We start from the raw sequence: 41,480 nt of genomic DNA, 5'->3' as shown, positions 1-41,480 counted from the left end.
TGCGCAGCGTGCCGTCCTTGACAAGAAAGACGTTGAAGCGCGGACCTTCCGCGATGTTTCCGTTGGTGTCCAGAATCAGTGCGGTTTCGGCCCCCGCATCATAGGCGTCGAACAGGCCTTTATGAGGTCTAGCCAGTGATAGTTTTTGATGGCGCGGGGTCGACCGATTTCGGAGGAATTCGAACGGTATCACTGACCGCGACATGCAACCCGCGCTCAAGCTGCTCCTTGTTAGCGACGGAGCCAAACGGCACCGCGAAAGCCATGAAGCGATTCTCGGCCTGACGCGGATCGCGACTCGAGGTCGGCGGCGATCCGCGCGTGCAGATCATCTCCACGTATGCGGACTTATGGCCAGATAACGCCACGCAGTTATGGAGGATCTCAGTCACTTCGTTACGGCTGACGGAAGCTTCATACGAAGATGCTCTAAGCCTCCCCAAAATCGATCCAAATGGAGATCGAGGCGGAAGAAGCGACCCTCCCAGACGTGGGCAGTGTCGTACGTCGCGTCGGAGTGCGGAAAGCCTCAATCTAGCATTTGATCAACATTCGGCAGCGCATTTGTCAATGTGGTTGTCATTGCTGTTCTCCGTGGCCGATGCCTTATGACGCGTGCTCGGATCCCACCTTCAACAGGCAGCGGCTGCATCTCCTGAATGGCACGAACACCCGATGTAAAAAGGCCCATCTCAAGCCATCGGCGCAACGAACGCTTCAAAATCCGGGTTACAGTGAATATGATGCGCACCTAATCTGACGCTCGCGGCCGGGAATGTCAGGCGAACGCCACCGAACGAACCAGTCGCAACACGCTAGGCATCGTGCTCCAGCGGCTCCTTGCGACGTCCGGCGATTGCCATTTTCCATCCGTTGGCCAGCAATGCGAGCCCCGCCGGTTTGCCCACACCGGCGCCACTGCAGTTGACGATCGCGACCTTGCCTTGCGACCCTGCCATGTGAGGATTCCTTAATCGATACCGCACGCAGCAGCTTTTGAGAAATCAACGTCGCGCGGCGGCTCGCGCCTTTGACCGCCGTCTTGACAGCGTCCTTGAAAGCGCCGATGGCTCACCTCATCTCGGGCGCGTTGTTGCGCCCGGCCTCCTGCTGCAATTGGAAGTCACCGCACCCGTCGCCTTGGATCGCGAGCGGCCCTGTGCTTCGCGTAGAAGGCGAAACTTGATCTCGCGGCCGTCGAGATCCGCGCTGCTCACCTGCACGTATGATGATTGCGCAGCGAATGCCCGTCATTCGCTGCGCAGTTCCTGCCACCGGTCCGAGGACTCTGACTGTTTCGAAGCCCAACTTCTTATCGCGCGGGCTGCGCACGCTTCGGAGGGACGAAGCGCCCGAATGCACTTTCAAGAACGCGGGCTGCGGACAGCACGGTCATGTCTTTGTAGCGAGCACCGACCAATTGGAGGCCGACGGGAAGGCCGTTGCTATCTAGTCCAGCGGGCAAAGAAGCTGCCGGTTGCTGCGTGAGGTTGAAAGGGCCGGTGAACGGATACCAATTTTTATAGTTAGGATCTGGCTCATTGAGCCCGACCGGGAAAGGTGCAACCGGCATCGTTGGCGTGATCAGGAGATCAAATTTCTGATGAAACGCCGCCATCTTGGCAGTAAGTTCAGAGCGAGCTTCTTGAGCATCTTGATAGTCGGAAAGAGTGAGCGACAAACCTTGTTCAGCTTCCTTCAAAACGTTGACCTCGAGTAGGCCACGTTGCTCTTTGTTCAGCCGGCTAAGGAGCCGAGCAGCACCCGCACGAAAAAGCGTCCCGAGTATTTCCCAAGCACCAGCGAGATCTGGGTTTACCTCGATTACCTCAGCGCCGAGGGTCTCGATTTTCTGGACGGCGGCATCAGTAACGTTCAGAATGTCTTTCGACACATCTAGATTCCCGAAGTCTCGACTATAGGCTACTCTCAGGCCTTTTAATGTCGATGCGAGCGGCAGCTCACTGCATGGATATTCCGGACCGGCATAGCCGTCCCTCACATCTTTTTGGGCGATAATCCTCATCATGAGGGCCGCATCAGCCACTGTACGAGTTATCGGCCCGATATGCGAGAGCGTAGGCACTACGCTTGGCGGCCATTGCGGGACATACCCGAAAGTTGGTTTGAAGCCGAAGGTGCCTGTGAAGCTTGCGGGTACCCGTATCGATCCGGCGCCGTCGCCTCCTTGATGGAGAAAGCCGAGATTTAGCGCCGCGGCAACTGCCGCTCCACCGGACGACCCGCCAGGCGTGAGGTCCGGATTCCAAGGGTTACGAGTTATTCCGTAAAGTCGACTGTCTGTAACACCTTTCCAGCCAAATTCCGGAGTAGTCGTCTTTCCCAGAATGACAGCCCCCGCCTCTCGCAGACGCGCAGCGGCCGGAGCATCGACATCCCACGGTCCGTCACCGCTGGTTGACCTCGATCCCCAACGTGTAGGCATTCCGCGATTAAGCGTGACGTCCTTTAAGGTTACCGGCACTCCATCAAGCAAACCGATCGGCTCGCCTCTCATCCACCGGGCTTCTGAGAGTTGTGCTTGGGCCTTCGCCTGCTCAAAGCCGATGAAGCAGAATGCGTTGAGCTCGCGATTTACCTCATCGATACGCTGTAAGCAGTCATCGATCACCTCAACAGGAGACAAGTCCCTGCTCTTAAAGAGAGCAAGACAGTCATATGCAGTAAGATCTGCAATCTGCGTTGCTGGTTTCGTAGACATTTTGTTCCCTTTGCCTTCCCATTTGTTCACGGTGTTTTGGCACGTCGATCGCCTTTGAGAAATATAAGGCATGGACAACGTAGCTTTACGTCAAAATGCACAAAGAAATCGCAGCATCGCAGTCCAAACTTGATCATCTTTGCTAGATCGATCGTGAGCGCGCGGACGGCACCGTCGTATTCTCTTCCCAATCCGACGGCTCCCCACATCTGGCAGTCCGATTGCGGTCGGCCGAATAACGGCCATTGGTTGCTCTGGGAACTATGTCATGGGGCGAGTCATGTTCTGTCGTTCCGTTACTTTTCAGGTCCAGTGCCGATGTCCGTGTCGGCGGTGCGCACGAGATGTTCGATCGGGTCAAAGCGTCTGTGGCTGTACCACAGGAGTGAGCGAAGAATTGGTCGACGTGGGCGGCGAGGCTGGGATGTCCGTCGCCGGCGCGCGCACGTGACAGGCTACGACGCGCCCGTCCGCGATTGGCACTAAAGGTGGGACTACGAAACGGCAACGCTCGACCGCAATCGGGCACCGCGGGTGAAACGTGCAACCGCTCGGGGGGCTAATGGGACTTGGTACCTCACCCTCCACGGGTACCTGCGCCCGTACCCTCATGGGATCTGGAATCGGAGCTGCCGCGATCAACGCCTCTGTGTAGGGATGGACCGGCTTGGCAAAAAGCGGCTCGCACGGAGCGAGTTCCACGATTCGCCCTAAATACATGACCGCAACGCGATGGCCGATGTGCTCAACCACTCTAAGGTCGTGCGAGATAAAGACGAAAGCGATGCTCATCTGCTGCTGGAGATCCGCTAGCAGGTTCAATATCTGCGCCTGCACGGAAACGTCCAGAGCCGAGACGGCTTCGTCGGCAATGATGAGTGACGGTTGGAGAGCCAGCGCCCGCGCGATACCGAGTCGCTGCCGCTGCCCACCCGAGAATTCCGACGGAAGACGGTCCACCATTTCAGGCGACATTCCGACCTTTCGGAGAAGGTCCGCCGCAAGCGTCCTGCGCTCCTGTCGGCTGAGTCGCTGAAAATTTTCGAGTGGCTCGGTAATGATCTGTTCGGCGGTGAGACGCGGGTTGAGCGACGAGTAAGGGTCCTGGAAGACCATCTGCATCTTGCGGCGCCACGCGCGAAGCGCCTTTGTATCGAGAGCGGTAATGTCGGTCCCCTCGAGCATCACGCGCCCACCTGTCGGCTCCACGATCTGCATCAAGAGCCTCGCGACAGTGGACTTTCCGCAGCCGGACTCGCCCACGATGCAGAGCGTCTCGCCCGCGTCAACGGAGAAGGACACATCCTCCACCGCGCGAACCGTTGGGACCGTCTTCTTCAGGAATCCCGCACCAAGCGGATAATGCTTGGTCAGATTCTCGACTTTCAGCAAAGGACCGCTCATGCGGTCACGACCTCTTGGGAGCGCCAGCAGGCCGCAGCGTGGCCTGGCCCGACATTATGCATGGTGGGTGTTTTTTGGCGGCAAATGTCAATTGTGAACGGGCAGCGAGGCGCAAAGCTGCAGCCGATTATGGGATCGCGCAGGCTTGGCACAATGCCAGGAATTTCTGGGAGGCGGCACGTTCGGCGGCGCTGCGGATCCGGCAGCGAGCGCATCAGTCCCTGAGTGTAGGGATGCGTTGGGCGCGCGAACAAATTTTTTACGGGAGCTTGCTCCACAATTCGCCCAGCGTACATTACGATGACACGCTGACATGTCTCAGCTACGACACCGAGATCATGCGTGATAAACATGACGGCCGTTCCCCTGCGCTCTTTCAGATCGAGGATCAATTGCAGGATCTGCGCCTGCATGGTAACGTCAAGCGCAGTAGTCGGCTCGTCGGCAATCAACAGTTCTGGTGAACAGGCGAGAGCCATCGCAATCATCGCACGCTGCCGCATGCCCCCAGACATTTCGTGGGGATAGTTGTTGATGCGACGCTCGGGGTCCGCGATGCGGACCAGGCGGAGAAGTTCTAGAGCCTTTGCCATCGCTTCTGATCGGGAGGCGCTAGTGTGAATTTGCACCGCCTCGGCGATTTGGCGACCGACAGTGTGAACCGGACTCAGGCAGGTCATCGGTTCCTGGAAAATCATGGCGACCCGGTTGCCGCGAATCTTGCGCATCTCCCGTTCAGACAATTTCAGGAGGTCGCGTCCGTGAAAGTGGATCTCGCCGCTGACGGTCTTGGCGCTTAGCTTCGGCAGCAGCCGAAGAATGGAAAGGGCCGTGACGCTCTTCCCGCATCCGGATTCGCCGACAACGCCAAGCGTTTCGCCACGCTTGACCTGGAAGCTGATGCCGCCCACTGCGCGGGTGATGCTTTCCTCGCCGAAAAAGTGTGTCTCCAATCCTCGAACATCTAGGAGCACGTCATCGTCGGTGGTTTCTTGTTGCATGATAGGCTCTGCCTTTTGAGCGGGGATCGAACAGATCGCGCAAGCCATCTCCGAGCAGGTTGACGGCAAGAACCGTGATGACAAGGCAGATGCCAGGGGCGAAGACGGTAAATGGGGCGACGCCGAGATACAGGCTTGAACTTGAGATCATGTTACCCCAGCTGGGGATCTCGGTCGGCACGCCTACGCCAAGGAAGCTCAGCCCGGCTTCTGTCAGAATCGCACTGGCGCAGACATTGGCGCTCTGCACCATAAGGGGTGGAATGGTGCTCGGGAGGATATGCCGCCACAGCACCTTCGGCAGGCGCGCACCGCCGCAGAGCGCGGCCTCCACATAAGGACGCGTGCGAACACTCAGAACCACCGAACGAACCAGCCGCGCAACACTTGGGATCGAAGGGACCGTAATGGCGAGGATGAGGATACCGATCCCGGCGCCTGTCACGGAAATAAGGGCGATGGCCAGCAGAATCGTCGGGATCGCCATCAGGCCGTCCATGATCCTCATGGCAACATTATCGAAGCTGCGGTTGTAGCCGGCGATGACACCGATCAGAAGCCCGCCAAAAGCAGCGCTCGCCGCCGACATCAATCCCACCATGAGGGAGATGCGGGCGCCTAACATCGTTCGCGCAAACACGTCACGGCCCAGATTATCGCTCCCGAACCACATCTCGGCTGAAGGCGGGTGAAGCCGTTTGAACGGGTCCATGTTCAGTGGATCGCCGGCGTAAAGCGGCGCAGCTAGCGCCAGTATGATCAACAGCGCCAAGAGGCCGCCGCCTATAAAGACCAGCGGATGCCGGCTTGCTAGACGCGGAATGGATGGCCGCAGCCGACTCACCGACAGGGATTCAACGGGTGCGGAAGAAAGCGTCATGTCAGTACCGGATACGGGGATCGATCAGGGTGTAAGCTAGGTCGACCGCGAGATTGATCAGAACGTACAGGCCCGAAGCGAGGATGAGCACGCCTTGAATGATGGGATAGTCGCGATTGTTGATCGCATCGACTACCAACCGACCGACACCAGGGATGTTGAACACCGTTTCCGTGATGACGACGCCAGAAATTAGATATGCGAAACTTATGCCGATCACGGTGAGGATCGGGACACCCGCATTCTTCAGGGCGTGGTGGAAAAGCATGGAGTATGAAGACGCGCCCTTGGCAGCGGCCGTTCGCATATAGTCTTCCGACAGCACTTCGAGCATGCTCGCTCGCGTGATCCGGGCGATGTAAGCAATGTAGGGGAAACTCAAGGCCACGGTAGGCAGGATCAGGTGCACAAGCCAGGGCCCGACGCCGTGGTCGATAGACCGGTATCCCTGGACTGGCAGCCAGCGCGCGCTGATGGCGAGCCAGTAAATGAGAAAATAGCCGACGACGAACACCGGGACAGAAAAGCCAAGCGCCGCAAAGGCTGCAAGGGCGCGGTCGACGAGGCCGCCGACTCGCCATGCGGCAAGCATGCCGAAAGCAACCCCGGTCACGACCGAAAAGATCATCGTCAAGATCGAAAGGGAAATGGTCGCCTCCAACCGCTGCGAGATGAGTAGGAGAACCGGTCGCCCCGTGAAAATTGAGGTCCCGAAATCGCCGCCGAGAATGCTCAGCGCCCAATGTAAGAACTGGACCGGCAGCGGATCGTTAAGTCCCAGCTGTTTGCGGATATCCGCGATCATCTGTGGTGTCGCCGTGTCGCCGGCGATGATGGCCGCCGGGTCGCCAGGCGACAGCCTGAGAAGCAAAAAGATGAAAATTCCAACCATCGCCATGACGGCAATGGTCGAGATCATCCTACGAAGGATGTAAGCAGCCATTGCGCTCTCAGGTCTTCTGCATGTTCCACATCGGGAGAGCACCCGGCATCCCAATAAGTCCGGACAGCGTCTTGCGGCGCGCGATTGGGGAGACCGATTGAGCCAGCCTCACATCGCCGACAAAGCCCCACCAAAGCCCTTGCATCTTGCGGGCGAGCGCTTGGCGTTCGGCGACCGTTGCGGTGTCCGCCCATTTAGCCCGAAGGGCCTCATATTCGTCGTTCTTCGGCCAGCCAAAGAAGTCGCCGTCCGCGCTTAGCCAAGGTGCGCCGATCGGATCGCTGAGGGTCAAATCGGGCACGCCCGAGATAAAGATGCTCCAGCCCCCGCTCTCAACGGGCCCTTTGTTCCCCCGGCGCGCGACAATCCCGCCCCAGTCGCTTGGCGCAAGTTCGGCATTAATCCCAATCTTCCGCAGTGCGCCCGCCAGAAACTGCACGGCATTGCTGTAATTCACAATGTTCGTCGGTTGGAGAATGACGACCTTTTCGCCAGAGTAATTCGCCTCCTTGAACAGCTGCTTAGCCTTTTCCGGATCGCCGCCCTTCTTGTACCACCCCGTATTTTCGTCGTTGGAATAGAGCGTATCGTTTCCAAACAGCGAAATAATGTTCTGGGTATATTTTGGGTTGGAGGAAAAAATGCGCGAGAAAGCCTCTTGATCGATCAGGTGAAGCATCGCTTGGCGCGCCTTCACGTTATCGAACGGCTTCTGAAGACAATTCAGGCGTATCCAATGGACCCAACCCATCTTGTCTAGAACTTGGAGTTCAAGGTTGGGATCGCTTTCGATCGCCGAGTAAAGATCGGCGGACGGATATTCGAAGAAATCAACCTCACCCGCTCGTAACGCGGCGAAAGCAGTCTGCGGATTGGCGATGTTCTCCCAGATGACACGATCCACATTAACGATTTTGCCGCCGGCAAATCCGTCTGGCAGCTCGCTGCGTGGCACGTATTTCTCATTGCGGTCGTAGGTAAAGCTCGCGCCCGGCTTGGCCAGAGCTTCATTGAATTTAAACGGCCCCGATCCGATATTCGCGGTCACCTGTTCGGTGGCGGGACGACTTGCGTCCTTCTCCCGCATAATGAACAGGAAGGGGTATGCCAAATTCGCCAGCACATCAATCAGCAGTCCCAGCGGTTCCTTGAGCTCGATCGTGAAGGTCTTATCGTCCTTCTTCGAGATATCCTTGGCCCGCGCCAGGACCAGTTTGCCGCCGGGAGCGACCTGACCCCAACGACGGATGGAGGCTACACAATCCGCCGCAGTAACGGGTGTGCCATCATGCCAACCCAGACCATCCCGGAGCTCAAACGTATAGGTCTTCTTGTCGTCGGAAACGCTCCATTTCCGCACCATTTGCGGCTGCGGTGTAAGTTTGGAGTCCAGCGCGAACAGCGTGTCGTAGATCGCATAGCCATGCTCAGCGGTGATGAGAGCCGTCGTAAAGATCGGATCAAAGACTCGGAGGTCACCCGACTTAATCATGCGGACGGTCCGCGCGGCGGTAGGGCCAGTCTGCGCTCGTATGACCGATGGCATCGATACGGCGGCGCTGGCAGCCACGCTTGTCTTAATGAGATCGCGTCGAGAGATTGTCATGCTCCGTTTCCCCTCTAGAATCAATCGCGCGGCGGATCCGCATCTAGCTAGCTGTGGGATGAATACCAACAGACCGGCAATTCGAGCCTTGCCGACATCAGGTCCTATCAGAGGTGGTTTGCAGGTTTTCCGCAATTTCCCGGGCTCAAGCAGAGACTTTCGACACTTTTGCTGAGATTCCGCCGAATGTTTGCATTCGCAGGTGGGACCAGTGGAAAGATAATCGGGGCGACTGCGATCGAAGCATGAAGTCGCGCAGCAAACTAGTAGAGGCACCAAGTGCACTGACACGTGCATCGCAGGCTGTGAACCGGAGGGACGTTTCCAAGCGGCGGCGACACGATCCCAGCCGGTGCGAGTTTTTCGAACACGCCACGCTGTCACCTCGCGAGTTCGGGACCTTCTGAAGATGGCAAGCAAATTGATCGAAGGCGGTGCATTGACCGATAAGCTCTGCGCTCCGAGACGCTCACCGCGTCCGCGTTGGCGCGTGCCGAGAAATGACGCAGTCTTTTAGGGGTGGCCTACGAAGGCGTCTTGGCGGGCATCACAGTATGAAAGAGCACGTTGGGTTCCAACGGCAAGTTAGCCATGTAGAGCACCGGCTGCCCCACGATCTCTGCATCCATCAGCGGCAACATAGCGATCGTGCCATCGGCCTGCGGCAGCCTTTTCATGCGGGCCGCGAGCTCCGTGAGCACATTGCCCATGGCGATCCGGGGCACGGCGATATCGTACTTGCGACCGTCCAGCGTTGCCGCCTTGGTGAGGCCCGTCGCCGTATAGGCAATCGAGTTCGGCCGCGGCGAGATCATCCGTTATTGATGATGCGCCCGCCCACGGCTGCTGCGACTTCATCACGGAAGCTTCGCGGATACAGTAGAACGTACCGTGAAACTGGCGTCGACGACGGGCTTCCAGTCCTCGATCGCGATGTCCTCCACTAAGCCGCCGCCGAGGCTCATACTCGCCCTGGAAGCGACGCCTCCACACCTTCGCACTGTGTTCGAAGAGCGCTGGACGCATCGTCCGTTACGTCCGAGGAAATCGCGAGCATGCGCTCGCTGGCTTTCGATTCAGCTGCGATTTGTTCCGGCGGTCCTTGCGAGATCCGGGGATTGCGACTTTCCATCCCAAGGCAGGCAATGAGAGCGCCGCTGTTTTGCCCACACGCTCGCCACCGCCAGTGGCGATCGCGACGTTGCCTTGCGAGCCTGCCGTGTTGAAGACGCCTTGATCGATACCGCGGGCAGGAGTTCTTGGGAGTTCAATGTCACGCGCGGCGACTCGCGCCTTGGCCGCTTTCGGCGCGAATCTGCACCGTCACTCTGCGATTCGGGGAAATGTTATCCAAGTGCGGTATTCCAACGAAGGACAGCCCCCTGTCTGTCTTGAACTCAACCCGGGGACAATCGATCCGCGGAATCTGACATTCGAACAAATTAGATTGCCCCCAAAAGCGTTGATGGCCAGCCAATACTGCGCGGAGTTATTCAGATCTACGTCACAGCAAATTGACCGACTGCTTGAAGAGGACAATGCAGTTGTCCACCGAGTGGCAGTTCGCCCCTTGGCAGCAACAATCAAAGAAGATCATCTCGTCGCTCGAGCAAGAGGGCTATTGGAAAGCAGGTTTGTTTGATGAGATTTCAGCACTTCGGGTGGCGTGATCGTCCCCACATCATCGGAGATCAGCCTTGCCCTCGCGTGGTTCAACCCATACCCCGCACATGAATCAAACGCGAGAGTGCAGGCAAAGCACCTGAATGTGGGGTCTCAAGTTAGCTCATCGGCAGGATCGCGGATGCCGGCATAAATTTCACGAAGATCTTCGCAGCGTTGAAGACGCCTCGGGCACCGACCGACATCGCCCCAACCGTGTCGCCGTGATAGGAATGTTGCATTGCGACAATGCGCATTCGCTGTTTGCCGATGTTATGCCAATAGCCGAGTGCCATTTTTAAAGCCACTTCCACAGAGGCTGAGCCGCTGTCGGGGAAAAAGACATGGTCGAGGCCACGGGGTGCGAGTTTCAAAAGTCGCGCAGCAAGCTCCTCAGCCGGATCATGGGTGTAGCCGGCAAAGATGATTTGGTTGAGCTTACCAGACTGTTCCTGAATCGCGCGCACGATATGTGGATGACAATGACCGTGGGTCACGACCCACCAGGATGAGATTGCATCTATGATACGGCGGCCATCCGCGGTGTGGAGATAAGCACCATCACCACGTACAATCTTTGTTATCTCGTCTTGAAGCGCGTGTTGCGTGAACGGATGCCAGATCGGCGACGTCTTCTTTGGCATCATGCCTTGAAATCGTCAGCACGGAATGAGGTTTTGAACGCCGCCTGCAGCGTGTCTGGTGTGAGAGGAGAAAGCCAGGGCAATCGCCCTAACCAACGCACCCGCCCGATCTCGCGAATTGCGATCTCAGTCTCAGCATTTCTTTCGCCAATGAACGCAATTCCAAGAATACTGATCTGTCGCTTTCGCAGAGCTTCTATCGACAGCAGCGAGTGATTGATAGTACCCAGTCCTGTGCTCGCGCAAAGCACGACCGGAAGCCCCCATCGCTCGAAGATGTCAGCATAAAGTGTGCCGCCACTCAGCGGCACCATCAGCCCGCCGGCGCCCTCGATCACTAGCGGGCACTCCCCGGTGTTCGGCGGATCGAGCGAATCCGCGTCGATGCGAACTCCGTCAATTGCGGCGGAATGATAGGGCGAAGCGGGCGTTCGAGGACGGTAAAGCTTCGGCACGATGCGATCGGCTGAGAGACTGCCCAACCGTGCGACGGCCTGGCTATCGGTCTCTCCTTCGAGGCCGGCCTGAATCGGTTTCCAATAGTTAGCGCCGAGGAGATCGGCGAGCCCCGCGGAAAACACTGTTTTTCCGATCCCGGTATCTGTGCCCGTCACCACGATCCGCTGACTCATCGAGCTCCACCTTTCGTCTTCCAAGCCGTCCAACGCTCCTGGATGTGATCTGCGTTGGTCTTGCCGTCCGGGCGTTTCGCCGCGAGCCAGGCGAAGTCCTCGATCACGGCCTTTGCAGCGTGTTCCGGGTTCACGCTAAGCATCGGGATCAGGTCGGCTGGAAGGTACTTGAGCTAATTTGTATTCGGCGCGGCGTAGCCAGTACCCTGGGTCCACCCCGCCGCAATTTGCGCGCGGTTCAGGAAGGCCATCAGCTTTTGCGCGTTCGCTGTGTTCGGGCCCCCCTTCAGAATGGTCCCGTAGTTGTGGGTCAGGTAGGCACCCTCCCAACGAAGCGCTCGGCAACACAGGTCTAAGATCGATTCCCCTGCGCAATGCCCCAGTCAATAGCCGCGTCTCACGACAACAACAAAGAAGAGCGACGCGAACCTTAGCGTAGCTAAGGCTGCAATGGTGGGACTTATAACCGGCTTGATCTACTCCCGCAACGAAGTGCACCGGGGTATTTATGATTCGTAGGCTAATCCAAACAGGATAAACTCAATGACACGCCAAGCCGCAGGCCGTGTACAGGCCGCGCTTGCCCTTAACCCCCGAGTTCGTCATCGCGCAGAAAGCGGCCGATCGCTTCGTTCAGCTGCGCGGCGGCCTGGGGCTCTGCTTCAGACGCCGCCAGATGGCCGCTGTCGAACGGCAGGCGCAGCAGCTCGGCGTGCGCGATCTGCTGCGCCGCCCATATGCCCGCTTCAACGGGATTGTAGAGGTCGAGCGAAGGCACGGCAACGAGCGTACGCGCTCGAATCGATGCGAGCGCCCTTTGCGTGTCACCGCCGAAACCGGGCGACGTACCGACGTCATGGGCATCATACGCATACGATTGGTAGATCCAGTCGAGCGGATCATACGGTTGCGCGGCCATCACGCGCGTGCGCTCGGCAAGCCACGCGAGCGTATCGCTGGTCGCGCCGTCGCTTGCGGCACCGATGACGTCTACGGCGAGCCGCGACGGCGAGCGCGCGACGAATACGTTCATCACGGTCACCCACGCTTCCCGGCGCGCTTCGGGTGTCGGCAGATCGCGTGCGTTCGCGAGGGCGAGACGTCCCGCGTGATTGATAGCCTGGGACCACGGTGTGGTCTTCGCCATCGGGACAAGCGCAACGAGCCGCGTGGCGAAATCCGGATGTGACACGCCCCACTGGAGGGCCTGCATGCCGCCCATGGACGCCCCGACGATCGCATATGCCGCATCTATGCGCAGGTACGAAGCGAGCATGCGTTGGCTGGTCACCATGTCGCGGATCGTGAAACGCGGGAAGCGCTCGCCGGGCTGCGTCGGCGAATTCGATGGCGAGCTCGACAGCCCGTTCCCGAGCGCATCGATCACGACGATCGTGTGACGCGACGGATCGAGCGCCCGCCCCGGGCCGATGAGAAAACCCAGCCGATGATGTGTGCTGCCGATCGCGCACAGCCCGACGATTACCGGCTTTGCGCGATCATTAAGTGAACCGTGAACGACGTACGAGATGCGGAGATCGTCAATCGCGTCGCCTGATTCGAGCGGCAAACGCCCGAGCGACGCAACGTGATGCGGCGCGTCGATCCAGCCCGGCGCGAGCGGCGGATGCGCCATCGTCAGAACTCGATCACCGAGCGGATGTCCTCGCCGGCGGCGAGACGCGCGAGTCCGGCGTTGACATCGGCGAGCGCAATCGTCGACGTGACGTATTCGTCGAGCTTAAGCGAGCCGTCGAGATACGCGTTCGCGAGCCACGGAAAATCGCGCGATGGCTCGGCGCCGCCATAGCTCGACCGCACGATGCGCTTTTCGCCCATTAGTGAGCCCCAGCGGAACGCCAGTTCGTCGTTGGCGGGCAGCTTACCGAGCCATACGACTTGGCCGCCCGGCCGCACCATCTCGACACTCGCACGAAACGCTGCGCGACTGCCCGCGGCTTCGATCACGCAATCGGCGCCCCGACCACTGGTGACTTCGGAGTGCAAATCAGCGATTGAATCGTCGGCCAGCAGCGTATGCGTCGCGCCGACGACCGCCGCGAGATCGAGTTTCCCAGGCAGCCGGTCGACGGCGATGACGCGCGATGCGCCTGCGAGCCGCGCGCCCTGCACCGCGGACAAACCGACCGCGCCGCAGCCGATCACCGTTACGGTCGCGCCCTTTTCGATCTTTGCGATATGCATCGCCGCACCAACGCCCGTCATCACGCCGCAGCCGATTAGACACGCGCGATTGAACGGCATTTCACGCGGCACTTTGACGGCGCAGCCCTGATCGACCACGCAAAGTTCGGCGAAACTGCCCGAATACATCAGCTGATGCACCGGCTCGCCGCCTTCGCGCATGAGCCGCGGACGGCCATCGAAGTGATACGAGTGCACGGCGCGCGCGCGATACGGCTCGCACAGAATTGGCTGATGACGCCTGCAATAGAAGCACTCGCCGCAATGCGGATTCCACGACGTCACGACGTGATCGCCGATCTGCACCGACGTGACGGATTTACCAATCCACTCGACGACGCCCGCCGCCTCGTGGCCGGGCACCATAGGCAGCGGCGTATCGAAAGCGCCTTGGACCGCTTCAAGATCGGTGTGGCAGAGGCTTGTCGCCTGCACTCGAATGAGCACGTCGGCGTCGGCAAGCCCGGCTAGCTTGAGCGATTCGATCGCAAGCGGCGCGCGCGCTTCGAACAGAACGGCGGCATTAAACTTCAACTTATTTCCTTCGAATGTCTAGAAAAACCTAAATCAGGATCGCTGCGTCCGCCGTTGGTTTACAGCTGTCCCGCCTCAGGCTTCCGCACGGCCTCAATCGGATGAACGACAAAGATATAAAGCGTATCGACGCATAAAGACCGAAGAATTTGCAAAGGATTGAAGAAATTCTGCAAGACGAGGATGCCTGCCGCCCATTTTTACGCAGAGCCATCGCATGGCCGCGCACCTCAATCTTTGATCTCGTCGTGATGAACTAGCGAGCAGCTGGAGGCAGCGCTGCGGTGTGGGCACAGGCGGTTTGCCGTGGTCAAAGCGTCCAAAGCCGCGGCGGCGCACACGAGGATTCATATCGCCGCTGACTTGGACATGCCACGTGACGCGCAGTAGCAGAATGCCCGCCTAGTTCGCCGGTCACCTCTGACGTTAGGTGATTGTCCTTCTGTACGATCTCTAGACTGCGGGCGCCTGTGTAGTCGGATGGCTCGATCGGGGCCCCGTTGGATTTTATCTCGAAACACCCATATGGCGCAGGAAAACCTCCGAACTACAGCTGAAATGCGACGCAAACCTGTCTCAGAGTCGAGTATCCCGAATGCCGAGAGAATTTCAACAAATCACCGCGGCGCATATAGATGGTTGTTGGGTGATGACGGAACAATTGCACATGTCTGCGACCAGCCTATCAAGGAACAATCGCGGAGAATGGCTCCTCGCCAAAGAGCCGGCGCTCGTTTCACCGTATGACGGTGAGCTTTAGAGGGAAAATATCGCCACGAGCGAGCGGACGCGGCAAGCTACGACAGGCGAGGCGGAACAGTTGGCGAATAGCCAACTAAGGAGATCTTCAATGTCAAAACGAATGATGACTATCGGAGCCTCAATTCGCGGACTTGGCTACAATGCTTCCGCTTGGCGGCACCCTCGAGTCGATCCAACGGTTCAGGAGTCAATTTCGTTCTACGCCGATCTAGCGAAGAACGCGGAAGCCGCAAAACTCGATTTTGTCTTTTTGGCCGACAATCTCGCTGCGACTTCGATGAGCGATCGCCCAAAAGGCGCGCTCGGGCGTGGCCACGATAACGTTACACTCGAGCCGCTAACCGCCATGGCGGCTATCGCTGTTCTGACCGACAGAATTGGACTGGTTGCCACATGCTCCACCAGTTACCAACAGCCATTTCATGTTGCCCGTCAATATGCCTCGCTGGATCACATAAGCGGAGGCCGGGCAGCGTGGAATGTCGTTCCATCATATCGGCAGAGCGAAGGGGCCAATTTCGGTTTGCCAGAGCCGCTATCGCACAGCGAGCGGTACGAACGGGCAGATGAATTTATCACAGTAGTCCAAGGCCTCTGGGATAGCTGGGATCAAGATGCATTCGTATACGACAAGAAATCGGGGATCTTTTTCGATCCGGCAAAAGTGCGCGCATTGCATCACCGAGGCAAATTCTTTCAAGTGGAAGGACCACTTACAGCCACCCGTTCGCCTCAAGGCCGGCCTGCAATATTTCAAGCCGGGGAGTCGAGCGCGGGCGTCGAACTTGCAGGAAAGTTTGCGGACGCGGTCTACACGGTTCCATTAGATAAGGCTGCATCAATCCAGCAGAGACAAGCTCTTCGGGACGCATCGGTGAGGCACGGGCGCAGCGAAGATTGCGTGAAGATCATTACAGGCATTCAGCCCATCGTCGCTGCGACAAAGAAGGAAGTTAGTGAGAAGCTAGAATTGCTGCGCTCGATAGCTGATCCCGTCAAAGAGATGGGAAGATTGATCGTTCAGTTCAAGGACATCTCGAAGTACGATCTTGACGATACTCTCCCAGCATCTTTCATTGAATCGTGCGTCACAAGTTCGGCAAAACCGATTGCCGAGAGGGCTGTTGAGTCTAACTGGACGGTCAGACGGCTCTGTCAAGAGATGGCGGTGGGCCAACAACGAATTCTTGCAGGTACGCCTGAAGAAGTCGCCGCAGATCTTGCTGAATGGTTTAAGAGCGGTGCATGCGATGGTTTCAATGTTTCACCGTCGCACCTGCCTGACGGACTTTTTGACTTCCTCGATCAGGTGGTGCCGGTCCTACAGGATCGTGGCTTGTTTCGATCTGAATATTCTGGGCGCACATTGCGTGAGCACCTTGGGGTTGCGCGCGATTCATCGTGATGACCATTCCTTCGGGTGTCCTCCGAGAAGCAAGAACAGAATTTGCACGTCGGCATCATCGGCCGGCGTACTCCCGAGATTAACTGAGCAAGGTGCAGTCGCTATGGAGCAGTCCTACGTTTCGTCAATTGATTTGCGGTCGCTTCGCGACGCGCTGGGCCGCTTTGCTTCCGGAATCACTGTCATCACAGGGATGGTCGATAGCGTACCAACCGGGTTCACATGCCAGTCTTTTTACAGCGTCTCGCTGGCCCCCCCTTTAGTCTCCTTCTGCGTGATGAGGACGTCTAAGAGTTGGCCAGGGATCCGCTTGTCTCGCCGCTTCACGGTGAATGTTCTTTCCGAAGAACAGCAGGCAGTCTCAGATGCCTTTGCAAAATCGGGCTCAGACAAGTGGAAGCACGTAGATTGGGCCGCGCATCCAAGCGGCAAAGCGATAATTGCCAAGACACTGATGTGGTCAGATTGCTCACTTCACTCGGAGCAGGAGCTTGGGGACCACTTTTTGATTATCGGCAAGGTCGAGGAGATGAGCCCAGTCGACTGGAATGGCCACAGAAATCCATTGATCTACTTCAGAGGTCAATACCGCCAGCTTCAGAGCTCATAATAATGGTGGCTGAAAAGAGCGTCCCATCGCTCCGTGTTGCACGCTATTTGCGCCTTCGCAGAAACCAGAGTTGGCCGTCCGCACGACCGTTACTCGTCCGTTAAGAAGCCCATTTGCTCGCGGCTGGAGCGGCGAGCAGCTGACCGAGCAGATCAAAGAGTTGGTTCGTCAGGGTCGAGAGATTAAGGCCACCTCCTTTCTTCGTACAATCGACCGATTGACCGGGTTCCGTGCCGAAGTAAGTGCAGCGTGGTGAATTGATGCGTTACTTACTTCCACTGCGGCATCGCCGGCGTGGAACGCCGAAAGTGAATGCCCTGAGACAATCGGGGGCCGTCCTGGAAGCGGAGCAACCCAAGGCATGTTTTGCAGCTGGGTCAACGCGGTCGGATTTTGCGGACTGAATGTGCCGGGAACGCCGCACACAGATGGCCGACCAATTGGTCTGCAGATAGTGGCGCCTTTTGGCAATGACGGTGTCGCGCTTCATTTAGGAAAAATGCTTGAGGAGGCGTCGCCTTGGATACATCGCCGGCCAAGCGCCATCGGGGGGATCGAAAGCAAGAGCTGCACGAACGGATCTCGCCGATTACAGTGACCACCGAGATCGTGGATCAACCTGGAACGCTTATGTTGTCTGAGTTTAATGCAAAGTATTCAACGTCTGCCGTCTCGACCTCTCCAGAGCCTGAGGCGGACAAAGTCACACCAAGGCCGGAAGGGCCTGACACTTGTGACTCTCTGGAGATGCCGCCGCGCTTGGACAACGCAACGCGTTGCCAGAACGCCTCCTGCCCGGGCGAAATCGTCGGAATCCCGTGCGGCATCATCTCGGTACGAGCCTGCGCTTCCGAGTGCCAGGAAGTCGCGCCTGTTTAATCGGCTCTCGCGGCTGGCGCTCGATGGCGAGAATCTGCCTCCACTCTCCGCGTCCAGGTCGATCGCGATCAGCACCGGCCTGGGTGGCGATTACCCCGGTCTTGGGGATCCTCTCGTAGCGGGCGTCGAGCACGAGACAAGGAACCACCTTTTCCACGGCCGCTCGGCAGAGACCCGCAGCGCCTCATCCAGCATCTCCGCGATCGTACCGATCGATGAAGCAGAGTAGCCGTGCCCGCACAGCTCCTCGTCATCGCCTTGATCGTACGCGTCGAGACGGCTTGCACGTACAGCTCCGCTAACGTCCCGACGAGCATCTTCCAAGCGCTGGTAGCGCTCGAATAGCTCCGTCGAGAATCGCCCTGTCCAGTCTTGCGGCACCATCAGCTCCAGCGGGCCCACCCGCGTCGCCAGCGAACGCCAGTAGCCATCGATACCCCGCCGAGCAGCAAGAATTGTGATTAGCGACAATCACGATGTCCCTGCCTGCATCGCGCGATTGCGCTCCGCTCATCCGGAGATTGCCGCCATCTTATGCGCCCCTCTCCCGATAGTGCCACCGGCGATTCGTCGGATCACGCTGGATGCGCCTACGATACCGCCGAACTCTACCGTATAACGTCGCGTCTGGTCTCCTGAGTGGGTCGCGACAATGCGAAAAGGTAACAGGCGAGGTCTGACCAACCAACTTACGGTTGCGTGACGTGCTCGGCGAGTTCAACAGTTCACCGATCCGAGACATTTCCACGGCCCAGAGAATTTGCAAAATCGGAGGCAACGCCGTGCAGTATTTAAGCGTTAGGCAGGGGCAAACAAGGGATTTTCGGCTTTAGATCCCCGGTAAGAAGTGCGCGAGTGCAGAGTTACTCGATCCGAAAAGGAGAAAACTTATGCATAACATCGAAGCGCAGGAATAGAAAATTCGGATGATTCGCCAAGGCGCGGCACTCGGATGAGTAGGCGATCGTTTTACATCGTAGCGGCGCGCAACAGGAGGGGATGAGATGGAAATCGAATGGCGGCGGCTGCGAGCTGACCAGTTGCGTGAACGCGCGAAGGAGGACGCGATCGTCATCGTCCCGGTGGGCTCGCTCGAGCAGCACGGGCCGCACCTGCCGGTCGAGATCGACAGCCTACTCGGCGAGACGGTCGCGTTGCGCACGGCGCGCTTGGCCGCAGCGATCGAGAAAGTCGTTGTCCTGCCGATGATGTGGACCGGCCTCTCCGAGCATCACATGTCGTTCGGCGGCACGATCACGCTCGATTTCCAGACCTTCTTCAACACAATCCGCTGCGTCTGCGAGTCTGTGGTTCGGCATGGCTTCCGAAGAATCGTCCTGCTCAACGGGCATGGTGGCAACGAGAATGCGCTGCGGGTCTGCGCCGACGAGCTCAGCCCCAAGCTGGAGGTGCCGATCGTGCATTTCACCTATTGGTATGCGGCGGAGAAGTCGATTGCCGCGCTGCTCGAGCGGCAGGCCAATCTTTGGCACGCATGCGAGGCGGAGACGTCGATGTGTATGGCGTTGCGGCCTGAACTCGTGGCAGAGGACCGCATCCGCCTCGCCGAAGCCAATCGCACGCCCGATGTCGCCGACCTTGTCGGCAAAGGCGTCTATCGCTGGCGCAGTCTCGCGAGCCAATCCTCCACCGGTGTGTACGGTTATCCGAGTGCCGCCTCGCGCGAGAAGGGGGAGAAGCTGCTCGACGCGATCAGTCGTGATCTTGCCGAGAAAATCTGCAGCAAGGAGCTGTGGGCTCTGCCCTGGCGTTAGAACATTGGGCGACTTCAGCGCTCGATGAATTGCCGCCTCGGACTGGCCTCGGCTATTTCGTTCCCCAACTTGTTGCGAGCGGTGGTAAATTGCTCGATAATGATGACGAACGAGCCATTCACGTTCCGGCGACAGTACTCGAGTCGTCCGTTAAGAAGCCCATTTGAGAGCGGTCGGGGCAGCGAGTAGTCGCGGCAGGACGCTCAGAATGAGGCGCAACAGAAGCCCCAGTCAGGCGAGGACGAGGCGAAGACTATGGTCGATGGCGGTTATGACGACGTTGGCCGCATCGTCCTCACGACCCTTGAGATAGCAGCGGTCGAGGTGGGCAGTCGGTCTCGATCACGGCCTCAATGGCTGAGCGGCCCACGAGACCGGCGCGCTGCGCGCGCGATCTCAAACGGGTGACGGTGGACACCACCCTGTAGCCTAAGGCCGTCACGACCAATGCCAAGCTCGTCCATGCGGCGATTAAGGGGCTCAATGGCTGCAGCCAGAAACCGGAAAACCCACGACGCGTATTCATATCGAGCCAAAAACGTGGAGTCTTCCGAAGGATCAAACGCGAGCTCAGGCGGCTTGCCCCAGCGGCTGAGGTCGGAACGCACGTGCGGGAACTCGTCCTGGAAAAACCCCTCACCGGTGAAGTGCTGGAAATATGGATTGTAGACCCAGCGTTCGCAGACTTCCTCGTCGGACCGGCCGTAGATATGCTTGAGCAGCAGCAGCCCGACGGCGAAACGGCTCTCAATCCGGGGCCGACCCTTCTCGCTCTACAGCGCGCGATCTCGCGGTCGATCTAGTCCCAATCGATCTTGCCGCCGAGCTGCACCAGCTCATGTCTTAAATTGATGATCTGATCCAGCCTGGCGCGAAACAGATCGCCTTCCCTGTCGTCTCCGCCTCCCTCAGTCGCATCGTCCCCCTCCGCTCGACCCGCCTGAAGGCATAGAGCCATTTCGTTGGGTTTCCAATTAATTGGCGAGCATGTTTTTCATTATCATTCCGATCTGCATGGAATAGCGCGATATGTTTAAACGCATCCGACTAGAGCTTACGCACAAGGTCGGGTGTGATCTCCGAAAGTTTGCGGATACCGAGCAGCGCGAGGTCGCGATCAACTTCGGCCTGCAATAGCGCGATTGCCCGCTCGACGCCGGCTTGGCCCTCGGCGACCGCGGCATAGAGGAAAGGACGGCCGACGAAGACGAAATGCGCGCCGAGCGCGAGCGCTTTAATCACGTCGGTGCCACGGCGGATTCCGCCGTCGAGTATCACAGCCATTCCGTTGGCTATTTCTGCGATCTCCGGCAGGGTGCGCAGCGCCGAAACAGCGCAGTCGAGCTGGCGACCGCCATGGTTGGAAAGCATCACGCCGTCGACGCCGCATTCCCGCGCGATTCGCGCGTCTTGCGGCGAGACCAAACCCTTGACCACGAGCTTGCCCTTCCAGCGACGGCGGATCAGCTCGACATGTTTCCAGGTGAGCTGGTCGCGGCGGTCGACATCGCGCATGAGGTTCTTCGACAGCACCGGCGGTCCGCGAGTGGCCTCCATATTCTCTATGTGGGGTATACCGTAATTAGCCACGGTGCGCGCCCAGACGTTCAACAGCCAATTGGGATGGCTGATTGTGTCCCAGAGCACACGTGGCCGGATGGCGAGCGGCAACTGGAACCCATTGCGGATATTGTTTTCGCGGTTCGGTGCCACCGGCACGTCGGCGGTGACTACGAAGGTATCGTAGCCGGCGGCAGCGGCGCGGTCCACCATCGGCACGATGCGCGCCTCATCGCCGGCGATATAGGCTTGGTACCAGGCACCGTCGTTCGCGCGGCGTACATTCTCGAGTGTGATGAGCGACCACGCCGAGAGGATCATCGGCACACCGGTCGCCCTCGCCGCGCGCGCCAGCATGATGTCGCCGCGATAAGCGCTCAGTGCCGACGCGCCCATGGGCGCGATCCCAAATGGGGATGCGTAGGCTGTGCCGAACAGGGTAGTACTCTGATCGCGGCAGCTGACGTCGTTGAGTACGCGCGGCACGAAGCCGTATTCGTCGAAAGCTTTACGGTTGTCGCGCAACGCGGTATCGGTCTCGGCGCCGCCAGCAATATAGCCATAGAGGAACTTTGGCAGAATGTGCCGCGCCGCCGGTTCGAAATCGTCGAGGCAGAGGTAGCGGCGAAGGCGCCGCGGTATGGTTGCGTTCGCGGGCCTTACGGAAGGCCGGGGTGCACTTGTCGCGGAGCTCTTATCGAGCACGTCGGGCGCTCCTTTTTCTCAGTCGTGTTGGGACGGCAACGGGACAAACGAAGGCAAGAGCCTTGCAGTTCCAAGCATTTTGTCGTCACAAGATTGCTTGGTTACGAGCTCAAACTCGGAAATGAAATAAACGAACTCTCCCAGCCCAGGCATCAGGACGAAATCATTTCGACCAGACGGCCTGTGCTGGGTGCGCTCATCGCTTCAACACGACGTTCGGGCTGTCGAGTTTACTGCGCCCGCCATGCGAGCCAACGCTCTTGGAGATGGTCTCCATTGGTCTTGCCATCCGAACGTTTCTCCGCGATCCAGACGGAATCCTCTCTGACGGCCTTCGATGCGTTGTCGGGATTTACGTTGACCTGCGAGGCCAGGTCTGGTGGCAGGTACTTGAGCTGATTTGTATTCGGGCCGGGCGATCGCGTCCCCTGTGTCCAGCCGGCCGCAATCTGCGCACGGTTTAAGAAAGCGTACAGCTTTTGCGCGTTTGCCGTGTTTGGCCCCCCCTTCAGGATCGTTGCCCAGTAATCGCCCAGATATGCACCATCCCAGACAAACTTGAGTGGCGCGCCGTCGCCGATCGCGCCGATCATACGACCGTCGTATGCGCTGCTTATCGCGTATTCGCGATTAATCAGAAGTTGAGGCGCTTCTCCACCGGCGATCCACCACTTGGCAATGTGCGGCTTGATCTCGTCGAGCTTTCTGAATGCACGATCGACCTTATCATCGGTGAGCGGCCAGATATCCCTGTGTGGAACACCATCAGCGATAAGCGCGAACACGATGTTAAACTTAGCGTGGCTGGGGTAGAGCCCCCGCAGCCCCGGAAACTTTTTGACGTTCCAGAAATCCACCCAGTTTTGTGGACCACCCTTCGGAAAAGCGCGTTGATCGTAAGCGAGCACCATCGCCGTCGACATCACCACGATTGCGTCTTTGCGACGAGCGTATGACGGCACACCCTGGATGGACTCATCATCCCAGAGATTGTAGTCGATCGGCTCGAACATTCCGGCTTCACGCATTGCCGGATAGTTTTGCGCCCGCACGAAGGCCGTGTCCCAATCCATTCTGCCTGCGCGGAACATCGCCCTGACTTGCGGCTCGGAGTCATCAGTCACCACATCTACAACCTTTATTCCGGTCGCCCTGGTGAACGGATCAAAGACATAGCGCCGCGCGCCCTCGGTGAGCGAGCCGCCGTTGCTGAAAACCACGACCTCGCCGCTGCCGGCAAGCTTTTCCTGAGCCCAGGCGGCCGTAGCTTTGGCGACGAACGGTACGCTTAACAAGGCCGCCGCTGAGTGAAGGAGTGAGCGTCGGCTCACGCCACAGGATGAACGATTACCAAAATTCTGCTTAATCATCTTATTCCTCCCTCGCTAAATCAGAATTAGATTGTTGCGCGCCCCCTTTCATAGGGCCGAAGGCGCGCATACCTTCGAAAACTGGCTGAAGCGCCTGAGCCCGCCGGACCATCAGGTCGCGTACTCCGGGCTGATGCGATCGAGGCGGCGCTTGAGCGCCGCCCAGGTGCGTGGACTCTTGTTGTAGCCATTATCCCCAATCTGCGCCGCCGTGTGAGCCGCGATATTCTTGGACGGCAGAGTGATCTTTTGCCCGCCTTGTGTGGCCGCGATCTGGAGACGGCAGGACATCTCCAACTGGTACATGTTGAGGAAGGCTTTGGCGATGGTACGCCCCACCGTCAGCAAACCGTGGTGCTTCAGGATCATCACGTCTTTGTGGGCTAGATCATGCACGAGCCGTTCGCGCTCACTGAGATCGAGCGCGACGCCTTCGAAGTCGTGATAGGCAGTGCCGCCATAGAAGGCCATCGACTTTTGGTTCAACGGCAGCAGCCCCTGCTCTTGCGCGGCCACTGCCATGCCGGCCAGAGTGTGCGTATGCACGACGCAGTGAGCGTCATCACGGCTCATGTGCACGGCGGAATGAATCGTGAAGCCCGCGTTATTGATTTTGGACTCTTCATCTTTTTCGATGGCATGCCCCTCGGGGTCGACGACGACGAGGCTCGAGGCCGTGACTTCGTCAAACATCATGCCGTACGGATTCAGCAGAAATCGATGCACCTTGCCAGACAGGCGCGCGGATAGATGAGTTGAGGTCAGGTCATCTATGCCGAAATGGGAGATTAGGCGGTACGCGGCGGCCAGATCGCAACGGATCTTCCATTCCTCGGATTCGAAGTCGCCCCTCCTCGAACCTTGCAGGCTACCCATATCTTCTCCCCGGTTCGAACCAGCCATTCACGGCTTCGGTCTAGGATTAACTTGACTCCAAACATTACCGAGCGCCTGAGCCGAATTTCACCAATGAATGCGAGCAAATCGATGAAATTCCGCATCTATGTGACGAATGCGAAGTTTTCTAACTTTCGGAGCCTATGCTTCTCTATGGCGAGGAAGCTTGAACCGGAGCCCGAGAGCATCGCAAGCACGAGAGAGCTCGGATCGATGTGAAGCCTTAGGCTCTCATGTACGCGCTTCCTGATAGTCCTGTCCGGGAATTCGTTTGACCGCGTCGAGGGCTTGCAGCGGCGCGACACAAAGTGCCGTATCGACCGAACTCAGCCGTGTGGCAGCAACGCAAGTTCTTCGGCCCAGCAGCGTTTGACGGCCTCGCTGGGCTCGCATCGCCGCCTGTCGCGGTCGACGGAAGGAAACCCCAGGCTGCAGCACCTCCAGTCCAGGCGCCTGAGGATGTCACCGCTAGGACGCCGATGAAACCAACCGGAAAGATCTGCTCAGGTGGTCCCGTATTTACATTTCCGAGAGCGTTATCTTCAGGCGCAAGAGACCCGGCCGTGAGGCGTGCCAGCACGTTAATTGCTCTCGCAGTCCGCGCTGATGCAGCCGCAGTGCCCCGGCGAAATCAAGAGACGTATGCGATCGTGCATCGCGGGCGAGCTGCAATTCCGACCGCGCGTTTGTTTCCAAGGGGTCGAAAGGCGCGCAATTAGTACGGTGAATTTCCGCACGATTTGGGCGCTACTTGCAGGAAAAGAACCGCTATTCTGAATACAGTAGATGGACTATTCGAGAGGTTGCAGAGAGATTGCAAATGAAGATCGACGATACGGGCGCTGGTGCCGACAAATCGATGGCAGCGTCCCAAGTTGGAAACACGACCAAGGCCTTGTACTGGGTGGCGGCAGTCACTCCTTGCGACAAGGCTGGGCGATTCGACCCTGGGGCCATGCGCGCCATCATGGAATGGCACAAGCAGGCCGGAGCCGATGGAATCGTGGTGCTCGGCACCACCGGTGAGTTTCCCTCCTTCTCGGTGGCCGAGCGCAAGCAGGTGGCCAAGACTGTGCTGAACAACAAGAACGGACTGAACGTCATCATCGGGCCAGGGACGCCAAATATCGCCGAGACGATCGACCTGGCCCACCACGCCGAGGCCCATGGTGCCGATGGCCTGCTCGTAATTCCTCCTTTTTATTTCAACCAACCGCCGATCGAAGGTCTGACGGCTTACTTTTCCATGCTGTTTGATGCGGTCCAGCTTCCGACTAGCCTCTATCATTACCCGCAGACAAGCCGGGTGCCTATCAGCTTCGAGTTACTCAAGAACCTGAAGCATTATCCGTATCTCGCCGGCATTAAGGACTCGAGCGGCGACCCCGTCGGGTACTCCGAGTTCGTACGGACATTTCCGGACCTCAATATGTGCTCCGGCTCAATCAAGAATATTGGAATTGCGCTCGAGAACGGCATGGGAGCAATTCTCGGCGAGGGCAATGCCTTCAGCAAGAAATGCGCCGATATCTTCACCGCATATCGCGAAAGAGGCGATTGGAGGGCAGCGATCGCCAAGTTGATCGATGCACAGAAGGCAATCGATGATGCCGCGGCTGACGCGAGCTACTCTGCGGCCCAGAAGTACATCCTCGGCCTTGAGATGGGGATGGCGGAAATCTATGTCCGCGCACCTTACGTCCAACTCACGGATGCGCAGAGATCGTCGCTGAAAGCCGCTTTCGAGCGGATCAAGGCGACGGAAAAATGAGCACCTATTCCAGCGAGTAGGTCGCGCACAACTGGGTCTTAAGTTGATTGGCACCGGCCTGAGGACGGCGGGCTGTAGCACGAGCTGCTGTATCGCTGACACCGAAGCCGTACCAGCTTCCAGCCCCTCGTCCGGCCTCAACTGACGACGCCTTCAGGTCCGCCAACGCCGTCATCAACTGTTCGGCGCCCCTGTCGCTCCCCACTCCGATCGAAGCCTTTGAGAACTGCCGGTTGGTCGTGCGCAAAGACATCGGATAGGGCACCTCGATCTCGAGGGCTGGGCAGGCGCGGCATCTCCGTCTGCACGGAGCACAGAGGTGGCCGCCCATGCGATCGAGCTGATGCTGGCGCTCATGGGCGGTCCGCTGCCTGTGCAGCCATGGGTCGGCGCAGCCATGGTCAAGTGGCGCAATCGAGGCGGACGCGGCGCCAGTTGCTCCTGAAGCGGCCGCAGATGGAGCGGGCACTGCCGTGGTGCGTTTTGGCGGAGTCACTGTTGTGGCACTTCAGGATGTCGACCGAGTTCAAGGGCGCGGCTCGCCCGTGGCGTGGTCCTGTAGATTAGAACGGATTCACGACATTGCCCGTCTCGACATAGACACTCTTCAATTGTGAATAGTGCGAAAGCGCAGCAAGCGCGTTTTCGCGGCCGATGCCGGACTGCTTGTGGCCACCGAAGGGCAGTTCGACGGGCGATCGATTGTAGGTGTTGATCCAACACGTCCCAGCCTGCAATTCCGCGATCACTCGGTGGGCGCGCGACAGGTCGCAGGTGAACACGCCGGCGGCCAGCCCGAATTCCGTGTCGTTGGCGCGCCGGATGACGTCGTCTTCATGTCGGAAAGAAAGCACAGTCATCACCGGCCCAAAAATTTCCTCCCGCGCGATCGTCATACTGTCCTTTGCATCGGCGAAGATGGTTGGCTCGACGAAGAGCCCGCAATCGAATCCTTGTAGCCGTGGGATGCCCCCGCCGCAAAGGAGCGTTGCACCCTCTGCCTTACCGGTTTCGATATAGCCCAGCACCTTTCGGTGCTGCGCCTTATTGATGAGCGGGCCCATCTGCGTTTCGGGATCGAGTGGGTCGCCGATACGGACCTTCTTGGTCCGCTCAGTCAGCTGTTCGAGAAACCGCTCGCGAACTCCGTCTTGTACAAAGACGCGCGTCCCATTCGAGCACACCTGACCATTGGCATAGAAATTTGCCATCATGGCACCAGCGACAGCATTTTTCACGTCGGCGTCATCGAACACGATGAGCGGCGACTTCCCGCCGAGTTCCATGGTGATATGCTTTAACTTGGAGGCGGCCAACCCCGAGGCCCTGCGGCCGGTCGACACCGAGCCGGTGACGGATATCTTTGCCACCATCTCGTGGCTTACAAGGGCTTCGCCGACGTCTCCGAAGCCCTGCACGACATTGAAAAGACCATCAGGAAGGCCTGCCTCGGTAAAGATCTCCGCCAGCGCCAGCGCCGACAGCGGTGTGTTCTCCGACGGCTTAAACACTATAGCATTGCCCATCGCGAGCGCCGGTGCCGCTTTCATCGCCGTGATTTGGATTGGAAAGTTCCAGGCGCCGATGCCAACACACACGCCGAGCGGTTCACGCCGCACGTAGCCAAACGGCCCGCCAAGGTCAACGTAATCGCCATAAAAGCAAGCGACCGCGCCGCCAAAGAATTCCATTGCGTTTGCGGCGACAGCAGGGTCGGCGAGCGTTTCCTGTATCACCCTACCCGTGTCGAGCGTTTCCAGACGGGCGAGTTGGGCGTGGCGCTCTCGCAAGATGTCGGCTGCACGGCGCAAGATGCGACCGCGTTCCACAGGCTTCAACTTTGCCCATTTTTCCTGGGCGGCGCAGGCTGCCCCTATGGCCCGCTCGACGATATTCGGCGTAGCAGAATGGAGATGTGCGATGATCTCACCAGTCGCCGGATAGATAACCTCGAGGGACTGGCCATGGTCATCTTCCACATAGGCTCCATTGATATAGTGGGATGCTGACGGTTGTGCTTTCATGATTTCTCGCTTCGTGTGATGGCCGATCATGCATGTACAGTTTGCGAAAGAGGAGATCGGTTATTCTTCGACAACAATCTGCGTTTCAGGTCGACAATATTCTTCAGCGCCTGTCATCTTAGAAAAACGTTCGATGTTATCTGCGAAGATAGAGACATGCGCTCCGTCTGGTTCGTCGGGCTTCCCGCCACATGCGGTGTTCGGCATGTCCCAGAGGGGACGATCTTTCGGAAGCGGCTCTCGCTCAAACACTAGAGCATCGCCCCTGTCGCAGCGCCTTGACCATTTCTCCCAGGCGGTCAATTGGCATGAGACTAGCTCGCCGGATATCGCAGGCGGCATCTCGGGTTGTAGCAGGCGCGCCAAGGCAATGCGAACGCTTAAGCGTCACGCCGAAGTCCATCGCGTGGATCTCTCGGACGAGGCCGGCGTGCCAGTCGATGACAGTGTTACCAGTGCTGGCTCCCTGCTTGAAACTTACTGCTGCGGTACGGCTTATGCAGCTACGGGCGCGCGAGCCCGCGCCTCAACGGCGAAAGTCGACGCTCCGCCGCTCGACCGTACGGACCAGGCTCTCCCATTCCAGCAGACCGTAGTCCGGCGTCTCACGGATCGCCTTCATACGCTTCGCTGCCCTGGCGACAACAACATCATCCATCATCACTGGCGGCTCATCGAGTTGGCGGGCGATCAGCTCGAGCTACAGGCGCGCTCAAGCATATAAAGGCGCTGCAGCGCGCCATGGATGGTCGGGGCGTGCGTGAGCAGACCATGGTTGAGCAGCACGACACAGCTCCCGGCGACGCAGCTCTTGCCGAGCGACTCGGACTCCTCATCGCTCAACGGAATACCATAGTGATGGTAGACGACGTCGTCGATCACTTCCATGGCATCCTGGCTGATCGGGCGCAGGCCCCTCGCCATGAGAGACACGCCGGCACCGGCGCGGGTATGGGTGTGCATCACGCAGTTGGCGTCCTGCCGCGCGTTGTAGACACTGCTGTGGATGCTAAAGCCGGCGCGATTGAACTTTCCGCGTTCACCAACATAGTAATTTTGGTCGAATTTGCCGGGCTCGCCGATCACCTTGCCGTCTAACCTCATCTTGATCAGACTCGAAGCGATGATTTCGTCGAACATTTCGCCGTAGCGGTTGATCAGAAAGGTGTCGGGCTCATCGGGCACCCGTGCGCTCATGTGGGTGTTGATCGTGTCGGTCCATCCGAGATGGTGGACGACGTGGTAGAGGGCCGCGAGGTTGCAGCGTGTCTGCCATTCGGCATCGGACATGTGCTTCTTCTTGACGTTCAAGGCCACGGTCATGAGCTCAATTCCGTGTTGGCGCGCACCCGGGCAGTTGGGTAATTCTCTCGCCAAATTAGTGGTGGCGTAGGTGTCTTAGTAGGGCTTAGCTGATCAGCGATAAGGCTAAAGCGAGCCTGATGCCCAAAGACTGCAAAAACCGCTCCTACACCGGAGAAATTCTGCAAGGATCCAGATTTCATGGCGCGAATTGCTAACGGCGGAGCGGCGCCACCAGATCAAAGGTCAGCTGGCTTCGGTCTACGGGCGAATCATTTGTGGTCACTGTCAGCTCAATCTGCGCCAAGTTCGCCCAGTGGGTGATCGTAGGGACGTTATGATAGAGCCGCCTGGACGCTTTTCTACCGCCGATAATGAGGCGGTAAACCGGAACCCCCTGCGCTTTTCCCCGGATGTCCCAAAGCGCAATGTCGACCCCGCTCAAAGCCGCAACAATGATTCCCTTCTGGTCCCTGTCTTGGAACCGGTTGTAGAGCATCTGCCAGATTGCCTCAATCGCGCGCATGGATCGGCGCCAATCGATATTCGCAGAATGCGCGCACGGTAGCAGCATTGATTTCGGCAGGGCCCAAGCACTCGCCCCAGCCGATCAGCCCATTGTCAGCCTCTATCTCGACCAAACAGGCCGATCGGGTGCTGGTGGTGCCAAATGAATCGCCAAGCGGTTGGCTGAGGGGAGCTGCCAAAACGTGAGTTTTGACATCGATGATTTTCATGTCGCTCGTCCGCAAATGGAAGTTACGCCCACACAGCTAAGCCTACAGCCTTGGCTCCCAGCTTTCATGGCGGCCTTATTGTTGGGAAGAGAGCTGCTCTGCTAGCGCCAAGATGTTTGCGGCGTGCCAGTCATTTTCTGGACGCGGCGATACGTCCTTGGGTCGCGCGGCGCCGAACTCCATTGGCCTTTCGATGTACGCGGTCTGCAGCCCGCATGCGCGAGCGCCCGCGAGATCGTCATGGTGAGCCGCTACGAGCATCACCTCTGCCGGCTCAACGTCGAACACGTGGGCCACACCGAGATAGGTTGCGGGATCGGGCTTGTAGGCTCGGAACAGCTCAGCCGATAGGATGCAGTCCCAAGGCAGTCCCGCGCGCTTAGCCATATTGGTAAGCAGCCCGATGTTGCCGTTGGAAAGCGTGCAGATGGTGAAGCGTGACTTCAGCCACATCAGCCCCGCAAGCGAATCGGGCCACGGGTCAAGGCGGTGCCATACACGATTCAGGTGTTTTCTCTCTGCCTCGCTTAGCGTCCCGATACGAAACCGCACCAGTAGCTCGTCGAGGATCATGCGATGCAGGTCGTCAATCAGGGTCCAGCCTAGCTCGCCGGACATCACGCGCTGCATTGCGGGGGTATACTCGGCGCGCCAAGCCAACGCGAACTCATCACCGTTTACGCCGACGTCCATCGCGTCGATTTCGCGGATGAGGCTCCCATGCCAGTCGACGACGGTGCCGAACACGTCGAAAGCGAGAACCTTGGGTAGCGGCTTCATTGGAGAACCTAGGACCATTGTTTCGATTCACACGTGAGAAACCGCGGCGCTTCGGCGTTTATGGCGTGGAGTTCGTGACTTTGTACGTCAGCCTGTTGTTGCACCTGATCTCTCGAAGTGGTGCGTGCTCAATCCGGACCTCTCATCTATGAGGCATCGGATCGAGCAGCGGGCGATACACTTCAGCATTCTCGGCACTGGTGACCCGAACCGCACAGCCTTTGGCCCTCAGTTCCGGACGCACAACAGTTAGTTCGCTCGCAAGCTGGACTGCTCGATCGGCGGCAAGCTCAAGGTTTTCGAGAATGAGACCGCCTTGGTTCTGGTACTCCTCGCCAATCACAAGGTCGAAAGAGTAGTATGGCATCCGAACCTCTCCAATTTTGTTCGATTAGCGCCGTGCAGTGGATCATCACCACCGGCTCAGGACCCGGCAGCTAACCCGGTCTGGATCGTATGGAGATGACGAGAAGCCGCCCCTGTTCAGGTTCGCCTTGTCTCCAACCCGGGAGCAAGACTAACGAGCCAATTGATCCTAAATTCGCTAATGTAGCGCCTGTCATCGGCGAAATTCTGCGTCAGCTTGCGAGAATGGAAAAGTTTTTTTATGCAATCAAGCGGCCAGCCCAGGCGGTCCGGTCTTTGATCGAGCCGGCACGACACATCGATGCAACGCCTACAAGTTAAACCGAGACCTCGAGCAGCGGCTCAAAAGAGCTCTATGCTCAATGGAATTTCCGCTGAAGATCTCGCCGGAAGTCGATCGGCCGATGGGGACAGCAAGCTGGTGCGCCCTCGTGTTGCCGATCGATCTCAAAAGCCTGGCGGCTCTACTCCGCTCATCGACTGCGTGGGGCTGCCGGCCTCGATCGCAATCGCCACAGACTGGATGATCGCGGCAAAGCGGACGGCGGTCTGGATAGTGCTGGTGGCGACGCCCGCGGCCTGCAGCACCTTCTCATGCGTGTCGATGCAGGCGCCGCAGCCGTTGATGGCCGAGACCGCAAGCGACCACAATTCGAAATCTGCCTTGTCGACGCCGGGATTGCCGATCACGTTCATGCGCAGCCGCGCCGGCATCGTTCCGTACTCCTTGTTCGAGGCAAGGTGCACGAAGCGATAGTAGATGTTGTTCATCGCCATCACGGAGGCCGCCGCCTTGGCGGCTGCGATCGCCGCCGGCGTCAGCTTCTCGGCTGCGAGAGCATCAAACGCCGATATCACGTGCCGATTACGCGTCGCCACCGCGCAGGCGAGAAACAGACCGTACCGGATCTGCTCGGCAAGCGTCTCGTCAGACACCATGGACGAGAGATTGAGCCTCACGTCCTTGGCGAAGTCCGGAACCCGGCCTTTTAGCTCGTCGATCGACATGGTCGCGTCAGGCGACCTTCAGCGTTTCGCCGCCGATCTCGCGGTTGCACGGGCAGAGTTCGTCGGTCTGCAGCGCATCGAGCACGCGCAGCGTGTCCTTGGGCGCGCGACCGACATTGAGATTGGTCGCATAGACGTCCTGGATCGTGTTGTCGGGGTCGACGATGAACGTGTAGCGATAAGCGACGCCGTCCGGGGAGCGCACCCAAGCCATCGACCAGCGAGCCATTGGTGTCGGCGAATTGCCAGATCGGCAGCTTGTGCAGATCCTTGTGGTCGCGCCGCCAGGCAAGCTTGCAGAACTCGTTGTCGGTCGAGCCGCCGAGCACCACCGCGTCGCGCTCTTCAAAATCCTTCGACAGGCGGGCGAACTCGGCGATCTCGGTCGGGCAGACGAAGGTGAAATCCTTCGGATAGAAGAAGATGCTCTTCCACTTGTCCGGAAAACTGTTTTCGTTGAGCATCTCGAACGCGCTCTGCCCTTTTTCCTCCTGAAGCTGGAATCCGGGTTTCACGCCGACAACTTCGAACGATGGTAGCTTGCTTCCAATTCCGAGCATAGTTCTCGCACCCTTTTTAGCAATCAGATCGCAATTCCAAAAACAACTTCTGGCCTCCGCGCAAAGGATTGCGGGAGCCGGTTGGTCGTGACTCGCGCTGAGTCAATCTTTCGGTGCATATTCCCGAATTGCCGGCTCCCCAGACCGCGTTTGCTAACGCCAGACCGGCATCTTTTGCAGGATATCTAATGGGCACACGCTAGAACACCGGCAAAATTGCGGTCGGCCGCATCCGCGCGCCGGTTCATTCCTGTCGACATTACCGCGCCCGCCACGCTAGCCAGGTTTCCTGGATGTGATCAAGGTTCGTCTTGCCGTCCGGACGCTTGGCAGCAAGCCAAGCGGAGTCCTCGAGCACCGTCTTGGATGCATTCTCCTTGTTGATGCTAAGCAGCGGAACAAGGTCGGGCGGCAAATGCTGGAGTTGGTTCGTATTCGGACCGGGATAGCCGATGCCCAGGGTTGCTCCAGCGGCGATCTGCGCCCGATTCACGAATGCGATCAATTTCTGCGCGTTCTGGTTGTTCGGACCACCCTTGAGCACTGTCCAGTAGTTGTAGTTCACATGAGCGCCGTCCCACACGATACGGATAGGCGCTCCTTGGCGGATAGCCGCGATCGCGCGGCCATCGAAGATGCTCGTCATGGCGTATTCGCGATTAACGAGCAGCTGGGCCGGCTGACCACCGGCCGTCCACCATTTCGCTATGTGCGGCTTGATCTGGTCGAGCTTCCTGAGGGCCCGGTCGACTTTGTCGTCGGTCAATGGCCAAATTTCGGATTTCGGGACGCCGTCGGCGAGCAGCGCAAACTCAAGATTGTGCTTGGCGACGGGTCCGTAAAGGCCGCGCGCACCGAGGAAGGCCTTGAGGTCCCAGAAATCAACCCAACTCTTCGGGCCATTTTTCCCGAATGCACGCTCGTCATAAGCCAGCAGCGTCGAAACTCCGATCGACACGACCGCGTCCTCAAGGCGAGCGACTTGTGGGACTCCCTTGAGCGACTCATCGTCCCACAGACTGTAGTCGATGGGCAGAAACATGCCAGCCTCGTGCATCGAAGGGTAGTTCGATGCCTGGATGAAGGCCGTATCCCAATCAACGCGTCCGGCCCGGTTCATTGCCCTTACTTGCGGCTCCGAAAAGTCAGCTGTCACATCGATAACAGAGATGCCAGTCGCCTTCGTAAAGGGCTCGAAAACGTACTTGCGCAGCCCTTCCGTATACGACCCCCCGAACGAAAAAACGACGACCTCCCCGCGACCGGCAAGTCTCTCCTGCGCAAACGCAGCGGTTGCCCGCGCAATCGCGGGAAGGCTCATTGCGACAGCGGCGGCCTGCAAGAGGCTTCGGCGAGTCACGCCGGATCGTTGAAAATGGCCACTCAGCGCCGTCGACGAGCCTTGACCTTGCTCGGTGACTTGAGGTGCGGATGGCGTGTCTGCATTCTGTGACTGCATACGAGCCTCCAGCCGCTCGGTGTCGACACCGACACCAGATCCAGTGGCGGGCAACATTGCCCTTTCATGCCAAACCTTAGACAGGTTTACCTGCGCCAATTTATCGGCCTTCTTGCTTTGGTCCCAGTAAAACTGTCGATTGTCCTTGACCCTTGAGCAAGCCTAACCACCTCTCGGTATCGGTTTTACGCAATTAATTAAAATATCTCCGATGAATTCCTGCGAAAAATGGCATATTTTCGAAGGATTAAGGCGTATACCGCCGACATGAAGCAGTCTTTGGTGTCGAGCAACCGAAATGGCCATGCACAGAATGATGTGATCGGGTGCATTTCATCGGTTCTCAATTTGGCCTGGAACGGACGTGCGATTGACCGGAGCTCTTCAGCAGGCATGTAGCCGGTAGCCGGTGTACGCTGCTCACCTGGCGCGACATCGCGCGGTCCGGTCAATTTGCGATGGTTTATTCGGTCGTGAGAAAATGCCTCCAGAGCGGGCCATCCCATATGCCGCGGCTTCTGGAGTTTATTGGACTTCTTGACTTCGGCGCGACGCCGACCGTCGATGCACGGATAAGGCGACGATACAGTGTCGCGTTCAAATAACTTTTGCTTGCTTCAATTCCATGATCTTCGTCTCATCGTACCCGAGCTCTGCGGCCAAGACCTCTTGAGTGTGCTCACCCAATCGCGGGGGATATCGATATTCCTTCACCGGCGTTTCAGAAAAAGTCAGCGCATTGCGGATCAAGGACAGCGAGTGCTCGAAGGGATGGTCGACCTTCACCTCCATGCCACGCGAGCGCACATGCGGCACCTGTGTGAAATCGTTGACGGGGCCGCAGGGGACGCCGGCCTCCTCCAGCTTTTGCAGCCAGTGCCCGACCGTGTCCTTCAAGAACAGCCCGGCGAAGATCGCCATAATCTCCTTGCCGTTGACGACGCGATCGTTGTTCTTGACGAATTTTGGATTCTTCGCGAGCTCCGGCTCGCCAAGCACAGCGCAGGTGCGCGCAAACTGGCCGTCATTGCCGACCACCAGCATCAGTTCGCCGTCGGCGCAGCGGAACACGCCCGCCGGCATGCCGCCATTGCCCCAGGTGCCGCGGCGCGGCGGGCTCTTGCCGTTGACGAGATAGATCTGAAGATAATGGCTGAGCGAGGCGATCACGGTGTCGAACAGGCAGACGTCGACATGCTGGCCCGCCCGGCCATTGACCTTGCGATGATAGAGTGCCGACAGGATGCCGATCGAGGTGTTCATGCCGGTCATGTAATCGACGATGGAAGGGCCGACCTTCATCGGCCCCGCGCCCGGCTCGCCGTCCATGTGGCCGGTGACACTCATCAGCCCGCCCATGGCCTGGAAGATCGCGTCGTAACCGGCGCGCGGCGCGTAAGGGCCGGTCTGGCCGAAGCCGGTGACCGAGCAATAGATGATGCCGGGATTGATCTTCCTGATGGATTCGTAGTCGAGCCCGTAGCGCTTGAGGTCGCCGACCTTGTAGTTCTCCATGAACACGTCGACACCCTTGGCAAGCGCGCGGATGATCTCCTGCCCCTCGGGCTTCGCAATGTTGACGGTGACCGACTTCTTGTTGCGGTTGGCGCACAGGTAGAAGGAGTTGTTGTTGTTCTCCTTGCCCTCGGGGTCCGTCAGATAGGGCGGGCCGAAGGCGCGCGCATCGTCCCCGGTGCCGGGCCGCTCGATCTTGATCACGTTGGCGCCGAGATCGCCAAGCATCTGGGCCGACAAAGGCCCGGCGAGCACACGCGTGAGGTCAAGGATCTTGAGGCCAGAAAGCGGCAGGGCAGACATGAAAAGTATCCTCCGGGATTTGAATTTGCGGCGCGCTCTCGCTAAGCGCCGCCCAACCTGGACCTCAGGCGGCTTCAGCTCGTGCAGGCGGCCGCCTGGACCGACACCAATGGTGGGTTCTCGACCACGATCCGCGCGAGCCAAAGCGCGCGCCTATTAACATGTCGAGCGCCCAGACATATGGGCGGCCGACGTGCCGGCCGGCGATCGCGGCGAGTTGCTTATCGCGCTTCTTCTCGATGCACCTACGGTCGAGATCAATATCCGCGTCGCAGATCCACCACATTCTTGAGCGGCTGCCCCTTCAGGAATCGTTCGATGTTATCTGCGAAAATCGGGAACACCCGCTCTGTATAGTTTGACGGACTTCCTGCCACATGCGGCGTTGCAATCACGTTCGGCATGTCCCACAGAGGACTGCCCTGCGGCAGCGGTTCCCGCTCAAATACGTCGAGCATCGCACCGGCAATGCTACCTGCCTGCAGGGCGTTGATCAAATCGGCCTCCACGACGACGTTGCCCCGGGCAATGTTGATCAGAAAGGCATCGCGCCGCATGCGTTTAAGCTCGGCTGCACCAAAGAGACCCACGGTTTGCGGTGTCGCAGGCACGGCCAACACCACGAAATCGCACAGCGGCAGCAGATCGTGAAGCGCATCGGAGGCGAACAGTCTATCCACGCCTTCGACGGGAACGGACGTATCACGCTTCGATCCGACGACCGTCATTCCCGCGCCTTTGGCACGCCGGGCGATGGTCGCACCGATGGACCCCAGCCCGACGACGCCGAGCGTCTTGTCGGCCAATGGAGCCACGTAGCGGGGATTCCATTTCCGCTCCGTCTGCTCCCGCAAGAATCTGCGGAAATCCCACTGCAGCATCGTCACGCCAGCCATCACGAAATCAGAAATGATGTCGCCATGGATGCCGCGCCCATTGGTGACAGTGATATGGCCCGCTTTATCGCGGATCGGGAACATGGAATCGACCCCGGCACCGGTGCACTGAAACCAACGCAGTTTCTTTGCCTTTTCGAACACCTCCACAGGGAAGCGAAACGCCAACAATGCGTCCGCCTCCCCTATGTGGCGCTCGAGGCGGCCAGAGTCAGGCGCGACGATCGCACGAACTTGAGGGAAACGCTGGCCGATAAGCCGCGCAAATCCTTCGGCGTCCGGGTGGTTGATAACAATAGTTAGCGCGGGATTTTCACCGGCCATGTTTTTCTCTGTCGATATGCGAGGGCTATGTAGTTACAAATCGTGGCCGCTCTTGAAGGTGCGTGCCGCCTATGCCGCAAGCTACTGGGTCAGGATGGTTGCATCGTTTGCAGCCCACGAGGCGAGGCAGGCATCGCCGACGTCCGGCATCGCCTTCGCCGAGATGTTGAGCACCTTGGACGTTAGCCGCAGGCCAGACTCGCTCTGGAATTCCAAGATCGTCGCGTCTCCGACGAACGTCATGTCGACGATGCGTCCCTGAATGCCGGCCGAGGTCCCCGCGGCCGCAGTCTCGATTCGCAAATGTTCGGGCCGCACGCAAAGCGTCGCATCCCTGTCCGCGTCAGGCCACTGCGCCGCGGGCAATTTGTCGCCGGCCGGGCCCTGAACGACCCCTGATCTGATGCTGACGGGGATGAGATTGACCTCACCGACAAACCCCGCCACGAACAAGTCGGCCGGTCTGCGATAAATGTCCTGCGGTGCCGAGACCTGTCGTATCCGACCCTCGTGCATCACTGCGACACGATCGGACATGGCGAGCGCCTCTTCCTGATCGTGCGTGACGTAGATCATCGTCTTGCCGACCTGCTTGTGCAGGGTCTTGATCTCGTTCCTGAGATGCTGGCGCAACTTCTTGTCGAGCGCACCCAACGGTTCATCCAGAAGGAGAACAGGCGGATCAAAAGCCAGTGCCCGCGCTATCGCCACTCTCTGCTGCTGACCGCCGGACATTTGGTGCGGGTAGCGCGAGGCCAAAGCGCCGAGGTGCACCTGATCGAGAACGCGATGCACGCGCGCTTCGCGTTCCGCCTTCGCCACACGCCTCATCCGAAGCGGATACGCAACGTTCTCGGCGACCGTCATGTGCGGGAAGAGAGCATAGTTCTGGAAAATCACGCCGAGCTCGCGACGGTGAGCCGGCAGGCGTGTGATCTCCTTGTCGTCCAACAACACCCGACCGCTGTCCGGCATCTCGAACCCGGCGATCATCATCAGCGTTGTGGTCTTTCCTGATCCGCTGGGACCCAGCAATGAAATGAACTCTCCGGGCGATATGGAAAGACTGACATCGTCAACGGCCGTTGCGCTGCCGTAGCGCTTTTGCAGATTATGCAGCGCAATGCTTCCGGTTTTCACATCAGTGCCGCTCAAGCTGGCTTTCATCAACATTTCAGCTCCCTAGAGTAACTTGAGTACTTGATTGTCCTGGCTCGTGCTAGTTCCGCGCCGACAGGTTATTTTTTTCGGCGACCCAGCATGGTACCGAGGACAATCACAAGCGCCGCGAATACCATCTGCATGGTCGCTACGGCGGCTATGGTAGGATTTATGTCCTGATTAATCCCGTCCCACATACGCATCGGCAAGGTCGTGATCCTTCCGATGCCGAGGAACAGCACGTACACGACGTCGTCGAACGAGGTCAGGAAGGCGAAGAAGGCGGCCACAATAAACGCCGGCATAATAAGGGGCGCTACGATAGTGCGGAAGGTGGCCAGAGGGTCGGCGCCAAGACTGCGGGCCGCACGCTCGTATGTCGGGTTGAGGTCGCGCAGATTGGCGACCACGATCACCACCACGTAGGGGATGGCGTGGACCGCGTGACCAAGTGCCAATCCGAACTCGGTGCCCTGAAGCCCCACTTGCACCATCAGGAAATAGGTCGCCACCGCGACGACAATGGTCGGCATGATGATCGGCGACAGTACGAGCGCCACCATGACTCCCCGACCGCGAATGCGACCACGCGATAAGCCGAAAGCAAGCATGCCGCCAAGCACGGTCGCCATGCCGGTCGCCATTAGGCCGACGCGGACGCTGGCGAAGGTTGCGCGCAACCACAGCGCATTGGAAAAATAGCCCTCGTAGTTGCGCAGCGAATAGCCCGGCACGGGGAACACGAAATAAGACGAAGAGCTGAACGACAAATAGGCCACGATCAGCACCGGGAGCAGGAGCAGTACCGCCAAGAAGCCTGCCAAGAGCGTGATACCTCGACCCCCGATCGAAGGCAGCCACCGGTCGAGCGCGTTTGCCCCAGAGCCCACGCGCATCAGCCACTGGGTCCCAATTTGACGCCGAACAACCTTTCCCGACCCGACCTTCTGATCGGAGAGCCCCAAAAGCTGGTCGATGGGGAAGAAGCGCGAGCCGATCCACAATATGACCAGGACGACCACCAGAAGGACCATTGAGAGGGCTGAGCCGAAATTCCAGTTTAGCTGATCCACGATCTGGGAGCTGATCGCCATCGTGATGGTGAGATCCGAGACGCCGCCGAGCAAGGCCGGCGTGATGTAGAAGCCCAGACAATAAATAAAGGCCAGTAGCACTCCAGCCATGACACCGGGAAGGCTGAGCGGCAGGAACACGGTCAGGAAGGCGGCGATCGGGCTCGCTCCGTTCGCCCTCGCCGCACGCAGCAGCCCCTGGTCGATGCCGGACATCACCGTGTACATCGGCAGGATCATGAGCGGCATGATGATATGGGTCATACCGATAATCACGCCGAAGCGGTTGTAGAGCATGGCGATCGGTTGGGAGACCCAGCCGAGTTCGAGCAGCATCCCGTTAATGACGCCATTGCGCCCGAGAAGGAGGATCCAGGCGAAGGTCCGCGCCAGCACGCTGCTGAAATACGGCAGCACGACCGCGACGAGCAGGATCGTACGCAGGATCGGCCCCCCGGTCGCGAGGGCATAGGCGACGGGATAGCTGAGTAGGAAGGCGAGCGCAGTTACCGAAACGCTGATCTCCAGCGTTTTGCGGAACACGGTGAGGTAGGCCGGATTCTCGCCGATACGCAGGAAATTTGCCATCGTCCAGTCTGGCATCCCAAGCGCAAGCAAAAGAAGCCCCACGAGCGGTACCACAAAAAGCACCAGAAGGAAGATGCTTCCGGGCAGCAGCAGCCAAGCCCAAAGTGTGGGCCGGGCCGATGCAGCAGGCCCCAAGGACGACCGCCCTTCGATTGCTATCGAGTTCATTGCATCCGCCATGTCAGCCACCATTCCTGGAAATGATCCGCGCCAATCTTACCGTCCGGGCAGCAGAGCCGATGCCGATCCCGGAGGCTCAACGGGCGAAATTTGCGAAGACCGCGACGAGCAGCGTCAGTTAGGGAGATCATCTTGCTTTCCAAGCCATCCAACGCGCCTGGATACGATCTGCATTGGTCTTGCCGTCCGGGCCGTTCGCCGCGAGCCACGCAGCGTCTTCAGTAACAACCTTCGTAGAGTTGTCCGGGTTTATGCTGAGCAGGGGGATCAGGTCGGCCGGGAGGTGCTTGAGCTGATTTGTATTCGGCCCGGGGTAGCCGGTGCCCTGCGTGAAGGCAGCGGCGATCTGGGCCCTGTTCACAAACGCGATCAGCTTTTGCGCGTTCTTGCTGTTCGGGCCGCCCTTAAGAACGGTCCAGTAGTTGCGCGTGTAGTAAGCTCCGTCCCATACCATGCGAATGGGCGCCCCCTTCCTGATGGCGCTGACGATGCGACCGTCGGCGCTGCTGGCCATCACGAGTTCTCGGTTGATCAGGAGCTGAGCGGATTCACCGCCCGCCGTCCACCACTTCGCCACATGCGGCCTGATCTCGTCGAGCTTCTTCAATGCTCGGTCGACCTTGTCATCCGTCAGCGGCCAGATATCCTTGGGCGCGACTCCGTCGGCAAGGAGCGCATACAGCAGGTTATGCTTCCCGAGGACAGTACCGAGTCCTCGCGGCCCCGGAAACGTCTTCACGTCCCAGAAATCCGCCCAGCTCTTCGGGCCCCCCTTCGGAAAAGCGCGCTCGTCGCAAGCGATCAGTGTCGCATTTTTAAATACAACGACCGCATCATCGAGGCGATCGGTTTTCGCAACACCTTCCAGCGACTCCGCGTCCCACAGGCTGTAGTCGATCGGCTCAAACATCCCGACTTCATGCATGGCCGGATAATTCTGTGCCTGGATGAAGGCCGTATCCCAATCAACGCGGCCAGCCCGGTTCATCGCTCGTACCTGCGGCTCGCAGAAATCAGCGACCACATCTACGACCTGGATGCCCGTCGCCTTCGTGAACGGATCAAGCACATTTCGCCGCACCCCCTCGGTAAAGGAGCCGCCATAGCTGTACACCACGACTTCGCCAGCGCCGGCGAGCTTTTCCTGTGCCCAGGCGGTTGTGGCTTCGGCGACGAACGGCACGCTTAGCAAGGCCGCTGTTGACTGAAGAAGTGAGCGTCGGCTCACGCCACCAGC

34 protein-coding genes and 4 pseudogenes are annotated in these 41,480 nt (G+C 58.8%); 5 read left to right on the top strand and 33 right to left on the bottom strand.

From position 1 onward, the window contains the following. From KIP88_RS39340 to KIP88_RS39300, 9 genes and pseudogenes are all read right to left on the bottom strand, one after another. A pseudogene (locus KIP88_RS39340) lies at positions 1-529 on the bottom strand (aminotransferase class IV); the annotation flags it as partial. Positions 530-815: 286 nt separating this feature from the next. After that, entirely contained in the window at positions 816-959 is a 144-nt protein-coding gene (locus KIP88_RS39335; RefSeq protein WP_214493521.1) for a hypothetical protein, read from the bottom strand. A gap of 353 nt (positions 960-1,312) precedes the next feature. Further along, positions 1,313-2,722, bottom strand: a complete 1,410-nt coding sequence (locus KIP88_RS39330; protein ID WP_214493520.1) for an amidase — start codon at positions 2,720-2,722, stop codon at positions 1,313-1,315. Between the two features lie 357 nt (positions 2,723-3,079). Continuing rightward, positions 3,080-4,126 carry an ABC transporter ATP-binding protein gene (locus tag KIP88_RS39325; protein WP_214493519.1) on the bottom strand — a complete coding sequence of 349 codons (1,047 nt, stop codon included), beginning with the start codon at positions 4,124-4,126 and terminating at the stop codon, positions 3,080-3,082. Continuing rightward, complete coding sequence (locus KIP88_RS39320; RefSeq protein ID WP_214493518.1) at positions 4,123-5,127, bottom strand: ABC transporter ATP-binding protein; 1,005 nt, start codon at positions 5,125-5,127, stop codon at positions 4,123-4,125. The genes KIP88_RS39325 and KIP88_RS39320 overlap by 4 nt, the downstream gene beginning before the upstream one ends. Further along, complete coding sequence (locus KIP88_RS39315; protein WP_214493517.1) at positions 5,102-6,007, bottom strand: ABC transporter permease; 906 nt, start codon at positions 6,005-6,007, stop codon at positions 5,102-5,104. The genes KIP88_RS39320 and KIP88_RS39315 overlap by 26 nt, the downstream gene beginning before the upstream one ends. A 1-nt stretch (position 6,008) precedes the next feature. Next, positions 6,009-6,950 (bottom strand): ABC transporter permease, encoded by a 942-nt coding sequence (locus tag KIP88_RS39310; RefSeq protein ID WP_214493516.1) that lies wholly within the window; start codon positions 6,948-6,950, stop codon positions 6,009-6,011. A gap of 7 nt (positions 6,951-6,957) precedes the next feature. Continuing rightward, positions 6,958-8,556, bottom strand: coding sequence for an ABC transporter substrate-binding protein (locus tag KIP88_RS39305; RefSeq protein ID WP_214493515.1), 1,599 nt, complete (start codon positions 8,554-8,556; stop codon positions 6,958-6,960). Between the two features lie 524 nt (positions 8,557-9,080). Next, positions 9,081-9,371 (bottom strand): hypothetical protein, encoded by a 291-nt coding sequence (locus KIP88_RS39300; protein WP_214493514.1) that lies wholly within the window; start codon positions 9,369-9,371, stop codon positions 9,081-9,083. A 723-nt stretch (positions 9,372-10,094) separates the two neighbouring features. Here KIP88_RS39300 and KIP88_RS47980 point away from each other — a divergent pair. Beyond that, entirely contained in the window at positions 10,095-10,226 is a 132-nt protein-coding gene (locus KIP88_RS47980; protein WP_283848569.1) for a hypothetical protein, read from the top strand. Positions 10,227-10,388: 162 nt separating this feature from the next. Here the strand turns inward: KIP88_RS47980 and KIP88_RS39295 are convergent. From KIP88_RS39295 to KIP88_RS39280, 4 genes and pseudogenes are all read right to left on the bottom strand, one after another. Beyond that, positions 10,389-10,865 (bottom strand): annotated as a pseudogene (locus KIP88_RS39295) (aminotransferase class III-fold pyridoxal phosphate-dependent enzyme); the annotation flags it as partial. Continuing rightward, positions 10,862-11,494, bottom strand: a complete 633-nt coding sequence (gene bioD, locus KIP88_RS39290) for a dethiobiotin synthase (protein ID WP_214493513.1) — start codon at positions 11,492-11,494, stop codon at positions 10,862-10,864. The gene bioD and the pseudogene KIP88_RS39295, both read right to left, overlap by 4 nt. Before the next feature lie 586 nt (positions 11,495-12,080). Beyond that, the gene (locus KIP88_RS39285; protein ID WP_214493512.1) at positions 12,081-13,130 is read right to left on the bottom strand and encodes an alpha/beta fold hydrolase; all 1,050 of its coding nucleotides are present in this window, start codon (positions 13,128-13,130) and stop codon (positions 12,081-12,083) included. Between the two features lie 2 nt (positions 13,131-13,132). After that, entirely contained in the window at positions 13,133-14,233 is a 1,101-nt protein-coding gene (locus KIP88_RS39280) for a Zn-dependent alcohol dehydrogenase (protein ID WP_214493511.1), read from the bottom strand. Positions 14,234-15,083: 850 nt separating this feature from the next. Between KIP88_RS39280 and KIP88_RS39275 the strand changes: the two genes are divergently transcribed. Both KIP88_RS39275 and KIP88_RS39270 read left to right on the top strand, forming a co-directional pair. Continuing rightward, positions 15,084-16,400 carry an LLM class flavin-dependent oxidoreductase gene (locus tag KIP88_RS39275; RefSeq protein WP_214493510.1) on the top strand — a complete coding sequence of 439 codons (1,317 nt, stop codon included), beginning with the start codon at positions 15,084-15,086 and terminating at the stop codon, positions 16,398-16,400. Positions 16,401-16,503: 103 nt separating this feature from the next. Then, positions 16,504-17,010: a flavin reductase family protein gene (locus tag KIP88_RS39270; protein ID WP_214493509.1), complete on the top strand. Its 507-nt coding sequence runs from the start codon at positions 16,504-16,506 to the stop codon at positions 17,008-17,010. Between the two features lie 969 nt (positions 17,011-17,979). Here KIP88_RS39270 and KIP88_RS39265 read toward each other — a convergent pair. Beyond that, positions 17,980-18,360 carry a transposase gene (locus tag KIP88_RS39265; protein ID WP_214493508.1) on the bottom strand — a complete coding sequence of 127 codons (381 nt, stop codon included), beginning with the start codon at positions 18,358-18,360 and terminating at the stop codon, positions 17,980-17,982. 533 nt (positions 18,361-18,893) lie between these two features. Here KIP88_RS39265 and KIP88_RS39260 point away from each other — a divergent pair. Further along, complete coding sequence (locus KIP88_RS39260) at positions 18,894-19,664, top strand: creatininase family protein (RefSeq protein ID WP_214493507.1); 771 nt, start codon at positions 18,894-18,896, stop codon at positions 19,662-19,664. A 578-nt stretch (positions 19,665-20,242) separates the two neighbouring features. Here KIP88_RS39260 and KIP88_RS39255 read toward each other — a convergent pair. The 4 genes and pseudogenes from KIP88_RS39255 to KIP88_RS39240 form a co-directional block, all read right to left on the bottom strand. Further along, positions 20,243-20,582, bottom strand: a pseudogene (locus KIP88_RS39255) (transposase); the annotation flags it as partial. Positions 20,583-20,711: 129 nt separating this feature from the next. After that, entirely contained in the window at positions 20,712-21,866 is a 1,155-nt protein-coding gene (locus KIP88_RS39250; RefSeq protein WP_214493523.1) for an alpha-hydroxy acid oxidase, read from the bottom strand. A 293-nt stretch (positions 21,867-22,159) separates the two neighbouring features. After that, positions 22,160-23,299 carry an ABC transporter substrate-binding protein gene (locus tag KIP88_RS39245; protein WP_214493506.1) on the bottom strand — a complete coding sequence of 380 codons (1,140 nt, stop codon included), beginning with the start codon at positions 23,297-23,299 and terminating at the stop codon, positions 22,160-22,162. Between the two features lie 111 nt (positions 23,300-23,410). Continuing rightward, positions 23,411-24,175: a class II aldolase/adducin family protein gene (locus KIP88_RS39240; protein WP_214493505.1), complete on the bottom strand. Its 765-nt coding sequence runs from the start codon at positions 24,173-24,175 to the stop codon at positions 23,411-23,413. 841 nt (positions 24,176-25,016) lie between these two features. On the opposite strand from KIP88_RS39240, the gene KIP88_RS39235 reads away from it, so the two are divergent. Beyond that, positions 25,017-25,967, top strand: a complete 951-nt coding sequence (locus tag KIP88_RS39235; protein WP_214493504.1) for a dihydrodipicolinate synthase family protein — start codon at positions 25,017-25,019, stop codon at positions 25,965-25,967. 563 nt (positions 25,968-26,530) lie between these two features. Here the strand turns inward: KIP88_RS39235 and betB are convergent. The 15 genes and pseudogenes from betB to KIP88_RS39165 all read right to left on the bottom strand — a co-directional run. Then, positions 26,531-27,991 (bottom strand): betaine-aldehyde dehydrogenase, encoded by a 1,461-nt coding sequence (gene betB / locus KIP88_RS39230; RefSeq protein ID WP_214493503.1) that lies wholly within the window; start codon positions 27,989-27,991, stop codon positions 26,531-26,533. A gap of 526 nt (positions 27,992-28,517) precedes the next feature. Beyond that, positions 28,518-28,652: a hypothetical protein gene (locus tag KIP88_RS47975; protein WP_283848568.1), complete on the bottom strand. Its 135-nt coding sequence runs from the start codon at positions 28,650-28,652 to the stop codon at positions 28,518-28,520. 29 nt (positions 28,653-28,681) lie between these two features. Continuing rightward, on the bottom strand, positions 28,682-29,281 hold the full coding sequence (locus KIP88_RS39225; protein WP_214493502.1) for a class II aldolase/adducin family protein: 600 nt from the start codon (positions 29,279-29,281) through the stop codon (positions 28,682-28,684). A 226-nt stretch (positions 29,282-29,507) separates the two neighbouring features. Continuing rightward, the gene (locus KIP88_RS47970; protein ID WP_214493501.1) at positions 29,508-29,819 is read right to left on the bottom strand and encodes a hypothetical protein; all 312 of its coding nucleotides are present in this window, start codon (positions 29,817-29,819) and stop codon (positions 29,508-29,510) included. After that, entirely contained in the window at positions 29,806-30,030 is a 225-nt protein-coding gene (locus KIP88_RS47965; protein WP_214493500.1) for a hypothetical protein, read from the bottom strand. Before KIP88_RS47965 ends, KIP88_RS47970 begins: the two co-directional genes overlap by 14 nt. A gap of 75 nt (positions 30,031-30,105) precedes the next feature. Then, positions 30,106-30,810 (bottom strand): haloacid dehalogenase type II, encoded by a 705-nt coding sequence (locus KIP88_RS39210; protein WP_214493499.1) that lies wholly within the window; start codon positions 30,808-30,810, stop codon positions 30,106-30,108. A 142-nt stretch (positions 30,811-30,952) separates the two neighbouring features. Then, on the bottom strand, positions 30,953-31,177 hold the full coding sequence (locus KIP88_RS39205; protein ID WP_214493498.1) for a hypothetical protein: 225 nt from the start codon (positions 31,175-31,177) through the stop codon (positions 30,953-30,955). A gap of 446 nt (positions 31,178-31,623) precedes the next feature. Then, positions 31,624-32,184 carry a carboxymuconolactone decarboxylase family protein gene (locus KIP88_RS39200; RefSeq protein WP_214493497.1) on the bottom strand — a complete coding sequence of 187 codons (561 nt, stop codon included), beginning with the start codon at positions 32,182-32,184 and terminating at the stop codon, positions 31,624-31,626. Positions 32,185-32,191: 7 nt separating this feature from the next. Continuing rightward, positions 32,192-32,744, bottom strand: a pseudogene (locus tag KIP88_RS39195) (peroxiredoxin). Positions 32,745-33,003: 259 nt separating this feature from the next. Then, entirely contained in the window at positions 33,004-34,260 is a 1,257-nt protein-coding gene (locus KIP88_RS39190) for an ABC transporter substrate-binding protein (RefSeq protein WP_214493496.1), read from the bottom strand. Between the two features lie 540 nt (positions 34,261-34,800). Next, positions 34,801-36,021 carry a CaiB/BaiF CoA-transferase family protein gene (locus tag KIP88_RS39185; RefSeq protein ID WP_214493495.1) on the bottom strand — a complete coding sequence of 407 codons (1,221 nt, stop codon included), beginning with the start codon at positions 36,019-36,021 and terminating at the stop codon, positions 34,801-34,803. Positions 36,022-36,278: 257 nt separating this feature from the next. After that, the gene (locus tag KIP88_RS39180) at positions 36,279-37,241 is read right to left on the bottom strand and encodes a D-2-hydroxyacid dehydrogenase (RefSeq protein ID WP_214493494.1); all 963 of its coding nucleotides are present in this window, start codon (positions 37,239-37,241) and stop codon (positions 36,279-36,281) included. A gap of 81 nt (positions 37,242-37,322) precedes the next feature. Further along, complete coding sequence (locus tag KIP88_RS39175; protein ID WP_249791362.1) at positions 37,323-38,414, bottom strand: ABC transporter ATP-binding protein; 1,092 nt, start codon at positions 38,412-38,414, stop codon at positions 37,323-37,325. A 65-nt stretch (positions 38,415-38,479) separates the two neighbouring features. Further along, on the bottom strand, positions 38,480-40,243 hold the full coding sequence (locus KIP88_RS39170; protein WP_214493493.1) for an ABC transporter permease subunit: 1,764 nt from the start codon (positions 40,241-40,243) through the stop codon (positions 38,480-38,482). Between the two features lie 127 nt (positions 40,244-40,370). Beyond that, positions 40,371-41,480, bottom strand: a 1,110-nt coding sequence (locus KIP88_RS39165; RefSeq protein ID WP_214493492.1) for an ABC transporter substrate-binding protein, incomplete at its 5' end; no start/stop codon positions are given.

Source organism: Bradyrhizobium sp. SRL28, assembly GCF_018596315.1.
Taxonomy (GTDB): Bacteria; Pseudomonadota; Alphaproteobacteria; order Rhizobiales; family Xanthobacteraceae; genus Bradyrhizobium.
This window is presented reverse-complemented; position numbering and strand designations above follow the sequence as displayed.

Bases quoted from the DNA above. Each gene is read 5' to 3' on its own strand.
- KIP88_RS39335 (WP_214493521.1), bottom strand. From the start codon at position 959: ATGGCAGGGTCGCAAGGCAAGGTCGCGATCGTCAACTGCAGTGGCGCC.
- KIP88_RS39330 (WP_214493520.1), bottom strand. From the start codon at position 2,722: ATGTCTACGAAACCAGCAACGCAGATTGCAGATCTTACTGCATATGAC.
- KIP88_RS39325 (WP_214493519.1), bottom strand. From the start codon at position 4,126: ATGAGCGGTCCTTTGCTGAAAGTCGAGAATCTGACCAAGCATTATCCG.
- KIP88_RS39320 (WP_214493518.1), bottom strand. From the start codon at position 5,127: ATGCAACAAGAAACCACCGACGATGACGTGCTCCTAGATGTTCGAGGA.
- KIP88_RS39315 (WP_214493517.1), bottom strand. From the start codon at position 6,007: ATGACGCTTTCTTCCGCACCCGTTGAATCCCTGTCGGTGAGTCGGCTG.
- KIP88_RS39310 (WP_214493516.1), bottom strand. From the start codon at position 6,950: ATGGCTGCTTACATCCTTCGTAGGATGATCTCGACCATTGCCGTCATG.
- KIP88_RS39305 (WP_214493515.1), bottom strand. From the start codon at position 8,556: ATGACAATCTCTCGACGCGATCTCATTAAGACAAGCGTGGCTGCCAGC.
- KIP88_RS39300 (WP_214493514.1), bottom strand. From the start codon at position 9,371: ATGATCTCGCCGCGGCCGAACTCGATTGCCTATACGGCGACGGGCCTC.
- KIP88_RS47980 (WP_283848569.1), top strand. From the start codon at position 10,095: ATGCAGTTGTCCACCGAGTGGCAGTTCGCCCCTTGGCAGCAACAATCA.
- bioD (WP_214493513.1), bottom strand. From the start codon at position 11,494: ATGAGTCAGCGGATCGTGGTGACGGGCACAGATACCGGGATCGGAAAA.
- KIP88_RS39285 (WP_214493512.1), bottom strand. From the start codon at position 13,130: ATGGCGCATCCGCCGCTCGCGCCGGGCTGGATCGACGCGCCGCATCAC.
- KIP88_RS39275 (WP_214493510.1), top strand. From the start codon at position 15,084: ATGTCAAAACGAATGATGACTATCGGAGCCTCAATTCGCGGACTTGGC.
- KIP88_RS39270 (WP_214493509.1), top strand. From the start codon at position 16,504: ATGGAGCAGTCCTACGTTTCGTCAATTGATTTGCGGTCGCTTCGCGAC.
- KIP88_RS39260 (WP_214493507.1), top strand. From the start codon at position 18,894: ATGGAAATCGAATGGCGGCGGCTGCGAGCTGACCAGTTGCGTGAACGC.
- KIP88_RS39245 (WP_214493506.1), bottom strand. From the start codon at position 23,299: ATGATTAAGCAGAATTTTGGTAATCGTTCATCCTGTGGCGTGAGCCGA.
- KIP88_RS39240 (WP_214493505.1), bottom strand. From the start codon at position 24,175: ATGGGTAGCCTGCAAGGTTCGAGGAGGGGCGACTTCGAATCCGAGGAA.
- KIP88_RS39235 (WP_214493504.1), top strand. From the start codon at position 25,017: ATGAAGATCGACGATACGGGCGCTGGTGCCGACAAATCGATGGCAGCG.
- betB (WP_214493503.1), bottom strand. From the start codon at position 27,991: ATGAAAGCACAACCGTCAGCATCCCACTATATCAATGGAGCCTATGTG.
- KIP88_RS47975 (WP_283848568.1), bottom strand. From the start codon at position 28,652: ATGATGGATGATGTTGTTGTCGCCAGGGCAGCGAAGCGTATGAAGGCG.
- KIP88_RS39225 (WP_214493502.1), bottom strand. From the start codon at position 29,281: ATGTCCGATGCCGAATGGCAGACACGCTGCAACCTCGCGGCCCTCTAC.
- KIP88_RS47970 (WP_214493501.1), bottom strand. From the start codon at position 29,819: ATGCGCGCGATTGAGGCAATCTGGCAGATGCTCTACAACCGGTTCCAA.
- KIP88_RS47965 (WP_214493500.1), bottom strand. From the start codon at position 30,030: ATGAAAATCATCGATGTCAAAACTCACGTTTTGGCAGCTCCCCTCAGC.
- KIP88_RS39210 (WP_214493499.1), bottom strand. From the start codon at position 30,810: ATGAAGCCGCTACCCAAGGTTCTCGCTTTCGACGTGTTCGGCACCGTC.
- KIP88_RS39205 (WP_214493498.1), bottom strand. From the start codon at position 31,177: ATGCCATACTACTCTTTCGACCTTGTGATTGGCGAGGAGTACCAGAAC.
- KIP88_RS39200 (WP_214493497.1), bottom strand. From the start codon at position 32,184: ATGTCGATCGACGAGCTAAAAGGCCGGGTTCCGGACTTCGCCAAGGAC.
- KIP88_RS39190 (WP_214493496.1), bottom strand. From the start codon at position 34,260: ATGTTGCCCGCCACTGGATCTGGTGTCGGTGTCGACACCGAGCGGCTG.
- KIP88_RS39185 (WP_214493495.1), bottom strand. From the start codon at position 36,021: ATGTCTGCCCTGCCGCTTTCTGGCCTCAAGATCCTTGACCTCACGCGT.
- KIP88_RS39180 (WP_214493494.1), bottom strand. From the start codon at position 37,241: ATGGCCGGTGAAAATCCCGCGCTAACTATTGTTATCAACCACCCGGAC.
- KIP88_RS39175 (WP_249791362.1), bottom strand. From the start codon at position 38,414: ATGTTGATGAAAGCCAGCTTGAGCGGCACTGATGTGAAAACCGGAAGC.
- KIP88_RS39170 (WP_214493493.1), bottom strand. From the start codon at position 40,243: ATGGCGGATGCAATGAACTCGATAGCAATCGAAGGGCGGTCGTCCTTG.